Raw genomic sequence first — 56,525 nt, 5'->3', positions numbered from 1 at the left:
GTGGAATAGGAATGGCCGGATCAACACGTCTCCCATATTTTTTGTGGACCGCCTGCCGGGTTACGCCGAGCGCATCAGCAATCTCACTCCAACTCAGATCGGAGCGAAGTGCAGCCTCGACCTGCCGCAATTCAAGCGCATCAGCCAGCGCCCGGAGGGAAACGATCGCTCGTAGCCCAGCCCGCGAATCCTCAGAGCGCGCCGCTGTTACCAGCTGGTCATTGTCCATACAAGCAACCTACGTTGCCTATTTGGGGTGAGCAAACCTCATGACTACATGAATGACCCCGAGTCTCGCCGCAAAAACGGAAGCGGAGCCGGATTTCTGCTACGGAACTGAAACTTTCCCAAAAAGTGCTGGTATTCCACGATTTGGCGTGATCAAATTACGTCAGCCGAAAAGCAACCGCACCTGCGACGCGCGTCCGGCGGATGCCGCTCAAGGGGGACTTGGGGGCCTACCTCAAGGAAAAGACGTGGTTTCATGACGCACCGTAATCGCCTGCTGACTTTCGGCACCTGCACAGCACTTATGGCCGGTTCGGCTTTCCTCTCCGCAGCGCCCGCCGCAGCGCAAACCAACCCGACAACCTGTGTCTCGGCGCAGGTAGCGCTTGGGAGTGCCTTGGACTCGGCATCAGTGGATATCGAACTGGCCTACCAGCTCAAAGCAGCCATCGCCGCCATCGAAGCCGCCGGTCTAGCCTTCTCTGAGGCTTTGGAGGCCGCCGATCTGGCTGCCGCCGAGGAATACGCAGCGTTCGATGAGGCCATCCAGGCCTACGAGGCGGCCGCAATGGCCGTCGAAGGGACCCAGGCAGCTCTCGATGCGGCGCAGACGGTCAAAATTCTCGCCGACGATCGGGTCGAAGCAGCCGAACTGGCACTGGCAGCGGTGGTCGATGGCGACGACGCCGGTCGGGTCGCAGCCGAAGCGGAACTAGCCGCGGCGCTGGTCGCCCAGGCGGATGTAACAACTGCACTGACCGTCCGGCAGGCGGAACGCGATGCGGCACCGGCAGCGCTTGCCGCGGCTGACGCCATCCTGATGGAAGCTCAAATAGCGTTGGACGCCGTCCTCTATACCGAGGCAGTGAGCACCGCCGAGGATAACTACTTCTCCGCCGTTGAGGCCGCTGAAGCGACCCTTGCGGCTCTGGGAGGTACAAGCACCAGCATTGAAGAGGTACAGACGCTGGTCGACGCCGTGGTCACGGCCTGCGCAGCACCGGGCGGCGACGACGGAGCCGGGCCACCTGTTGCGGCGCCGGTTGTCGTTGTCACACCAAGTGCGCCAACGGCACCGGCACCGGCCGCCGTCGCCGTGACCAAACGGGGTCTGAACGTGCAGACCGCAGCCGGTGACACTGCCGGAGCAAGGGATGATTCCCTAGCCCTCGGGGGCGCGGCAGGAGGGGCACTACTGCTCCTCTCCGGTGCCGCCGTGTGGCTACGGCGATCTGCCAGGGGCTGACGATGGCTGGCTGGCGGCGCCCTGCTACCCGGTGGACGGGCTTGGCGCTGTCGGCTGCCCTGATCATGGGTGCCGCGCCGGTTGTCGGCGCGGCACCCCCGGCAGCTGATTCGGGACGCCAGGTCCACGCTGCCGGGTTCATGCCAACCCCCGCGGCACTCGCCGCGTCGCCCGCACCGGTACCAACCACTGCTCCCGCCCCGGAACCAGGGGCGTCCGCGCCAGGTTGGCTGACCGTGGACGCAGCCGACATTGACATGCAGATTTTGCCGCTGACCCCGTCCGCGGCGGATCTGTCCTCCCAGTCGATCGTGCCGCCGTTGACAGTTGACGCGTATTGGTTGACTTCCTTCGGAACGCCTGGTCTTGCGTCGGAAGACACCACCTACATCACCGGCCATAGCTGGGAGGGCCGCGACGCCCCCTTCAACCGGCTGAGCACCGAGGCTGAGGTGGGCGATTCGATTGTGCTCACCACCGAGACCGGTGTCCTCGACTACGTCATCGATTCGGTGACCACCCACGACAAGAACACCCTGAAGGACAGCGAGATCTGGGACATCGTGCCCAACCGACTGGTGCTGATCAGCTGCTACACCGAGGATATTTGGGGCAAAAACGTGGTCATCACGGCAAGCCCTGCGGGGGACGCCTAAAAGCTGTGGCGGTTCAGTACATTGCGGAGACCGCGTTGAGCGTTGCCCGGGCGCTCGAGCCGCTGGGAGGGCTCGACCGGTTCCTGCCGGCTTCGGTCCGGGCTGCTGCCGGTCACCATCAACATGAACAGGACCGGGTGACCTACCGTGCGGCGCACGCAGTGTTTCGCCTCCTGGCAGCTCGGGTCCTCGGCGGCACCCCGTCCCAGGCCGCCGAACTGCACGTGACACGCTCCTGCCGGGCCTGCGGCTCGGATCTGCACGGCAAACCGGCAATTGGCGGAGTGGAGCTGAGCCTGTCCCGTTCCGCTGAGGCCATCCTGATTGCTTCAGCACCGGCGGGGCGCCCCATCGGTGCGGATATCGAGCGCATCCCCGACGTCCTCTTCGACGGCTTCGACGCGTACACCCTCTCTGCCCTGGAGCGAGATCAATTCCGGCCCGACGACGCCGGCTCCCGGCTCCGACTGTGGGTCGCCAAAGAGGCTGTGCTCAAGGCGGTTGGGCATGGACTCACCGTCGAACCTCACACGCTCACCATCTCGGGGAACTCCTGTCTAGGTCTACCGGAAGCGCAGGACCTGCGCCTGACGTGGTTTACAGGCCCTACCGGGCTTGCCGGGTACGCTGCCGCACTCGCCGCACCCGCTGGCCAGGACCCATCCCGGCTTGCGCTAGCCGACGTGCTCGGCTGAACTCGGTTGCCGAAACTCATCCGAACCATGATTTTTTCGAACCGTCACCGCCCGGACGCGTGAACAATGCAATACGGTGTCCACGGCCTGGCCTCGAGGCGTCCGGCAGCGATCGCCTGGCCGCAGATAGCGCACACGCCGAAGCTCTCGCCGTCGAGCCGCTCCAGAGCAGCCCGGATCTCCTCTGACCGGTGCCTGGCGTCCCGGGCGAGAACCGCCATCTGCGAGAGTTCGGAGGCGATCGTGGTGCCCTCCGGGTCATGTTCGTCGTCGACGTTTGAATTATCCCGGGCAGCGGTCACCGATCGGCTATCAGCATCCAACGCAGCGAGGCTCGCACGGGTTCGGGCAAGCTCGGCGTGCAGCAGCGGGCGATAGCGTTCGAACCTAGTCTCAGGTGCCATTTAGCTATGCTAAGGGTGCCTCAGCTACCGGCATTCTCCGGCGACTGGGTAGTTGAAGCGTTCGGCAGCCAATCCCCCGGTTCAGGTAGCTGATCACCATGGTCCCCGTGTAGAGGATGCCTCTGGTGGTGCGGGAGGCCAGCACCCAGGGATCTCGGACACCACTTAGAGAAAAGGTGCCGTCCACCGGGCCGGCTGAGAAATGGCGGAGGCGCTGGAAAATCGGAAGCCCTGTATCTTCGGTGGGCGGATCGACTATCGTAGGATCATAGGCATCCCGCCCCGCGGGTTCGCCGTTGGGCTTGAGGATCGCCCAGCCATACGGCAGGTGCGGCAGAGATGTCAGGGGAATGATGGTTGAGCGGTCTCCTTCCACAACAATTGGTGATGGCGCTAATCTTTGCACCCCATATCTGCAGGAACTGCCGGTCACCGGTGCAGCGATTTCAGTCTTCGGCGGTTCCGTTCAGGAAACCGTCTGCTGCAGTGACGATCTGGCCCACCAGCTCGATGAGCTGCAATTCGAGCTCGGGGAGGGCCCGCGTTGGGAAGCTACGGCGAGCCGCCTGCCGGTCTTGATTCCTGATGTCACCGAAGACTGGCATACCCGCTGGCCCGTCTTCGGCAACGCGGTGCAAGCCACTGAGGTCAGGGCTATCTTTGTCTTTCCCCTCATTCTGGGCGCCATCGATATTGGGGTTGTCGAGCTGTACCGCACCCGCCCAGGGGATCTGAGCAGCGCCAACCAGACCGCGGCGTCGGTCCTTACCGATAGAACTTCCTGGATCCTGCTACGCCGGATGCTGTCCCGGGAGCCCGGTCACAACGAGTCGTTCGGCGGGAACGACGGGTCGTCGCTCTCCCGGCGGGAGATCCATCAGGCCACCGGGATGGTGCTGGCCCAGGCGAACATCAACGCCACCGATGCCCTCCTACTGCTGCGTGGCTACGCTTTTTCGGAGGGACTTCCCCTCACCGCGGTAGCCACGTCAGTTGTTGAACGCAGGCTGGACTTCACGCCGAACTCGGAATAGCGGAGTAAACTTATTCCATGGTGACTTCGACCCGGGCTGAGCGCGTGTGCGCTGCTTTCGTAAAGATCGCTGACACGTTGGTCGACGACTACGACGTACTTGATCTTCTGCATGCTCTGGTCGAGGAATCGATTGAGATCCTCGACGCGACGGCGGCCGGGCTGTTGCTCGTCGACCAGTATGGCGAACTTCAGGTATTGGCGTCCACCAGCGAGGAGAGTCAACTGGTGGAGGTGCTGCAGCGCGAAGCCGGCGCTGGCCCCTGCGTGGAGTGCTTCCAGACCGGAGTTGTGGTCACCGTGGACGACATCGCCGATCTGGGAGACCGTTGGCCGCAATTCAAGCAGGCGGCCCTGTCCCAGGGATTCCGTTCGGTACATGCCATCCCTCTTCGCATTAGGGGCAGGACTATCGGCGCTCTCAACCTCTTTGGGGTGGTACCGGGAGCCATTTCCAGCGAAGATGCCGCGATCGGCCAGGCACTCGCCGATGTAGCAACGATCAGTATTTTGCAGGAGCGCGCAATCCGCGAGGCAGAAGTGGTCAACGATCAGCTTCAGCGCGCCCTGACCAGCCGCATTCTGATTGAGCAGGCGAAGGGCGTGGTGGCTCAGCTGAGCAACGTCGATATGCACGAGTCGTTTACCCGGATCCGCAATCATGCCAGGCGGAACCACCTCACCCTGCATGAGACTGCGGCGCGGATTGTCGATCGGTCGCTGTCGCTGTAACTGATGGGTCGCTGTAGCTGGCGACACCGCTGACCTAAAGTACCTCACGAACTGAAGTGCGCTGCCAGCCGACCCGGTGGCTGGGGGGAATACCGGGTCGGCTGACAACGCAAGTTGTCAGGTTGCCGTCAGTGAGTCGATGTACCTAACCGACTTACTGACCGCGGTTTAGCTGCCATATGATCTCCTTCTAAGTGTCGTGTGACTGTCTCAGAACTCATTACTCATATACCTCCCCGAATACCGACGATCTTGAGGATTAGCTGCACTGCCCCAGCTTGTGAGCTGGAACCGCCCGAATGAGGAACCCTCCACGGGACTGGGAATCTCATCGTCGCGAGACATTGAAAGGAAAATGCCCCTACCGGATACATCCGCGGAATGTTTCTTACTCGACACGGTGCCGGGGTCTGGGGCAGTACCTTCAGCATAGTCGCTCCTGATGGCGCCGTCTACGGCTGGGCTGGTCTATTTCACCGGGGCAATAGTCCACCGACGGTCGCCCGAACATTCCTGAACACGGCACGCGATTCGGGCAGCCACGGGAGCCCCACGAAGACATGGAAGGCACCCGGATACCGGTGGAAGGCGAGGTCGCCGCCGTCGCTCATCAGACGATCGAAGGCAACGGCATCCGCCATGCAAATGTCCCAACTCCCCTGATAGAGCGACACCGGCGGAAGGCCGACCAGTGCTGCCGGAGTGGCGAAGACCGGGCTCAGCAACGGTTCCCGGGGGTCCTCTCCCCCGGACCACCAGATACCTGCCTCAACTGCGCCGGGGACGGCCAGCATCGGGTCCACCCGCTCGTAATGGGGGATGTCCGGGTTGGTACCGGTGATGTCCAGCCAGGGTGAGAAGAGGATCAACCGTCCGGGCCGCGGCAGATCGAGGGCGGCAAAATACAACGCCTGGCCCACCGCCAGCCCGCCACCCGCCGAATCGCCGGCCAGGACGACGTCGGCCGCGTCGGTGGTGCCGAGCACCATCTGATAAACAGCCGCGAGGTAGTCATACGCTTCCCTAAAGGTGTGTTCGGGAGCCAACCGGTAGAGCGGCACTGTCACTGTTGCCCCGGTGGCTTTGACCAGCGCGGCGATGATCCACCAATGGGGGCGGGCCAGTTCGTTGATGTAGGTTCCGCCGTGCGTGTAGATGATGTGCTGCCTTGACGCCCCGGATCGCGGACGCAGGGTGAGCGTGCGGACGCCGTCGACCTCCCGATCCTCGACGGTGCATCGCCGCCGCAGCGATCGCGTCACCGGTGCGGGTCCGGGATAGCTGCGCTGCATGTATTGCCCTCGCATCCACTCGGGCGACGAGTAATGCCGCTTGGTCGGTGTCAGGCGGAGCGCCGCGCTGACCAGTCGCATCGGGGCACTGGCTGGTGGTTCCGCGGCCGGGCGGAGAGTCGAAGTCATGGGCTTAACAGTGCCATGGACTCGTGCCTCAGGGTCTGGCGTCAGTGCGCGGCGCTCCCTAAGGTAGGAGGATGGCAAACCCATCGCACACCAGCCTCCAGCACAGCTGGCAGGGCTCGGACGATCCCGGCCGTCTCGACACGGCGACGATCAATCTTGAAACCAACCGACTCACTGCCCACGGCACGTCGAGGACAGCTGACTACGCTGTCAGTTGGGCACTTGCGACGGCGTCGGGCTGGGTGACCCAGCGGCTCACCGTGACCGTCCACGGGCAGGGCTGGAGCCGCCATCTCGAGCTGATGAGATCGGACGATGGCGTCTGGTCCAGTGAAACCCTCAGCGCCGGGGACACCGACCTGCCCGAGCCCGGGATCTCCGACCCCGAGGGGCTGGCGGGAGCCCTCGATTGCGATCTCGGGCTGTGCCCGGTGACCAACACTATGCCAATCCTTCGACTTAACCTTGTCTCCGGCGACGGCGCACCGGTCGGCGAGACAGAACTGACCATGGCCCGGGTTGAAGTGCCGAGCCTGCGGGTAGTGCCCAGCACCCCGGTCTACAGCCACGTGCGGGCTGCCCGGTCGGACAGTCCCGCCCTGATGCTGTACAACTCCGGAAACGGTGGATTCGCTGCCGAGCTGACCATCGACCAGGACGGGGTGGTGCTCGACTATCCGGGACTCGCACGGCGGATCAGCTAGGGCCCACCGGGCGAGCATCCCCCGGCAGCCAGCACTGGGTAAACTCATGCTGGCCGGGAATGCCTCCCGCGCAGACCCAAAACCTAAGCAGCCCGGACGACGAGGATCCCCATGACCAACACGGTGGACGTTGCCCTGCTGATCGACCTACTCGGGGTCTTTTTCTTCGCCGTTTCCGGATCCCTGCTGGCGGCCCGCAAAGGGTTCGACCTCGTGGGATCCCTACTGCTGGCCTCCCTGGCCGGACTGGGCGGCGGAGTGGCACGCGACCTGATCATCGATACCGTTCCGGCGGCGTTCTCGAATCCTGCCTACCTGATTCCACCGGTGCTTGCGACCCTGCTCGTGTACTTTTTGTTCTCCGGTGTGGAGCGGGCGAGCAACTTGCTAGTCCTTTTCGATGCCGCGGGCCTGGGCCTGTTCTGCATCACCGGCACGGTGAAAGCCCTGGAGTTTGGCCTTCACCCGGTGGCGGGCATCCTGCTGGGCGTGACCACGGCGGTGGGTGGCGGGCTGCTGCGCGATGTGGTGGCCAACGAGGTGCCCCAGCTCTTCGACCCCCGGGACATCTACGCGCTTCCCGCAATGCTCGGGGCCGGGTTGACCACGCTGCTCGTCAGTACCGGCTGGTTCAACGTGGTGACGGGCGCCGTCGTCGCTGCTCTGGTGTTCATCCTGCGGGTGCTCGCCTGGCGCTTCAGCTGGCGCGCACCGCTGGCAGTCCTGGGCTGGAAGCGGCCCGGGCCGTCGTAGCCCGACCCGCGGCGGGGGCTAGGATGGGTATATCCCCCAACCCCACCCCTGGAGTTCAAATTGACTGAGCTATTCCTGGACAAATTTCGTGCCCTGGTTCCGGCGTACTTCGATGACCAGTGGTCGGCGGAAGATGGCCTGTCGATGGAAGAACTCCAGGACCTGATGGACGGTCGGGACTTTGACCTCCCACTCGCGCTGCGCGACTTCTACCTCGCCGTCGGCGCTGTCGAGGACATTATGGAGGCCTACCACTTTTTCTGGGATCCCGACGAGCTGACCGTCGAAGACGGCCACCTGCTCTTCCTTGAGGACGAAGAGGAAAAGTACACCTGGGGAATCCGCGTGGACCAACTGGATGTCCCCGATCCCATCATCTGGCGTCGCAACAATGCACGGGGCACATGGAAGAGCGAAGAGGGCACGTTCAGTGAATACGTCCTCGACATGTTCGAGTGGGTGTTCGAAGAAGACACGGACGAGGATTGACCGGCTGGGTGGGGCACGCGCCGGACGGTTACCTGTGCCCCTTCTGTGACCTCGCCTCCGGGGACTTTCGGGTGCCCAGTAACCTTTGCCGCCCCGGAGATGTCGTGTACGCGGACGACCTGGTGCTGGCCTTCATCGCCTCCCACGGCTTCGACCCGCACCCCGGCCACGTACTAGTCACCCCTCGGGCCCACTTCGAGCTGTTGTATGAACTGCCCGACGACGTCGCCGCCCGCATCATGACCGTCACCCGCGACATGGCGGTAGCCATCAAACGGGCGTGGTCACCGGACGGCATTTCCACCCGCCAGCACAACGAACCGGCCGGCAGCCAGCACGTCTGGCACTATCACCAGCATGTTCTCCCCCGCTGGCACGATGACGGCTTCTACTTCACCCCAAAGCGGCCCATCGTGGATCCGGCCGAGCGGGCCCGGAAGGCGGCCGAGCTCCGCGCGGTCCTATAGCCACACCGGCTGTTGCCCGTGCAGGTTTGCTCAGGTTTCAGGCCCTCCCTTGCGCGCCGTTGCCTGACACGCCGGCAAACGGCCCGTTCCTGGATCAGTACCTGGGCAAACCTGCATGCCATCAGCGGATTGCGCGACCGGCCAGAACCTGTCGGATCTCCCTGAGCACGTCGTCCGGGTGAAACATGACGTCCTCGTAGATGTAGCGCAGCACCAAATACCCGCCCACGATCGTCGAGTTGTTCCGGTGGAGATCCCGCCTGAGTGCTCGCCGGTCAGAATGGTAGGCGGCACCGTCCACTTCGATCACCAGAAAACCTTCCAGCAGGAAATCCACCCTACCGACGCCGGCCAGTGGCACCTGCGTTTCAACGTGGAACCCGGCCTCAACGAACAGGAACCGGGCCACCACTTCAAGCGGAGATTCGGCCGCACAGCTGACCTTGGCCAAGGTCGCGCGGGCCCTGGAATTGCGGTCACCCGGCAACCGGTCCAGCAGGAAGCTGCGGATAGTGTCACCCCTGCGCAGGGAACACTCGACCATGACGGCCGCCTCCAACGGCGGGAGGCAACGAAGGGCATGGACCAGCACATCAACGACCCCCAGCAGCGGCTCCCGCGGATGGACTGGAACGGTACGCTGCCGATGATTGGTGAACCCGGTACCGCGCCCATGGCTGCAGCTCAGGTGGAGTCGAGCCGCCGGTCTCAGGAGCCACAGGTTGTAGGCTGTCGCCGCCGACAGGCAGGTCAGCCGACCGTCGTTGAGCACTGCGGTGACGTAATCCGGCCGGGCATCTGGCAGCGCAATGACACCAGCGCGCGGCCGGATCATCTCGCCAACCGCCACGTGGCGCTCAATCTGACGGCGGCTCACCCCACGGCCCACGATCTCGCGGGTCCTGACAACCGACCCAAGACTACGGAGGGTATTGATAGCATCCATCGATCCAGTGCAGCCCCTCTGGACCGACACCTCGGTTGCGTGCGGAGGTTATGTGGACGAGCGCAGCGCAAGGCCGACTGTGGAGGCGAAGTCGGGTCGGGCTATCGGCCGAGGCACGCAAGTTTGCTCAGGTACTGGCCGTCAAGGCGCGTGTCGGCAGTCGACTCGCCGTCGGGCCCGGGATTGGGGACCGACAACCTGGGCAGGCGTGCACACGCGGGGGACAAACACCGCGAGCGGGATCGAACTAGACGTCCCGGGTCACCACCGCCTGGGCAAAGGCCGTGAGCGCCTGCTTGACGGTGCTCTCCGGGAGCGGCTCCAGAGCTGCGACGGCGTCGTCGGCCCACTGCTGAGCGACGGCCCAGGCGTCCTGCGTTGACGGGTGGGTGCTGACGGCGGCAACCGCGTCAGCCAGCGCCTCGTCCGAGGTGAGGTCACCATCAACCAGGTCCAGCACTGCGAGGGCGGAGGCGTCGCCGGCGGCCGCGGCCCGCCGGATCAAGAGAATCGGCAGGGTCGGCACGCCCTCGCGGAGGTCGGTGCCGGGCGACTTGCCGGAGGTGACTTTGACGCCGGTGACGTCGATGACGTCGTCGGCAAGTTGGAAGGCCACTCCCACCTTCTCACCGTAGGAGAGCATCACGTCGATCGCCGACTGAGGGGCCTGCCCGAACAACGCACCGAGTTGCCCCGACGCGGCGACCAGCGAGCCGGTCTTGTCGGCGATGACTGACAGGTAGTGCTCCACAGGATCTTCATCCTCGCGGGGTCCCACCGTCTCATGCAGCTGGCCCAAACAAAGCCGTTCGAAGGTCCGTGCCTGGATGCCGAGCGCGCGACCGCCCAGTTCCGACACCAGAATCGATGCACGGGCGAAGATCAGGTCCCCGGTCAGGATGGCGACCGAGTTGCCCCACACCTCATGAGCCGTCGGGGCACCGCGGCGGTACGGCGCGGAGTCCATGACGTCGTCGTGATAGAGCGTGGCCAAGTGGGTCAGTTCGACGACGACGGCGGCCTGCACCACCTCGGGACGACTGGAGTCGCCGAGGTGCGAGGCGAGAATCGTCAACAACGGCCGGATCCGTTTGCCGCCAGCTTCCACCAGGTGACGGCTGGTGGCGTCGGCGAGGGGGTCCGAGCTGGCGATGGCTTCCCGCAACTGCTTCTCCACCTTGGCCAGGCAGGTGGAGACCGCCGGACCCAGCTCGGGATCCTCGGCGATCAGGGCGAACCCGGGAGGCAGCCGAAGGCCGGTGGCGATGGCACCGGTGGCCGTGTCGAGCTCGCCACTGTCGGAGCGCGGGTGCCCAGCGCTGGTCCAGCCGGGGTTAGCAGATTCTGTCACTGTCCAAGACTAACTAGTAGGGCGCGCGGAGCCGGCATGGGCCCGCGTGCGTGGATGGGATTGGTTGCTGACGGCTGGCACCAGCTGCTCCAGCAGGTGAATTACCCGATCCTCGAAGCCTTTGCCGCCGGTATCGGTCAGGTTGGCGAGCATCCGCACCACAAACCGCATCAGCACCGGGATGGGCATGCCGGTCCTGAGCGCGAGACGCAGGATCGCTGGCTTGCCGATCAGCTGAGCAAAGATGGTCCCGAGGGTGAAATGGCTGCCCCAGAGACCTCGCACGTGCGGGGCGTATCCGGCCAACACCTGATCGCGGCCCAGCGGTGAACTCACTTGCTCGGCGCTGACGATGAACTCGGCTGCGTACCGCGCCGACTCCATGGCGTAGGAAATGCCCTCCCCGTTAAACGGCGAGACCATCCCACCAGCGTCGCCGAGCAGCAGCATTCCCGGGCTGTAGTGCGGCGTCCGGTTGAACCCCATCGGCAGGGCGGCGCCGCGAATCTCGCCGACCTGCAGCTCCGGGACGAACCCCCATTCGGCAGGCATTCCGGCAGTCCAGTCGCGCAGGACCTGCTTGTAGTCGAGCCTGCCGAACTCGGCCGACGAATTCAGGATGCCCAGGCCCACGTTGGAGGTACCGTCCCCGACGCCGAAGACCCAGCCATAGCCGGGCAGCGGCTTCCCCGTCGCGTCGGGCAGTTCAAGCCAGCCCTCCATCCACGGATCCTCGTGGCGGGGGCTGGTGAAATACGTGCGTACCGCCACACCGAGCGGCCGGTCATCACGCTTGGCCAGGCCGAGGCTCACGGCGGTGCGGGTCGAGTTGCCGTCGGCGGCCAGGATGGTGTCGGCGTGAAACTGTCGGGTCTGACCCGTTTTACGCCCCGCCGGGTCAAGGATATTGACGACGACGCCGGTCACCCGGCCGGCGTCGTTGCGGATCGCCGAGCTGACCGAGTGGCCCTCCAGGATCACGGCGCCCGCCGCCCGCGCGTGTTCGGCGAGCTCCTCGTCAAACCCGAGGCGGGTGCGGACCAATCCGTAATCCGGGAAGTCGGTCAGATCCGGCCAGGGCACTTCAACGGTGCGGCCACCGGCTTTGAGCCGTAGCCCTACGTTGCGGCGCCACCCCGCCGACTCCTCGTGAGGCAATCCGAGCAGCTGGATTTCGCGGACTGCCCGGGGCGTAAACCCGTCACCACAGACCTTTTCCCGCGGGAAAATTGACTTTTCGACGACTGTGACGTCCACCCCGGCGCGCGCCAGGTAGTAGGCGGCGGTGGAGCCGGCGGGGCCGGCCCCGACGATCAGTACCGACACTTAGTTGGCTGCCCGCGTGCTGCGGCGACGCAGACGGTCCTGGGCTGCATCTGCCACGTCAAGGGGCTTCGTAGCCCGGTGGACTGCCACGATGCCTCCGTTGAGGTTACGGTAAGCAACGTTCTCCCACCCCGCGTCGGAGAGCCAGCCGGCAAGCGAGTCCTGATCCGGCCAGGCTCTGATGGACTCGGCCAGATAGACGTAGGCGGTCGGGTTCGAACTGACCTTGGTCGCGATGGCTGGAAGTGCCCGCATCAGGTATTCGGTGTACATGGTGCGCCACAGCGGAACAGTGGGCTGAGAGAATTCGGCGATCACCAGTTTGCCGCCGGGCTTGGTCACCCGCAACATCTCCGCGAGGGCCCGCTGCGGGCGGTGCACGTTGCGCAGACCGAAGGAGATGGTCGACGCGTCGAAGGAGTTGTCGGCGAACGGAAGGTCAGTGGCGTCGCCGGCAATGAAGTCGATGTCCGGGCGGCGGCGCTTGCCGACCCGCAGCATGCCCAGGGAGAAGTCGCAGGCCACCACATACACACCATTGTCAGCGTAGGGCTCGCTGGAGGTGCCCGTTCCGGCCGCCAGATCGAGAACCTTTTCGCCTTTCACTGCGCCGACCGCATCCACCACAATGCGGCGCCAGCGGTGGGTCTGCCCGAGGGACAGGACGTCGTTGACGACATCGTATTTGGGCGCCACGTCGTCAAACATGGCGGCTACTTCTTCGGGACGCTTTTCCAGTGATGCACGGTTCACCCTTGTATTGTCTCAAACAATTCACTGGTCCCTAATCGGGCCGGGCGACCCGACCGACGCATCCCCGGGCAAGAGTAGGCTTGGAAGTCATGAGCACCCCGTCCACCATCGCGGCCGCGCCGCCGCTGACACCAGTGCGCGGCCTCCGCAGCATCACCATTCCCCGGGGACAGCTCGACGACACCACCGGGCTGCTCGACTATGTGGCACGGAATGACATTCACACCTGGGTCAGGCGCGGCGACGGCCTGGTTGCCTTCGGCGAAAGCGCCCGGTTCACCGCAATGGGCCCCAACCGGTTCACTGACGCCCAGGAGTGGTGGCGCACTCAGCTTCTGGCAGCCGACGCCGTCAACCCGCTGGCTGTTCCCGGCTCCGGCCTGGTGGCCTTCGGCTCGTTTGCCTTCTCCAAGACGTCCCGGCACCCGTCCCGGCTGATCGTGCCACGCGTGGTGGTCGGCTGCCGCGACGGCCACAGCTGGTTGACCTACATCACCGACGACGAGGATGCCGAGGTAAGCGCCGACGCCGCGGAGGCGGCCCTGGCCGGCTACCTTGACGAGACCGCCGTCGAACGGGACCCGAACCCGGCGGACCACCTTGCGCCGGGCATCCTCTCGGAGGAGCAATGGATGACGGCGGTGGAACAGGGAATCGAGCACATCCGGACCGGCGAGCTAAGCAAACTTGTGCTCGCCCGTGACGTGGTGGCTGAACTCGGTTCACCGGTGGCGACGGCGCAGGTACTGCGCGAACTGGCCGTCAGGTACTCGGACTGCTGGACGTACTCGGTGGACGGGCTGATCGGTTCAACACCGGAAATGCTGATCAAGGTGGAAAACTCGACGGCGCGGGCCAGGGTCCTCGCCGGTACGCTGGACCGCGCCAACGCCCCGGCCGACGACCCGGACTACGCCCAGCGGGTACTCGCCGGCTCCGAGAAGCAGTTGCACGAGCACCAGATTGCTATCGACTCCCTGACCCAGCAGCTCGAACCGTTCACCAGCACCATGACCTCGCACAGCGAGCCCTTCGTTCTGGAACTTCCCAACGTGTGGCATCTGGCCTCCGATGTGACGGCGCAGCTGGAACCGGGCGCCAGTGGCGATGTGCCGACGTCGTTGGCCCTGGTCGGTGCCCTGCATCCCACGGCGGCGGTCTGCGGGACCCCAACAACTGTGGCAGGGGGCCTGATCCGGGAACTTGAGCATCTGGAGCGCGGCCCCTACGCTGGCCCGGTCGGTTGGATGGACGCCCGCGGAAACGGCGAGTGGGGCATAGCGCTGCGCGGTGCGATGATCGAAAGCCCCACGCGGGTGCGGATGTACGCGGGGTGCGGGATCGTCGCCGGCTCGGATGCGCAGGCCGAGCTGGCGGAATCGTGGAGCAAGTTCAGACCCATGATCGAGGCGCTGGGCATCCGGCGGTAATGTCCGCCGCCCGTTGCGAGCAACCACTCCTATTGGTTACCAATACGCAATGCCTGTAGCCTGTGATGCACATCTCGATGCAGCTAGAATTTGAAACGAAGTTTTCCCCGTCCACAAATGAGGTATTTGCATGTTCACCAAGCGCTCGACAGTTCCCAAGACCCTAGCCATCGCAGCCATCGGCGCGTTGGCGCTCAGCGCCTGCGGCGGTTCCGCTGAGTCAGCCGTGGACGAATCAGGACTCGGCCTCGTTGCCGAAGGCTCTCTGACCGTGTGCTCAGACATCCCCTACGCACCGTTCGAATACGAGGAAGACGGCGAGTACATCGGCTTCGACATGGACATCATGCGCGCCATCGCCACCGGAATGGACCTCGAACTCGAGGTAGTCGACGTTGGCTTCGACGGTCTCGCCAGCGGCGCTGTCCTCGCCTCCAATACTTGCGACGTGGGAGCCAGCGCCATCACCATCACCGAGGAGCGCGCCGCGAACCTCTCGTTCTCCGAGCCGTACTACGACTCCCTGCAGTCACTGCTGGTCCCAGTCGATTCCGACGTCGCGTCCATCGATGACCTGGCAGGTATGCAGGTGGGCGTCCAGGCTGGCACCACCGGCGAGTCCTACACCCGCGAGAACGTTCCCACCGATACCGAGGTTATTGCCTTCCCGAGTGACGCCGAACTGTATGCGGCGCTGCAGGCCGGTAACGTCGCGGCCATCCTGCAGGACCTTCCGGTGAACCTCAGCCACACCGAGGACGGCACGTACACGATCGCCGAAGAATACGAGACCGATGAGCAGTACGGTTTCGCGATGACCAAGGAGGGCAGCGAGGATCTCCTGGCAGCCGTCAACGAGCAGCTCGCCGAGCTGCGGGACAACGGCGAGTACGACGAGATTTACGACACCTACTTCACCGAGTAGGAATTCTGGCCCGGAGCCCGCGTGGAACTCTTTGATTCCGCCGGGCTCCGGGACGTCGTGTCCTTGAGAAAAGATTGGCTCCCCACGTGAAACGCTCAACCCGCAGACGTCTGACCCGCGGCGCCCTGTACGCACTCTTCATCTTCGCCGTCGCTCTTGTCGTCTCGCTCGCCGACTGGAATGCGATCAGCACCTACTTCTTTGATCTGGACATTGCCGCTGAGGCTTTCCCGGACGTCATCCTGGTGGCAGCGAAAAACACCGTCCTGTACACGGCCATCGCGTTCGTCGGCGGGCTCATTCTGGGGCTGATCCTGGCACTGATGAAGCTCTCGCCGGTGCTGCCCTACCGCTGGGTGGCCACCGGTTTCATTGAGCTCTTCCGCGGCCTGCCCGCACTGCTGGTGATCTTCGGGTTTGCCTTCGCCGTGCCGATCGCGTTCGAATGGCGTCCGCCGGGCGGCAGCACCGGTGCGGGCCTGATCGGCCTGATCATCGTGTCCTCCGCCTACATTGCCGAGACCATTCGCGCCGGGATCCAGGCTGTGCCACCAGGTCAGGTGGAAGCCGCCCGATCCCTGGGCATGCGCCCCACCTGGGCCATGATCTCGGTGGTCCTGCCGCAGGCGTTCAGGATCATCACCCCACCGCTGACCAACGAGCTGGTCATCCTCATCAAGGACACCTCCCTGCTGTTCATTGTCGGGATGGCCCTGGCCGATCGGGAGCTGACCACGTTCGCTCGCGACCTGACCTCAGCGACCGCCAATGCAACCCCACTCGTGGTGGCCGGTCTGATGTATCTGATCATCACCTTGCCGCTCACCCAGTTGGTGGCCAAACTTGAACGACACAACAAGAGAGGGCGGTGAGCATTGTGACTGATGCAGCGCTCCGCACGGATGTGCCGGCCATTGAGGTCCGCAACCTGCACAAGAGCTTTGGCGACAATGAGGTCCTGAAGGGTATTGATTTCCATGTGGATCAGGGCGAGGTGGTCTGCGTCATTGGCCCGTCCGGTTCGGGCAAGTCGACTCTCCTGCGATGCGTTAACCGCTTGGAGGAGCCCACCAGCGGCACCATCCTGGTGGAGGGTATCGACATTACCGATGGCGAGACCGACCTGGATCGCGTGCGTACCCGTATCGGCATGGTGTTCCAGCAATTCAACCTGTTCCCCCACCTGAATGTGACCCGCAATCTGACGCTCGCTCAGCTCCGGGCGAAGAAACGCAAGAAGGCCGACGCCGAGGAAATCGCCAAGCGCAACCTCGCCAAGGTGGGTCTCGCCGAGAAGGCTACGGCCTTCCCTGCTCAGCTTTCCGGCGGCCAGCAGCAGCGTGTGGCGATCGCCCGGGCACTGTCGATGGACCCCGACATGATGTTGTTCGACGAGCCCACCAGCGCGCTCGACCCCGAGTTGGTGGGGGACGTGCTGGACGTGATGAAGCAGTTGGCCAAGGACGGCATGACCATGATGGTCGTTACCCACGAGATGGGCTTCGCCCGTGAGGTCGGTGACAGGGTGGTGTTCATGGACGGTGGAGTCGTTGTTGAACAGGGCACGCCCGCGGAGGTCCTCGGCAATCCGCAGCACGCTCGCACCAGGGAGTTCCTCTCCAAGGTCCTCTAGCGCCAGACCGGACCGCGTGGGACGATAAGTCCACCAGACCCTCCTACCTGCGGGAATCCTCATGTCCTCATCCACCCGGGCTGCGCACCTTCGCGCGCGTCTCGTCGGCGTCGTCGTCCTGTGCTGTGCGCTCCTGGGTGGAATGCTGTCGGTCCAGCCGGCGACCGCCGCCGTTCCCGTGAGCGACCCCAACAGTTATCACGTGTTCGTCACCAAATCCCGGCCGCTGAACCCGCTCAACTATGTTGCACCGGACCTCGTGTATCACCCGGGTACCAGCTATGTGCTGCGCCGCGCGGTCTCAGCGAACCTGCAGAACCTCTTCGCTGGAGCCCGAAATGCTGGCGCCCCATTGAGCGTGGTCAGCGCCTACCGGTCCTACGATGAGCAGGCCGCGCTCTACAGCAATTATGTGGCGCTGTACGGGCAAGCGGTAGCGGATACCCTGTCGGCACGGCCTGGCCACAGCGAGCACCAGACGGGACTCGCCGTCGACGTCGGCAACGCTGACGGATCGTGCGGTCTGGGGTCCTGCTTCGGGAACACCGCTGGCGGCCGGTGGGTAGCGATGAACGCGTACAAGTACGGGTTCATCGTTCGGTACCCGGACGGCTATCAGTCGACGACCGGGTACACCTACGAGCCGTGGCACTTGCGCTACGTCGGTCGGCCGTTGGCCACCGAGATGAAGACCCGTGGCATCCCGACGCTCGAGCACTATTTCAACGGGGCCAACCCCGCCATCAAAAGTGCAAGCGGTCTCACCGCCGTCGACTCGTCAGGTGTGTTGTGGACGTACCCGCCCACCTGGTCCGGCGGACTCCTCAAGCGGGCCCGGGTGGGCAGCGGGTGGGGCGGGCTGAAGGCCGGCTTCGCTACTGACTGGAACGCGGACGGCGTCCAGGATGTCCTCGCACAGTGGCGCGATGGCAGGCTGACCCTGTACCGCGGACTGCGCGCTGGCGGGTTCCAGGCGCCCATCACGATCGGCAGCGGGTGGGGTGCCAACGAGATCACCGTCGGCACCTGGTGGCGTGGGAGCCGTTACCCCTCAGTGGTCACGAAGGACGGTGCCGGCCGGCTCTGGCACTACGCCAACAGCACCGGTGGTGCCTTGTCCTCGAAGGCGCGCGGGCAGATTGGCGCGGGCTGGCAGGATCTCAGGATCACGCTGGCCGATTTCGACCGGGACGGCAACCAGGACGTCCTGGCAACCAGAGCCAGCGGAGAACTGGTGCTCTACCGGTCGAACGGTAAGGCACGGTTTATCTCCGAGAACCGGCGGACCATCGGTTCCGGCTGGCAAAACATTGACGGCGCCCGAGCCGTTTCGGGCTTTCAGGGGCCGGGTTCCTACGGGTTGACGGGGCGGACCGGTTCCGGTGCCCTCAAGCATTACCCGATCACTCAGAGTGGCTGGGGCGGCTCCTTCACCATCGGCTCAGGATGGCAGGGGTACAAAATCTTCCGATAGGGCTCGGCGATTTTCTTCAGCCGTCCTTCTTGTCCGCTGCCCACGTTACAGAACCCCCGCGATGCGTGCCCGGATTGCGGCGTGCAGAGCGCGCAGCCCCGACCGGTCGGCCCTAATCTCGACGACCGAGCGTCCCCGAATGGGCAGCGCCAACACAGCATCGAGGTCAGCCGCTGACGCGACCAGCTGATGCCTCACCCCGTAGCCACGGGCCAGCGCCCCAAGATCGGCAGTGTGAGGGGTGCCGAACAGCCGCTCGACGGCGACGCCGTGGCGGCCCACGTTTCCGTCCTCGCCGTGTTCCAGTAAACCGAAAATACCGCCCCCGGCGTCGTTGAGCACCACCACCTGCAGATCAGCCTCGTCCTCCCCAGGTCCCAGAAGCAGCCCCCCGGCGTCGTGCAGGAAGGTCAGATCCCCCACCAGAAGGCGCGTGGGAACCCCCGTCGCGAGGGCCACCCCGAAGGCGGTGGAGATGGTGCCGTCGATTCCCGCGAGGCCCCGGTTGGCGTAGACCTCCAACGGGTGCCAGCCTGGGGACGCCATCAAATCGGCGTCGCGAATGGGGTTCGAGGATCCCAGCACCAGGTTGCCGTCGGTGGCCTCCCAGACGGCGTCGGCCACCTGCAGCCCGTTCAGCGAGGTGGTCTCCGCGAGCAGTGAACGGAGTGCGGCGTCCGCATACGACCCGGCCTGCTGCCACCGTTCCAGCCAACCTGGCTCACCCCGGCCAGCGAACTGCAGCAGCTCCTGGAGGGACTCGATGATACGTTCCCGCCGCCGGCCCTCCGTGAACCAGGCCACCGGTCCCGGAAGGTAGAGCGCTTGTTCCACCTCCGGCCGGGCCAGCAACGCGGCGACCGGGCGGGAAAGGGTGGGCCGCCCGAAGACGACGACCCGTTCGACGTCGGACCCCAGATGCTCCAGAAGCAGCCGGTATTGAGCCACCGCGTTTGGGCCGAAGCGGGCGTTGGAAGAGGGCTCAGCGAGCAACGGAAGGTTGAGATGCTGGGCAAAAACCGCTGCCAGCTCTCCGGCGCCGTGGCCCGCGACGACGACGGTTCGCGCAGTGGTGGTGGGCGCTACGGTGGTGGGCGCTACTGCGGAGGGGGCAGCCAGGACCGTGGTCGTGGTTGCAGGTTCACCGCCGGGCTGCGCAATGTGTGCGGTGGCTGCGGCGGGATCGGGGACCAGTGGGTCGCGGAACGCGAGATTCAGCTGCACCGGACCCTGCGGACCAACGAGGGCCTTCGCGAGCGCTTCGGTGACGAACGGCGAAGGGTCGGCACCGGCCGGGACGTCGAGAGCACATCTGACGTGCGACCCAAAGAGACCCACCTGGTTGGTGGTCTGGTTGGCACCGCTCCCCCGCAACTCCTCGGGCCGGTCGGCGGACAACACCACCAGCGGCACAGCGGCGTGGTTTGCCTCCATCACCGCTGGCAGCAGTTCACCGACGGCGGTTCCCGACGTCGTCAGGACCGCGACGGGTCCCTGGACTCCCTGCGCCAGACCGAGTGCGGTGAACCCGCCGACCCGCTCATCGATGCGCACATGCAGCCGCACCGCTCCAACGCCTTCAGCTTCGGCCAGCGCGTACGCCATCGGGGCACTGCGTGATCCCGGGGCGACGACAACGTGACGGATGCCTGCTGCGGTCAGCGCGGCGACTGCCAGCCGGGCGGCGTCGATGGAGTTCAGCGGCTCATTCACGCCTCCATCCTCACACATTCCGGCCTGCCCCCGGCGCCCCGGACCCCACCCGGCCGGGCAGGGTCTGGGGCTGGCCACCCCCGGATCGGAGGTCGCGTTCAGCGGAGGTGGCGAACAGTCGCCCTACGCTTTCGCTTCCCTGCCGCCGCGGTTGTCATCGTCGCGCGACTTTCCGCGGCCTCGGCCACGACCGCGGCGCTTGTTGTCGCCCGGAAACACCTGCACCACTGATGGTCGGGGCACTGCGGCATCTCCCCGGCGCGGTTCGCTGCCCTCGGCCACATAGTCGGGAAAGAGGGAGGTCTGGTTTCCCCAGACCCCGTCCTCGCCCGGATGTTGGACGGCGACGAAGACGTGACGGTCCTGGTCTTTGATGATCGGTCCGCACGTCTCGCCGTCCCGGGGCACCGCCAGGAACTGCTCTACCTTGCCGCGTTCCTCACCCTCAAGCGTGACCTGGAACAGGCCATCGCAGTACCCGATGGTACCGGGTTGTCCATCAGTGGAGATCCACAGGTTGCCCACCGAATCAAACGCCAGGTTGTCCGGGCACGAGATGGGCGACACCTTGTCCGCCGGGAAACCACTGAAGTAAACGGTGGGATCCTTGGCCGGGTCCCCGCAGACCATCAGGAGGTTCCAGGTGAACCGTGCTGACGTCTGGTCCCCGCCGTTCTCGGTAATTTCGACTACGTGGCCCGACCGGTTGGCGGTTCGCGGATTCGCCTCGTCGGCGGGTGAGTTGGCACCGACACCGCGATTCGTATTGTTCGTGCAGGCCACGTAAACCTTGCCGGTGCGTGGGTTGGGCTCGACGTCCTCCGCCCGATCCATCTTGGTGGGCCCCACCTTGTCAGCTGCCAGCCGGGTGTAGACGGCCACTTCTGCTGCGCTCATCCCCGACACGGCCGACTCGTTGTTGATAATCAGTGGCAGCCACTCTCCGACGCCGTCGAACGACCCGTCGGTCGGCACCCTGCCCGACCCGTCGATCTCCACCGTCGAATTGCCCTGGAACCGTGCCACATAGAGTGACCCTTCGGAGAGCAAAGACATGTTCTTCCGCCGGGCGGAGGGCGTGCCGGAGGTGTCCATCCGGTTCTTGGATACGAACTTATAGAGGTAGTCGAACCGCTCGTCGTCGCCGGAGTAGGCGACCACCCTGCCGTCACCGGCCACGATCACGTTGGCGCCCTCGTGCTTGAAGCGACCCAGCATCGAGTGCTTCTTCGGCGTCGACTTGCTATCGAAGGGGTCAACCTCAACGATGTAGCCGAAGCGGTTGGTTTCGTTCTGATACCCCGGGTTGCGGGTGTCCAGCCGAGGCTCGTCAAGCTCCCAGCCGCGGGCTGTCGGCTTCGCGGTGAGCCCGTACCGGCGGTCCGAGGCGCTGGTTCCCGGGCTAACAAAGTACCCGTTGAAGTTCTCTTCCCCGGACAGGATGGTTCCCCAGGGTGTGGTGCCGCCAGCGCAATTGCCGAGGGTTCCGAGAATGGTGCGGCCCGCTGGGTCGTCGATGGTCTTGACCAGATCAGATCCGGCGGCGGGACCGGTCAGTTCATAGGGGGTGTCCAGCAGGAAGCGGCGGTTCAGCGGTGCGCCCTGCACATACTTCCAGGGCTTCGACGCATTCTTTCGTTCCAGCTCGACAACCGTCAGACCGTGAGCGGCGCGGCCGATGCCGCGCACCTCGGCGGCAGGCATCGTGGGTGGCACCATGATGGGCTCGTTGGTGTACTCGTGATTGACGAACATCACCGCCCGCCGCCTTTTACTTCCCGGCAGATCGAGGATGTCCGTGTAGTCGCAGTTGTAGCCGAACTGCAGTTCCTGCGCAGCCGCCGACTGGTTGAAGACGTCGAACTCGGGAGAGTTACGGAACAGTGGGTCGCCCCAGCGGATCACAGGCTGCCAGGCGAAGCCCTTCGGCACCGTAAAGTCATCGACCAGCGCATCCACCGGACGGATCGGCGTGAACTTGAGGTCGCTGCGGGGCCCGCGCCTTTGCACGGCGACGGCGGGCGCCAGTTGAGGACCGGCCGGGGCCAGTTGGGTGCCTGCCTGCCCACCGCCCACGATGAGAGCCAAGGCCCCTACGGTGCCGACGCCGAGGACGTTCCGTCGGGAAAACTCGGTTGAGACGATGTCCCGGAAGTAGCTGTTGTCTGTCGTGTTGCAGACCGCCGATGCACATGCGTTGTCGCACTTCAACGCGCAGGTGACGGCACTGCGCTTCCCGTTGGTGTGGCCAAGCATGGGCAGCAAACGCTTCTTTGTGTCACTCATGGTGGTGCCTTCCAGCAGTGGAACAGGGTGAGCGGGTTCCACTCTGCCAAGCTCAGGCAAACTCCGTGGGCCTCTGAGGTAACGAGCAGGTGAACTTCCTCCTCCGCTTGGACGCCCGCAGGCCAGTCGCCGGTTTCCGGGAGTACACCCCTGGACGCGCAGAGAGATTCAGGCGCCGCCGAGGATCGCCCGGGTGCGCTCCAGCCGGTCCAGCCACCAGGCAATACGTTCAGGATCGGCGGCGTACCGCTCCAGCAGCCCCTCGGACACCCGCACCGGTTCTGTCGGCAGCCAGCCGCCGGCGGGAACCAGCGGGTTCACTGCCACATCACCACGCATCAGCGACACCGTGCCCAGCCCACAGGCATAGGGCAAGTCGGGGAGGGCCGCAGCGAGAGCCACGCCAGCACTGATCCCCACCGACGTATCGAGGGCCGAGCTGACGACGACGGGAAGCCCGGCCTGCGCGACGATCTCGAGGGCACGGCGAACACCGCCGAGCGGTGCGGCCTTAATCACCAGCAGATCGGCGGCATCCTCCCGTGCGACGCGCAGCGGATCCGCTTCCTTGCGAACCGATTCATCGGCGGCGATCAGGACCGGGATGCCACGACGGCGCAGCTCGAGCCGGACCTCCCGGAGCCCGTCGATTGACATGACCGGCTGCTCAGCATACTCGAGGGTGTGGGCGGCGAGCGCCGTCAACGCCGTCACCGCCTCCGGGACCGTCCATCCGCCGTTCGCGTCCACCCGCAGGCCAGCCGCCGGCAGCAATCGTCGGACCTCGGCGACGCGCGCCAGATCGTCCGCGAGGGTCTGGCCGCGCTCCGCAACCTTCACCTTGACGGCAGTGACCGGACCAAACCGCGCCAGAACCGACTCGACGTCGACGGCCGGGATAGCAGGGACGGTCGCGTTGACTGCCACCCGTGATCTGAGAGCAGGAGGGAATCCCTCCCAGCCGGCTTCGATGGCCGCCCGCAACCAGGGCGCGGCCTCGGCGTCGTGGTATTCGGGGAAGGGGCTGAACTCGCCCCAGCCCGCTGGCCCGTGCACCAGCAGAGCCTCGCGGTGCAGCACGCCGCGGAACGTGACCCGCATGGGGATCGACACCACCCGGGCGGAGGAACGAAGTTCGGCAGCGGAGGGGAAAGTGCTCACACATTGAGGTTACGCGACTCACCCGTAACCGGGGGGCGGCCGGCGATGGGTCAGGGAACCGGTCGAAGCGCCGACTGAACAATCACCGTGTCGGGGCCATATTCGGCGTCGTAGCGTTCCTGAAGGGTGCCGTCGTCATAGATGGCTGTGACGACGAGGTAGCCGTTGGACACGGTAGAACCCACGATCGAGGGTCCCGCAGTGGTGAACAGTTCCTCCTGAAGTTGCTCGAGGTCGGCCTGGTTGCCGGGGCCGGGGTTGGCCGGGTCCAATCTCGGATCGAGGTCAGCGATCGGGTCGTACAGCGAGAGCGGTGTCGCGATGCCCGTCCGGGTGAAGGCGGTGCCATCCCAGGTACCCTGCAGAGCGTACGCGCCCCAGGTCACCCCTGAAGCTGTCTCTTCCTGGTCCACCGCATCCCAGTCCCAGTTGAGCAGATCCGGCCCGGAACACTGCGGCGGATAGGACTCGGCAACACCACCCAGGCACAGCTGTGGCAGCGAGTCGCCCTGCTGCAGAATGGTTCCTTGCGCGAGCACCTCCCCTGCTGCGGCGATGCCGCTCGGTGCCGTTGAGGGAGTGGGCGACGAGTCCGGCGCCGGCGCACCAGAAGAACGTGAAGAATCAGAATCCGAGGGCGCCGAGGCGGGAACCCCGACCACTCCGCACGCCGACAAAATCACCGCGGCCGAGGCCAGGGAGACCGACAAAAAAACAGCTTTCTGTCTCATGGACTTATTGTCCCGGGTCAGCGGGCTGTCGTGGCCCCGACAAGATCACGATTGGATTGCAGAAGTGAGACGCCGGTGTGAAAGTCTTGCAGGGTGAGCTCACAGAAATCCGCGAACTCGACGGGGCGGCGACTTCCTGCCGCACGAAACCCAGCCTTGTTCCTCCTGGGTTCGCTGCTCTGTGCCCTGGCCCTGGCCTGGACCTACTGGGCTTTCGTGCGAACCAGTACCGGCCAATTCGCCGACGAATCGGCATGGCGTGAAGCCGGTTTCGCCGCACCGGATACTCAGGAGCCTTTCCTGCAGTTCCTCGATAGCCTGCCGGCACTCTCGGTCCTGATCGCTGCCGCGGTGATCCTGTTCGTCACCCTGCGCAGGCAGCGCTGGTCGGCCGCGGCCATTGCCCTCGGAACAATCGCCGGGGCGAACCTCACCACCCAGGTTCTCAAGAACCAGCTGTTCGACCGTCCCGACCGTGGGGTGCCGACCCTCGACTTCAACTCGCTCCCGTCCGGTCACACGACCCTTGCCGCCTCCGCGGCGGCGGCAATCTTCCTGGTCGTGACGCCCCGGTGGCGGCCCCTTGCCGCTGCTGCGGGTGGCGCCTACTCGGTGGCGGCGGGCGCGGCGACGTTCCTCAATCTGTGGCACCGCCCAGCCGATGTTATTGCCGCATTCCTCGTCGTGGGCGCCTGGACCCTGCTGGGCGGTCTGATGATCATGCGGTTGGGCAACGCCTGGAACGTGTGGAGCGGCTTCGGCGAGCACTGGGCGGCCTTAAAGCTCTGGCTCACCCTGTGCTGGGCAGCAGGCGTCGCCGGTCTGGCGCTTGGGGTAGTCCTCTACCTGTACGTCCAACTCATCGGTCCTGCGCCAATGCCAGGAACCGCGCAGATTCCCCTGTTCTTCTGGTCCGGGTTATCGATGATCGTGGGAGTGGGATTCACCCTCAGCGCCGCTGCAGGCTGCCTCTTCGCTCACCAGGCGCGACGGCGCGAGCCCTAGTTCCGGGTCGCCGACGTCGGCCTGCGCGTCGGAACCCAACGCCACAGCACAGCGGCCGCTGCCATGCCCAGGCCACCGGTCGCCCAGATTCCCGCCGAGAGCGTGGCGACGGCGGTGACCGCCGCGAGGATTCCTGGTCCGGCCATGGTGCCGATGTCGCCCAGGAGTCGCCAGATGCCCAGGAACTGGGGGCGGCCGGGGTTTGGTGAGAAGTCGGCGCCGAGGGTCATCACGATGCCAGACCCGATGCCATTGCCGAATCCGATCAGCAGGGCGACCAGCAATAGCCCCACCGCGTCTGCGGTGAATGGCAGGAGGATCAGGGCTACCCCCATGGTGAGCATGGAGGGAACAGCGACCCAGCGGCGTCCTTTGACGTCCATGAGCTTGCCTGCGGGGTAGAAAACCAGCATGTCAATCCCACCGGACAGGCCGTAGATCAGGGCAGTGGTCGTGACGTCCAGACCTATATCCTGCGCCCAGAGCGGCAGCACCGCCTGACGGGTGGCCCGGGTTGCAGCGATCAGCATCACCCCTACTCCCACAGTGGTGAAGATCCGCCGGTGCGAACGCAGGATCGACCGGACGGTGGGTACCATCGGCGGATCAGCAGCAGGAACCGCGCCGTATCCAGTCGTGGCAGCCCGCCCGGAAGCGCCCAGTTCGGGGACTCTACTGCTTAGCGCAGCCGCCATAAGGGCAGCTCCGGCGCCCACCCAGTACGCGCCGGCCAACCCGGCGAAGCTCATCATCAGGGCGGCGGCGAACGGGCCGAGGAAGACCCCGATCCGCGTCACACCGCCTAGGGTGGATAGCGCCCGGGCCCGGAGCTGGATGGGTACCGCCTCAGTGAGGTAGCTCTGGCGGGCCAGCCCGAACACGGCGCCGGCCATCCCGACCATGAAGATAGCTGCCGCAAATACTGCGAGGTTGGGGGCCAGTAGACCCAGCACCATTGCCGCCGCGCACCACAGGGAAGCGCCTACCAGTGCCCGGCGTTCACCAAACCGGGCGGCAATGAGCGTGGCCGGAACATTGGTGATCAGCGAGCCGATCCCGGTCAGGGTGATGACCAGGGCAGCAGTCGCGATATCTGCCCCCAGATCGCGGGCGGACAGTGCTATCACCGGGAGGATCGCACCGGACGCCATCCCGTACAGCAGCGACGGGCCGTAAGCCCCAACGGCAATCGTCCTGAGCCTGAACGGTTCCGGCGGCACGCCCTCCACTCTAGTCATCGGGCAGGGCACAGCCGGGCCGGCCTCTGCGGGCCGTCCCAACTGTTGAACCTCTTAGCGTCCCCTGGTACGTCGCCCGACCAGGATCATACCGACCACAGCGAGCATCCCTGCAATTCCTTCGGCGACGGCGCTGAGCGCCTTGTCGAAGAACCAGATCGGCTCGTACATCGCCGGAATGGGCCCGATCGCCGGCAACTGAACGTACACCGACAGCACAACGGCGGCGAACGCCGACAACGCAACCACAGCGGCTATGAGATAGGAAAGCCGGCTGCCACGGATCAGCACATAGAGGGCAGCGAGGATCGCCGCGGCTGCCTGGATGCGGAACAGGTTCCCGCCGCCGATTCCTCCGGGAAAGGCCATCTGGTAGTTGGGGGCCAGTTGGATGTGGACGAAAGCGTCGATCGCGAGCCCGACGGCGATTGCCACCCTCAGCCACACCAGCGCTGGCCCCTTTCGGGTCCGGACGGGGGCGGCGTTACTCATCCTTCGACGACCAGCGTGCCGACCATCGCTGGGTGGTAGGTGCAGATGAAGGAATAGTCTCCGGGCTCGTCCGGAGCTGTAAAGGTGACCGTCTCGTTGGGGCCGAACACTGAGTCAAACATTCCCTCCTCGTCGGACGTCACCGTGTGCGCGGCCGAGTCGTTGTTGATGACCGTCACCTCGGCGCCCGGGGCCACTGGTCCGGAGATCTCATACTTGAAATCGGTGATGGTGATGGTGACCTCTTCGACGGCCGCCTCGGGTTCCTCGGAGGCGCTTTCCTCCTCGGTCGCCTCGGTTGGGGCTTCGGTGGTTTCCTCAGCCTCGGTTGCGGGGCTGGTGGTGGTGGTTTCCGGGGCCGGGTCCGGGCTGCCGGAGTCCTCCGACGCGCCACAGCCGGCAACTCCAACCAGTGCTCCGGCCAGAAGTATTCCCATAACGCTCTTGCGGATGTCCATGATTACCCTTTCCTGAAGGATCCCGATCGGAGCTGCTCTCCGAAGCCCCGGGCGCCGATAGCACCATATCCTCTTTGCTATGAGGTTCGTCACGGGCGAGGTTACGGATTGCCCGGCGGAGGCTTCGTCAGCGGGTGGCAGCCCGCTACCACTTCCACTGCGCCAGCGTACGCAGGCGGATCAGGAGTGCCCGCGACTGTTCTGGACCGTAGGGCAGGATCGGAATGGCCTTCGTCATGTCCACTGATGCTTCGTCCATGGCCACCTTCGTGACGCGCACTGCGGTCCGCATCTTGTACAGCTGGGCAGTAACGAATTCAACCCCGACGGGGTTTCCGTGGCCGGGGACAAAAACGTCGTAAAGATCCTCCAGCGCGGCGATCTTGCCGAGGGTACGGATCCAATCAGCAGGGTAGGAGTCAGCGAATCCAGGGTCGCCGCCCTCTTCGACCAGATCGCCGGTGAACAGCACACTGCCGGCGCCAACCAGGAGATCGTTGTCGGTGTGACCCCGCCCCAGGTGAAACAAGGTGACCGAGATACCCCCCAAATCGAGGTCGACCGGGCTGCCCTCCACCACCCGGTTCGCGGGGCGGATGGACGTGTGGGGGCCGGCGTCATCCGTCATGGCAGGCTCAAGGCCACTGGCGAGCGGACGCTGGCGCTCGCCGGTCTCCGCGAGGTCCCCGGCGCAGCGCGCTGTGGCCCAGATGTCGTCAACGCCGTGGGCGGCGAAGTAGGCATTGCCGGACGCGTGGCTGAAATGCGAGTGTGTGTTCACCGCCGTCACGGGCAGGCTCGTCAGCTCCCGCACGGCGTCCAGAATGGCTGCCGCCTGCGCGGGGCCAGCACCGGTCTCGATGACCAGTGCGCGCTCGGTGCCCACCACCAGCCCAATGTTGACGCCATATCCGGCGTCGCGCAGGATCCACGTCCGCTGCCCGACCTCCCGCCAACGGGACGTAGTATCCACCGATCCGGTGTCACCCGGTTCGGTGTTTGCCACTGGGGTTTCGGACATCTATTCCTCTCGACTGCTTGGGGTATGCCGACCGCTCACGCCCTGACTCCCGCACCCGGCAGCAGGACAGCCTGCACTGGTGCGTGATCGGACGGCCACGCCCCACCGTACCGGGTGACGTTGATTCCCGCCCGCAGCACGGTGAAGCCGGGGCTGGAGAGGATCCAGTCGATCCTTTTAGTGCCCCGCTGAGGTTTTCGATAGTGCGGAAAGGTGCCCCACTGTTCGGTGAGCTGACGGTGTGCCGCGGGCCAGGTGTCCTGCAGGATCCCCGACCCGGTCAGAATGTCGTAGGGGCCCGAGGGCGCGTCGATGTTAAAGTCACCCATCACGATGCCGGGAAGCCGGGAGTCCCGCACCCGGTGGCGCAGGGTGTCCGCCGAGTACAGGCGCGACCGGCGGGACAGATGATCGAGGTGTGTGTTGATGACCCCGAATTCCTTCCCGGTGGTCTGATCGCTGAACACGGCACTAACCGCGATCCGCGGGATCCGGTTACCCCACGACGCCGAGCCGGGAACTGTTGGGCTGTTGGACAAGGCCAACTGCTCCCAGCTCAGCAGCGTCAGCCGACGCCGGTCATAGAACAGTGGGCACTGTTCGCCGTTGCCGTCCGCGTTACGCCCCTTCCCGATGCCGGCGTAGCTGGGCCCGAGCCCCGCGCGCACAGCGTCCAACTGGGACGGCAGCGCTTCCTGCACTCCGAGTAGCGTGGGCTGCTCATCGCTGAGGAGTCGCGTCACCAGTGGCGCCCGCACGGTCCAGGAATCCCGGTTCCCGGGCAGCAAATGAGGCATGGACCGTCGGATGTTGAAGGTCATGACGTGGAATTCGGGGGCTGCTACCGGCCCGATGAGCGGGGTGGTTACCGCTGTGCCGCGCGCTTCAAAGGTCCGCAAGCACGCTGCCCGGATTCTCGATAGCGTCCGCAACATAACGGAGGAAGCCGCCAGCAACCCCGCCGTCACAGACCCGGTGGTCGAAGGTAAGGGTGAGTTCGGTGATTTTCCGGACCGCCAAGGCACCGTCGACCACCCAGGGCCGGTCGATGATCCGGCCGATGCCCAGGATCGCAGCTTCGGGGTAGTTGATGATCGCAGCGCTCCCATCCACGCCGAACACGCCGTAATTATTCAGGGTGAACGTCCCCGAGGTCAGCTCGGCGGGTGTCGCCTTACCCGCCCGCACGACGGCGGCAAGACGCCGGATCTCTGCGTCCAGGTCTCGGGCACTCAGGGTGTCGGCGCGGCGCACACACGGAACCATCAACCCGCGGTCGGTCTGGGCGGCAATTCCCAGGTTGACTCCCTCGACGCTGAGGATTTCCTGGCGACCCTGACCATCGGTGAGGAAGCGGGTATTCAGCTCCGGATACCGGGCCAGGCCGGCGGTCACGAACCGGGCAACAAAGGCCAGCAGCCCGGGCGTGTTCTCCGGGCGTGAACGCTTGAGGGACGCCCTGAGGTCCATCAGCGCCGTGGCATCCACATCCACCCAAACGGTCGCCTCGGGGATTTCCCGGCGGCTACGCGACATCGTCTCGGCCACCGCCTTCCGTACCCCCCTGACCGGGATCCGGGAGGTGACAGCAAGCCCGGATCGGAGATCTGTGCCTGCGGTCCCACCCACTGAGGCCCTCGATCCTGCGTCGCCCAGGAGGCCGCCGGCGTCGAGGTCGACACCAGTCGGCTGGCCCTTCAACCGGCCAGTGTCGCGGCTAATGGCGTGCTCCACGTCCCGGCGCAGCACCAGTCCGCCGGTGCCCGATCCGGTAAGGTCTGCCGCGGTGAGGCCCGCGTCCCTGGCCAGTTTGCGCACCAGCGGCGAGATGAATAAGGGGGCACCGGACAGGGGCGCATTCGGTGCCGAGTCGCGGGAAAACCCCTGGGTCGCAGACCGGCCGGCCGTCGGAGCCCGTCCGTGGTCTGTGACCGGCTGGATTTTGGGGCGCCTTCGCCGGCCGGAGGTGATTCCCCCGGGGGTGCCGTAGCCGATCAGAACGTTGCCGGAGCCCTCATCGGGTGCTGACGCGGATACTGGTGCAGCGTTTCCGGGCAGGGTGATCCCGGCCCGTTCCTCCTTGCGATACGTCTCTCCCGCCGAGGTCGGCTGGAAGCCGACGGGTGAGCCGCCGTCGGGCTCGGTCGCATCGGGTGTTCCGACCGCGCGCACTGAAATGAGCGGCTTCCCCACGTCCATCGTCTCGCCCGCGCGGCCGTGGAGTTTTTCCACGACCCCCGCGAACGGTGACGGCACCTCCACCATAGATTTTGCGGTTTCCACTTCGGCAATGGCCTGGTCCACGACGACGACGTCGCCCTCGGCAACCAGCCAATTCACCAGCTCCGCCTCGGTGAGGCCCTCACCCAGATCGGGCAGGTTGAAAATCTGGAGGGCTGCACCGGTCGCAGCAGCGCTGGTGGTCGTAGCACTCACGCCTGGTCCTCCCACTGCAGTTCGTCGACGGTGTCGAGAATACGGTCAACACTTGGTAGGAAGAAGTGTTCCAGCTTTGGCGAAGGGTAGGGCACATCGAACCCTGTGACACGCCGGACCGGTGCCGCCAGCGAGTGGAAGCAACGTTCCTGGATGCGCGCCACGATCTCGGCCGCCACCGACGCGAACCCTGGTGCCTCAGCGATGACGACAACCCTGCCGGTCTTGCGCACGCTGGCGCACACGGTTTCGTCGTCGAACGGGACGATAGAACGCACATCGACGACCTCAAGCGAGCGTCCCTCCTCCGCGGCAGCGGCGGCGGCGGCCAGGGCGGTGGGCACCGACGGACCGTAGGCCACGAGCGTGGCGTCAGTTCCGGCACGGGCGACCACCGCGCGGCCGATGGACGGCGTCGCAGCGGCGGAGTCGAAGGTGTCGCGGAGCTCCTCCAGGTCGAGGACTTCCTTGGACCAGTACAGTTTTTTCGGTTCGAGGAAGACCACCGGGTCCGGGTAGCGGATCGCCTCACGCAGCATCGTGTACGCGTCCCTGACTGTTGCTGGGGCCAGCACCGTCAGACCAGGAGTATGAGCGTAGTAGGACTCGGACGAATCGCAGTGGTGTTCAACCCCGCCAATTCCACCAGCGTACGGAATCCGGATCACGATCGGCAGTTTAACTTTGCCCTTCGTGCGGTTCGGCATTTTCGCGACGTGGCTGACGACCTGCTCGAAAGCGGGGTAGGCAAACGCATCGAATTGCATCTCCACCACCGGACGCATCCCGTTCATCGCCATCCCCACGGCCATCCCCATGATGCCGGCTTCGGCCAACGGGGTGTCGAAGCAGCGCCCGGTGCCGAAACGCGCGGTGAGCCCGTCGGTGATCCTGAAGACCCCACCCAACGCTCCGACGTCCTCACCGAACATCACCACTGACGGGTCGGCGGCCATCGCGTCGGCGAGCGCGGCGTTCAGCGCTTTGGCGAAAGTGACTGGCTGGACGGTGCGCGGTTCGGGCTGCGTCGGGGCTGGCGCGTTGTTTCGCACCCGTTCGGTGATGTCGGTCATGGGGACACGTCCTCGGAGGGCTGTTCGCGGCTGAGTTCTCCGCGCAACAGATCAGCCTGTTCGCGCAGCTGGCTGGTTTTTTCGGTAAAGACATAGTTGAACAGGTCTTCCGGGTCCACCACCGGATCGGTATTGAGCCCGTCCCTGAGGGTGGCTGCCATTTCCTCGGCGTCGGCGGCGATGCTGGTCTCGCCGTCGTCGTCGAGCAGGTTCAGCCCGCGCAGGTAGGTGCGCATCCGGCTGAGCGGGTCTTTGGGGACCCACTTCTCGACGTCGTCGGCCGAGCGGTAGCGGGACGGATCGTCGGCGTTGGTATGAGCCTGCATCCGGTAGGTGTGGGCTTCGATCAGGGACGGGCCGCCGCCGTCGCGCGCCCTGTTCACCGCCCGACCGAGCACCGAAAGGAGGGCGGCGAGGTCGTTGCCGTCCACCCGCTCCCCCGGCATGCCGTACCCGATCGCCTTATGGGCGAGCGATGGCGCCACCGTCTGCGATTTCAGCGGCACAGAGATCGCGTACTCGTTGTTCTGGATGAGGAAGACCACCGGGACGTGGAAAACGGCCGCGAAGTTCAGCGCCTCATGGAAGTCACCCTCACTGGTGGCGCCGTCGCCGCACAGCGCGAGCACCACGGTGTCCTCGCCCTTGAGCTTCGCGGCGTGCGCCACCCCAACGGCATGCAGCAGCTGGGTGGCCAGCGGGGTGGCCTGGGTGGCGACCTTGTGCTTCAGCGGGTCATAACCGGAATGCCAATCGCCCCGCAACAGGGTGAGGACTTCCAGCGGGTCCACCCCGCGGGTGATCACGGCGACCGTGTCACGGTAGGTGGGGAACAGCCAGTCCTGCTGGTCGATGACGACGGCGGCCGCCACCTGGCAGGCCTCCTGGCCGTGGGATGAGGGATAGACGGCCATCCGACCCTGCCGGACCAGAGCATTCGCCTGATCGTTGATCCGACGACCGATGACGAGCTTCCGGTAGGCCGCTAGAAGGCTTTCGGCGTCGGGTAGCGGATAGGCGTCGTTGGGGGTGTGAATCCCGTTCGGGTCCACCAGTTGCACCGGGACGTCCGAGGGCAGCATGTCCGCCTCGGCAGCCCCGGACCGCTCGGTGGTGTTTACAGTGCCGTGGGCCATGTGATTGCCGCCTGAGATGGTCATCTCCGCCTCCGTCTTTCCGCCCGGTGGGGCGGTGGTTCGCCTGTTCCTACGCACCCGGATGGTGCCGGGAGTTGGATACTGTGTAGTCAATTATGAACTTCGGCGGCTTTTCGTATCTACTAGGGGGCACAGGTGTGGACCATATTTCATCGACTGTGAACTATTGTGGATGAATTGTCATTGTGAGCTGGGTTACGTGGAAAGGTGTGGACGAATGGTGGACAAACCTTTGGACGAGGTGGACCGGCGGATCCTGGCCGAGCTCACCCGGGACGGTCGGCTGTCGGTGACCGCGGTGGCGGAAAACGTTCATATTTCCCGCGCACACGCCTACTCGAGGATCGCCCGGCTCACCGAATCGGGGGTACTCACCAAATTCACTACGCTGATCGACCCCATTAAGGCCGGGCTCCGATCCTCCGCCTACGTCACCCTCAAGGTTCAGCAGCACGCGTGGCGGGAGCTTCGGGAACAGCTCTGCCTCATCCCGGAAATTCACCACATCGCCCTGGTGGGCGGGGACTTCGACGTCATCCTGTTGGTGCGGGCCGAAGACAACGTGGGGCTCCGACGGGTTATCTTCGACCAGCTGCAATCGATGCCGGGCGTGATGGACACCCAGACCTTCCTCGTCTTCGAAGACATTGACGCTCGCTGAGTAGCCAGGGCATCGGTAGGTATGGTCAAGGGACGGATCCTGACTGGTGGTGACATCCCGTTCTGAATGTCATCCTCCCCCATGAGACGCTGCTGAACCGTCCCTTGACCACCTAACCAGTAAAAGTCATTGCCTGGGGAAAATACTGTAAAAGTCGACATTCTTATAAAGATTTTCCGAAAAGTTATAAAACGTTCGCATCCAGGCATTCGTCGGACGAGGGCGATCCGCAGCCTCAACCTGCTCCATTCCGCTCTATGGTTTAATACGATCACCGGCCACCGTAGACGGTCTGAACGTGCCGCCAACGGGCTGGCATCAAAAGGGGAACAGCATGGTTGAGAACGGCGTGCCAGGTACTGGAGTGCGCGAGACAGTTGGTATTCCAGACGCGAAGGCAGCGGCATTGTTTGAATCGGTTGTGGTCAATGCCAATGATGTGGTCCTGGTGACCAGGGCAGAACCCATCGATCTCCCCTCGGGCGGACCCGAAGTCATCTACGTCAACCCTGCTTTCACCCGAATGACCGGGTACCAACCGCACGAGATCGTCGGCAAAACCCCGCGCATCCTGCAGTCGCCGAAGACAGACCGGGCGGAACTGGATCGGCTGCGCGTTGCCCTCAAAGCGTGGGAGCCGGTCGAAGTGGAGCTGCTTAATGTCCATAAGGATGGGCGGGAGTTCTGGGTCCAGATCAGCATCACCCCCGTCGCCAATTCGCGGGGCTGGTTCACCCACTGGATCGCTATCCAGCGCGACATCACCCACCGAAAGCACCGCGAGATTGCTGTGCAGACGATGTTGGCCAACACATCGGACCTACTGGTCATTCTCAACAATCAGCACCTGGTGACATCGGTCAGCCCCACCTCCGAACAGCTGCTGGGTACGCCGGCCGTGGCGCTGACCGGAGGACCCTTTCTTGAGCTGGTGCACCCCGACGACAGCCGCAGCGCCCGTGATCTTTTGGCCGCCCCTCCCGGACTTCGGCTAGGCCGCAGTTCCATTACCGAGCTCCGTCTGCGCCACCGTAACGGCGACTGGCACTGGTTTGAGGTAAGCATCGCCGACCTTGACGCGACCGGCGCTGATCCCGTCAGCTCGCTGGTGCTGGCGTGCAGCGACATCACCGGCCTCAAGCTGACCGAGTTGGAACTGGAAAAGTCGAACCAACGCTTCCGGAGCGCTTTCGACGACGCCCCGATCGGCATGGCGGTGACGTCGCCCACCGGTGAATTCATCCAGGTCAACCGGGCGCTGACCGAGCTGCTGGGCCGCGACGAGCAAACCCTCCTGACCATGTCGGTGCAGGAGCTGACGCACCCGGATGACCGGGAGCCCGCTGAACGCCAGCGCCGGTCGCTGCTGCGCGGGGTCTCCGGGCGACGGCGGCACGAAACCCGCTTCCTTCATGCCGACGGCGCTGTGGTGGGCATCCTGCACTCCTCCTCAATGGTGCCCGACGACGACGGCGGCCCCGGGATGCTGATCGACCACATCGAGGACATCACCGACCGGAAGGCTTTTGAGGCGATGCTGCAGCATCAGGTGCTGCATGACACGCTGACCGGCCTCCCGAACCGCGCCCTGCTGGTGGACCGCCTCGGTCAGACCCTCAGCGCTGCCCGGGGTAACGAAACCGCCGTCGCCGTCCTGTTCTGCGACCTGGACCGGTTCAAGGCCATCAATGATACGTATGGGCACCAGGCCGGCGACAGCGTTCTTACGGAAGTGGCCCGCCGGCTCCAGTCAGCAGTGCGCCCCGCCGACACGGTGGCCCGGCTGAGCGGGGACGAATTTGTGGTGCTGTGCCTTGACACGTCCAACGAGCAGGCCACGGCCGCGGCGGCCAGGATTCTCTCAGCCTTCAAGCCGCCCATCCTGGTGGGTGGAGCCGAGGTCTTCGTCTCCGCATCCATTGGCATCGCCCTCTCGGGCGCCGAACACACCACCACCTCTCAGATGCTCCGCGACGCCGACGACGCCATGTACGCGGCCAAGGAACAGGGTCGAAACCGGTCCTCCGTGTACGACAAAGGGCAGTGCAACCGGGTGAAAACCCGCGCCCAATTGGAGAGCGACCTGCTACAGGGCATCCGCGAGGGGCAGCTTCGCCTGCATTACCAGCCCGAGATGAGCCTCGCCGACGGTGAAGTAGTGGGCCTTGAGGCTCTGGTCAGGTGGCAGCATCCCGTTCGCGGGCTGCTGATGCCTGCCGAATTCATCGATCTGGCCGAGGAGACCGGCCTGATCAACGACCTCGGCGCCTGGGTGCTGGAGGAAGCCCTGCGCGAGGTCGGCAGACGACGGGCTACAGGTGTTGACTGCCCGGTGGTGTGGGTCAACGTGTCAGCGTTTGAACTGCGGAGCCCCGACTTCGCCGCCACGGTCCGCCGCGCCCTCGACGCGCACCACCTTCCCGGCAGCGCCCTGGGCCTGGAGATCACTGAGAGTGTCCTGATGGTCAATCTCGACCGCGCCAGGACCACGCTTACCCAGTTGCGCGCCACAGGGGTGCACCTGGCGATCGACGACTTCGGCACCGGCTACTCGTCGCTGTCCTACCTCGCCCAATTCCCCGTAGATACCGTGAAAATCGACGGCTCGTTCACTGCTGGCCTCGACGACAATGCCCGACGCCGGGAAAGCTTCGCCGTCGTCAACGCGGTCATCGGACTCGCGCATGCCCTCAAGCTGCGAGTGGTAGCGGAGGGAATCGAGACCACCAGCCAGGCTCAGTCGCTCCACGGGCTGGGGTGCGACTTCGGCCAGGGCTACCTGCTGGGGCGACCCACCGAGCAGTGGCTCCCCCAGGAGATCTCTGCGCCGCTGAGCACCGCCGACCCTCGGACGACCGCGTTCAGCCTCTGAAAACCGGTTTGCGCTTGTCCTGGAAGGCGGCGAATCCTTCGGCGTAGTCGTCGCTGCCGCACAGGTCGCCCTGCGCCTTGTTCTCCTCGCTGATGGACTCCCACAGGCCGAGCCGCCGGTCGCGGATCGCCGCCACGAGTTCCTTGGAGGCCCGGAACGCGCCGGTTGCTCCTGAGGCGACCCGTTGCGCCGTGTCGCGGGTGCGCTGCAGCAGCTCATCGGCGGTCATTACCCGGCTAAACAGACCGGCGGCTACGGCGTCGGTCCCGGTCATCAGCTCGGCCGTGTAGATCAGGTCAAGGGCGCGGTGGGCTCCCAACCGCTCGGTGAACAGCCAGTGTCCGCCCGAATCCAGAGTGGCCCCCAAATTGGCGAAGGGCGAGCCGAGCTTTGCGTCCTCGGCCACGTAGACCACGTCGGTGGCCACCAACAGGCCGAGCCCGACGCCGAGGCACGCCCCGTGCGCTGCGGCGAAGGTCGGTGCGGGGAATGCAGCCATCTTCCGCAGTAACGGTGTGACGAGGCCGCCGAGGTAGGCGACGGCGTCGTCGGTTTCGGGGTGAACGTTGGAAATGTCGCGACCAGCGCAGAAAGCCCGGCCCTCGCCGCGGAGCACCAGAGCCCGGACGGCGCCGGTGGCCGCGGCCTCGGCAGCTTCGTCGTAGGCGTTGGATAGCCCGCCGAGCGCCTCCTCGTCCAGGGAGTTCAGTTTCGCTGGAGCGTTGAGAACAATTTCGGCGACATTGTTCTCGATGGTCAGTTCAATCATTGCCAGAGCCTTCCGTGATTTTTTCCCAGCCTAGCGGTGGAAGGTTGCGGCGGACCCGCCGATGGTTGTGCGGCGGGGGCCGTTCCTTATGACTGGCAGGCTCTGGTCTACCGGTCTGGGAGTTACACCATCACGGGTGACTATCGACCTGCGCCCAACCACGAAATGTATCTTCGCACCGGAACTACCTGGCGGACGGCGTTCCAGGCTGCCGACGTGGGGTTCGAGTGACTGACCGGGATATGTGGCCTTCAGACGATCGCTAAGAGCGCCTGAGATATCTGGCGTGGGTGCCCGGAGGAAGTCGTTTACTGCGGTTTCGGGGTTAGGGCGCGGTAGGTCAAGAACCCATAGACAATCGCTACGCCGCCGCAAAGAATGACGCGCCCCGACCATGCGATCTGGGGGTTCGAAGTCCAAAAAGCCGTTACCCAAAATGCGGCCGCCGCCGACACAGTGGTCCACACCAAGACTCGCCATCCGCCTCCCGCTGATGGCGTGCTCCTGGTGTTAGTCCTCAGGTGCGCGAAGACGAGGACAATACCGCCAACAATCCCCACCATGAACCCTGGCACGACACCCGAGCTCAGCATGGTGCCTTCGGGCAGGAGGACTTGACCCATCATGCCGGCGATCACACCCAAAAGAGCTGACTCGATCATGGGTCTGACGACGGACGGAAGCATTCGTCCCGGCCTTACCTGCATCACAACGCACTTCCACCTGGAACTTTGCCCACGGACAAGGGAAGGTCGCGACGTGGACGACGTGCTTGGTCCCTGCGTCCCTCAGCGCCTGTCACACCTCCGACGCGGTTCTGCCCACGAAAGCGCACTCGATGCCCGGAAGGGGATTCGTGCCGATTCTTGTTAATAGGGTTTACCTGGAGACCTTTCTGTTGGTAGGACGGTGCGGTTTACTGACGATGACCGCAGGGCGCTCTGGGTATTCCCAGCCAGCCCTTGCAGGCCAGAATAACCTGTATCAAGGCCGGGACAGCAGGTCTTCTAGACTTTCCCGTAAGTCGCTATGGACGAAGTTGAAATTTAGTTGGCTCAACCGAGCTGGGATTGCTTGGCGCCCGGATAAGGCTAGGGCGGGGTCCGTCCGTAGCACCCAAGCGCACAAGCGCACCAAAACCTCCGGAGTTGGAAGGGCCGCGGGCCGCCCCAGTACGCTCCGCAGCGAGGTCATCAGTTCAGCATTTCGAACTGGCGTGGGGGCCGTGGCCAGCACAGTACCTTCCAAAGCGGGATCGCACAGCACCTGATCGACAATGGCCAGCCAGTCCATAATGTGGATCCACGAAAACCATTGTTTCCCAGACGCTACTCGTCTGCCAAGGCCAAGCCTCGTCAGGAGAAGAAGTCGATCCAAGGCCGGAGTGTCTCGATCAAGGACGATACTGGTACGCAGCACGGTCTTGCGGGAGGCATTGACACCGTTCGCTGCCTCTTCCCACGCGCGAGCTACGCCGGCCATCTGTGGTGGGCCGTCCGCAAACGTTGACGCTTCGGTAAGTAAACGCTCGCCGGCATCACCGTAAATGGCCAGCGTGGATGCCTGAACCCACACGGGGACTGGACTGCAAAGTTCGGCTGCGGCTCTGGCGAGGGCCTTGGTTGGTTCAACCCTGGATTCGGTGAGCAGCCCTGTGTTCGCCGTACTTGGGCGGCGGTCGACGAGCTCCCCCGCCAAGTTGATAACTGCTGCTCCCTCCAGCTCGGCGGCCCAGTCGCCTATTGTTCGTCCGTCCCAGTGGACCAATCGATGCGGCCCTGCCCTTTTTCGGGAATTACGGGTAAGAACCACAATGTCGTGTCCTCGGTCGTGTAAAAAGGCGCACAATCGCCGCCCAAGGGCGCCAGACCCACCTGCAATAACGACCTTCACCGTGCCAGCATAGGGATTATCCAATTTGAGGGATGCTCCTATGTTCGTGAAAAGCCCCTTTGGTGGCTGTTGCAACGCCTTCAGTGGGGATGGACGAAGGCGTCCTACAGGGGTGCCCCTTGCCCCAAATCAGGGGCACCTTCCACCGACACGTTCCGCGTCACCGCATCCTCCCCCTTCGCGCCGCAAGTTTTTCTCGATGCCACAGGTCGGGTCGTCGACACCCGTCAGCCGAAATCATTCAATGCCGCAGCTGTCGGGCCATGATCGCCCACACCAACCAGCTCGTGATCCCCACAACAACCGTGGAGGACCGCGCAGAGGCCGCGAAGCTCACCCTGCAAACTCTGGCCGTACGAGATGAATACTCAGATTCGCTTACTTAGGCGTCGTAGTCCACCGACACGGTGTCGCTGGTGGGACGGGACTGGCAGGTGAGGACGTAGCCCTTTTCGATCTCGTCGGGCTCCAACGCGTAGTTCTCTTCCATCTCTACCGTGCCGGTGACCAACTTCGCGCGGCACGTCCCGCAGACACCACCGGCGCAGGCGAACGGGACGTCGGCTCTGACCCGGAGTGCGGCATTGAGAATTGACTCCCTCGCGCGGGTGGGGCTGGACACCGTGCCCTGCAGCCCGTCGAGGTTGAACGAGATAGTGAAATTTTCGCCGTCGTCCTCGGCGCGGACTGGACGGCCGATCTGCCCTTCGGGGCGACTGGGCTCGCCACTGGAGAAGAGCTCAAACCGGATCTTTTCGGGGGCGACGCCGCGCTCCCCCAGGGTGTCCCGGCACAACTGGACGAGTTCAAAGGGACCGCAGAGGAACCATTCGTCGACGTCGTCAGTCCGGATCACGGTGCCCAACAGTTTCTCCAGCTTGTCCGCATCGATTCGACCGCTCAGCAACGGGGAGATGCGCTGCTCGCGGGATAACACGTGGTGCAGGGCGAACCGTGCGGGATAGCGGTCCTTCAAGTCGGCGAGTTCCTCGAGGAACATCACATCCATCGCTGCTTTGTTGGCGTAGATCAGGTCGAAGCGCACGTTGTCGCTAGCGGCGAGCGCGGTGCGGGCGATGGCGATCACCGGGGTGATCCCCGACCCTGCTGCCACGGCGACGAAGGTGGTCTCCCCGGCGACGGTGAGGTTTTCCTGTAGGTGCTCGGGCCGGTTGAGTTCGGTCATCTCGTGTTTGGAGATGAACTGACCCATGGGGCTCATCACGTCGAGCCGGTCGCCGGCCTTCAGGAACTCGTTCGCCCAGCTGGAAAAAACGCCGCCGAGATCCCTTTTGATGGCCACCCGGATCTCGCCGGGCCGCGGCTCAGCGCAGATGGAGTAGCTGCGGCGCACCTCCACGGGGGAGCCGTCGACGTCGAGAGTGGTGCGCAGGGCAACGTACTGGCCGGGCAGGTAGTTGTATTTGCTGGCCAGGTGCTCGGGGACGGCGAAGGTCACCTCAATGGCGTCGCCCGTGAGCCGCCGGACCTCGGCGACGGTGAGCTCGTTGAAGGCCGTACGGCGCTGGGTGGACGGGGCGAGCTTGACTGCCATCTAGTGCACCTTGAAGTAGTCGAAGGGTTCCTTGCAGTCCTGACAGACGTAGAGCGCCTTGCAGGACGTGGAACCGAAGCGGGTGAGTTCGCGGGTATTGAGGGAGGAACATTGGGGACACTTCACGCTGAGCCCCACCCGGACGGGGCCGGCCGCGGCGAGGCCGGTGGGTGGCGCTATGCCGTACTCATCGAGTTTGGCTTTGCCTGCACTGGTCATCCAGTCGGTGGTCCAGGCCGGGGCGAGGGTGAGACGCACCTGGACGTCGTTGTGGCCGTGGGCCGAGAGAGCGCTGACGACGTCGTCCCGGATGGCGTCCATCGCCGGGCACCCCGAGTAGGTGGGAGTGATGATTACGGTGATGGCGCCGTCGGCGACCCGGGCCTCCCGCAGGATCCCGAGGTCCTCGATGGTGAGGACGGGGATTTCGGGGTCCACCACGGTGGCGGCGATATCCCAGATCCTCGCGGTTTCGGCGTCGGCGGGCCGGTGAGCGGTATTGGTGCCGATGCTGGATGTGTCGATACTCATGGCTGCACCTGACCTACCAGGTGGCGCCGGGATGCTCGCGGGCGAGCACCTGCATCTCGGCCAGCAGGTAGCCCAGATGTTCGCTGTGCCGTCCGGCGCGGCCGCCGCCCACGGCGCCTGGGACGGCGGGTATCTCAAGCTCGGCCTCGGTAAAGAGGGCGGCGATGAGCGAATCGAAGGGAGCCCGGAGGGTGCTCGGGCGGACGGCGGCGTCGCCGAGCGTATCGAAGAGCTGGTCGTCAACGAACAGTTCCTCGACGTAGGGCCAGGTCAGCTTGAGGCCGGCGATCATCCGGCGGCGGGACTCATCGGTGCCGAGGGCGAGACGCAGCACCCACTGGCTGCTGTGGTCGCGGTGGTAGTCGACTTCTTTAACGGCCTTCGCGGCGATGGCCGCGAGCGTCGGATCAGTGGAATGCACGAGCCGGGAGTAGAGCTCGAACTGGTAGTGCGAGACCACCAGCTGGCGGGCGATGGTACGGGCGAAGTCGCCGTTGGGCTGCACGAAGAGGTGGGCGCAGCGGAATTCCGGTTCGCGGCGGAAGTAGGCGAGATCGTCCTCGGTTTTGTCCAGGCCGTGGCCGGCATAGCTGAGGAAGGACCGCGCGTGGCCGATCAGGTCCAGGGCAATGTTGCCGAGGGCCACATCCTCTTCCAGCTCGGGCGCCCGGGAGATCCACCAGCCGAGCCGCTGGGCCAGGATCAGTGAGTCGTCGCCCAGGCGCAGTGCGTATTCTGCGACGTCGATGCTCGGCTTCAGGTCCGATGCGGCAATGTCCTCGGGGCGCAGCGCGTTGCCCGGGGTGATCCGGGTCGCGCTGGCGTTCGATTCACTCACAGGTGCCTCACCCCGTCGCTCTTCGTGTAGTACGTGGCGTGCCGGTAGTCCTTGCCCTGCGGGGATTCGAAGAACTGCCCCTTGGCGTCGGGGTCGCTGGTGATGATCGACGACGCCGGGACCACCCACAGGCTGACGCCCTCGTTGCGCCGGGTGTACAGGTCACGGGCGTTCCGGACGGCCATCTCGGCGTCGGGCGCGTGCAAGGAACCGGCGTGAACGTGGGATAGTCCGCGGGAAGACCTGACGAAGACCTCCCACAGGGGCCAGGGCTGACGCTTCTGGGGAACCGCGGGCGCCGGCGCCGCGGAGCCGTCGTCGCCTGTGGTTGAACCGCCGGTCATCTAGGCCGCCTTCTGCTGTGCTGCTGCTGTGGCACGCTTGTCGGCGTAGGCTGCCGCTGCTTCGCGTACCCAGGCGCCGTCTTCGTGGGCCTCGCGGCGGCGTTCCATCCGCTGGGCGTTGCAGGGCCCCCGGCCGGCGAGGACCTCCTTGAACTCGTTCCAGTCCAGGGGTGCGTGCTCCCACTGCTGGGTGTCCTCGTTGAACCGGATCTGGTCATCGGGGAGGGTCAGGCCGAGGACCTTGACCTGCTCAACCATCATGCCGACGAAGCGTGAGCGGAGTTCATCATTGGAGAACCGCTTGATGTTCCAGGCCATGGACTGCTTGGAGTTGGGCGAATCGTCGTCGGGTGGGCCGAACATCATCAGTGAGGGGGCGTACCAGCGGTTGACGGCGTCCTGCGCCATCTCCTTCTGGGCGGGCGTGCCGTTGGCGAGTTCCAGCAGGATCTCGAAGCCCTGGCGCTGGTGGAAGGATTCTTCCTTGCAGATCCGCACCATGGCCCGGCCATAGGGGCCGTAGGAGGCCCGGCAGAGGGGTACCTGGTTGGCGATCGCGGCGCCGTCGACCAACCAGCCGATGGCACCCATATCTGCCCAGGTCACTGCCGGATAGTTGAAGATGCTGGAGTAGCGGGCCTTGCCGGCGATCAGGTCTTCGGTCATCTTGTCCCGCGGGGTGCCGAGGGTTTCAGCGGCCGAGTAGAGGTACAGGCCGTGACCGGCCTCATCCTGGACCTTGGCCATGAGGATGGCTTTGCGCTTCAGTGAGGGTGCACGGGAAATCCAGTTGGCCTCGGGCTGCATGCCGATGATCTCGGAGTGGGCGTGCTGGGAGATCTGCCGGGCGAGGGTCTTCCGGTAGGCGTCCGGCATCCAGTCGCGGGGCTCAATCCGGGAGTCCTCGCTGATAAGCCGTTCGAACTGCTCCCGTCCGGCCTGCTCGTCGGGCGTTTCGGACGGCGTCTGGTCAACCGCTGGTGCTGTTGCCATGGTGGTCACCTCACTGTGAGCGTCAAATGTGCGTTGAAGTCGGTCGCAGATTAATTACTGACCGTTCGTTCAGGATATCGGGGTGGTGGCCGGACCGTCAACAACCGCCCCGCGACTGGGTAGACACGCCGACTAGTTAGTGTGACTATGTAGTTGTGACCGACAAACACGTGTCAGACAAACAATGGCCCAGCGAATGGATGCGCGGCGCGCTGGGTATGAGTGTTCTCAAGGTCCTCGCAGCCGGGCCGACCTATGGTTACGCGGTCGCCACCGCACTGGAGGAGGCTGGTTTTGGCTCCATCAAGGGCGGGACGCTGTATCCGCTGCTGACCCGGTTCGAGTCGGCGGGGTTCGTCACTACCGAATGGCGGGCCGGCGACGGCGGTCCTGGCCGCAAGTACTTCTCCCTCACTGACGCCGGCCGCACTGAACTGGCCCAGCAATCCGCCGACTGGCGCGTCTTCACCACCCGGACCCTGACCCACCTGAACGGAGCTATCCAATGAATGACACTCGAAAAAACCAGCAGTGGCTGACTGATTTCGTACTGGAGCTCTCGCACCGCGGGGTTGGTGGACGGGATATCGGCGATGCTAAGGCATCTGTCGAATCACATCTCGCCGATAGCGGAGAGTCGGCTGAGGAGGCGTTCGGCGACCCTGTTGCCTACGCGCAGGCGCTGGGATTCACGAGCACACCGGGCTTGCACTTCCCTCGGGTGCTGGTTCCTGCTCTTCTGAGCATCCTTGGATTAGTGATCTATTTCCCGGCCATTGCTGCTGCGGGTCGGGGTGAACCGGTGAGCTTCAGTGGCGTCGAGTTTTTGCTCTTCCTGGTTCTTGCGCTCACCATGCTCTTGATTGCGAAGAACATCTTCCGCCTAGTGAAGAGGTGGTGGTTGCTGCTGGCGATCTGGATGGCTGTCGTGGGCCTGGGAATCCTGGCCCCGATTTTACCTATGCTTCTGGGTCTACCCCAGTGGGAGGTCTCGTCTGCTACTGCCGCTGCGCTGTCGGGAGCACTCATCATAGGCGCAGGATTCTGGGCCCGCGCATCGATCAAGAGCAACGAGGGCATCGTGAGACCTGCCAATGCGGGCGCACCCGAACAAGACACAGCTACCGACCGCGTGATGGTGTGGTTCCCTGCCTGATGGCCATCGGCGCAGCCGTCTTCACAGCAGGAACTTTCCTTGCCGCATAGCAAAAACACACGCCTACCCGATCGGAGACCCCAGTGAATGACACCAGCAGTGAGCACCAGAAGTGGCTCGAAGATTTCATCCTGGAACTACGATTCAGGGATGTTCCCGGCCACCTGATCGGCGACGCCGTGTCCACCGTCGAGGCCTACCTCAAGGACACCGGGGAACGGTCCGTCGACGCCTTCGGGCTACCCGGAGATTATGCGGAAAACCTCGACCTGCCCCGGCGGCGGCCCGATGGTCCGGGTGTCTGGATCGGCAGGACTCTCGCCGTCGCAGCGTTTACGGTCCTGCTCTCCTCCGTCACGGCAATAGTCACCGGGACCGATTTCACTGTGACGGTTCTGCTCCTCGCGCTGATCGTCGTCACGGTCGCAGCCCTCGTAGTAGTTGCGGTGAACCTGGCGTCGATCATCAGGTCCTGGGCCGTGTGGCACAGCGGCCTGCTGGGAATGGGCATCGCCCTAGCCTATGCCGCGGTGATCGGCCTGACCCCGGATCTGGTCCTCCTTCGCCTCCCGGCCATCCCGGTAGCCGCCGCGGCGACGGTGGTGGTGACCGGATTCGTCTGGCGATCGGTCAAAAGCGCCGATCCGGTCATCGATCCGACGGTCCACACCGTCTGAGGGCCGCCTGAGTGCGCCCCGGGCGTGCAGGTCTGCCCAGGTACCGCCGCCGTCGTCGACCATAAACCGGCGTGTCGTACCCCGCCACACGGTCTGGGCCCCAGAACCCGGGAAAACCTGCACGCCCGAGTTGATGGCAGGATGGTTTCCATGACTGCAGAGACGCACTTCCCCGCCCCTCCCGTTGCCAAAAAGGTGCCGACGGAACGCACCCACCACTCGGATACCTTCGTTGACGAGTACGAGTGGCTACGGGAAAAGGAGAGCCAAGAGGTGGTCGCCCACCTCAAGGCCGAGAACGAATACACCGACGCCGTGACAGCTGGCCAGGAACAGCTCCGGCGGGACATTTTCGGCGAAATCAAGAACCGGACGCAGGAAACTGATCTGTCGGTACCCTCCCGCAAGAAGGGATGGTGGTACTACGCCCGCACCGAAGAGGGGAAGCAATACGCCATCAATTGCCGGGTAGCTGCCACTGATACAGGTGACCTCGCCAACGACTGGACGCCACCGGAGATTGTCCCCGGTAACCCCATCGAGGGCGAGCAGGTCATGCTGGACGGCAACGCGGAAGCCGAAGGCAAACCATTCTTCTCCGTCGGCGGCCTGGCCGTCACCGAAGACGGGAACCTGCTGGCCTACTGCGAGGACAACGCCGGCGACGAGCGATTCACCCTGCGGATCAAGGATCTGCGCACCGGCGACCTACTCCCCGACGTGGTGCCGAACATCTTCTACGGGCTGGCCTTCTCCCCCGACGGCACCCAGGTGTTCTACACGGTGGTGGACGATTCGTGGCGCCCCTACCAGGTCAGGTCGCACACCCTTGGCACCCCGGTGGAACAGGATGCGGTGGTGTATCAGGAGGACGATGTGGCCATGTGGACGGGCTTCGACCTGTCAGCCGACCGGTCGCAGCTGCTGATCGGCATCGGCTGCTCCGAGTACAGCGAGTACCGCGTGCTGGACCTGGCCAACCAGTCGGCTGGCCTGCGCACGCTGATTCCGCGCAGCGAGAAGGTCCTCTACGAGGCCGATCCGGTGACGATCGACGGCGAGCGCCACTACCTTCTGACCCACAACCGGAACGCCAAGAACTCGATGGTCAGCCTCGCCGCCGAGACCGAGTTCGGCAAACCCCTCCCCGACCAGCACTGGAACACCGTAGTGGAGCACGACGACGCCGTGCGGGTAAGCGGGGTCGCAGTCACGTCAACCCATGTGATCGTCTCGGTCCGCAAGGACACCATCGAGCGCGTTCAGGTGCTCCCGCTCGCCGGGCTCGGCACGGCCGGCCAGCCCGCACCCGCCGAACCGGCATTCGATGAGGAGCTCTTCACCTGCAACCTTGCCGACGCCGAGTTCGATTCGCCGATCATCAGGCTCTCCTACACTTCCTTCTTCACTCCCCCACGCGTCTACGACTACGTCCTCGACACCGGGAACCTGCTGCTGCGCAAGGAGACCGAGGTCCGCGGCGGCTACCGCTCGGCGGACTACACTGCCGAACGGCAGTGGGCCACGGCGGGCGACGGCACCCTGATCCCCCTGTCGGTCCTGCGGCGGACCGACCTCGCCGGGGACGGCGCAAACCCGGCACTGGTCTACGCCTACGGCAGTTACGAAATCAGCATGGACCCGGGCTTCTCAATCGCCCGGCTGTCGCTGCTGGATCGCGGTGTGGTCTTCGTGGTGGCGCATATCCGTGGGGGCGGCGAGATGGGCCGCACCTGGTACGAAGGCGGCAAGAAGCTCAACAAGAAGAACACGTTCACTGACTTCGTCGACGCGACCCGACATGTGGGGGCGTCCGCCTACGTTGACCCCCACCGGATCGCCGCAATGGGCGGATCCGCTGGCGGGCTGCTGATGGGTGCGATCACCAACCTCGCCCCCGATCTATACCAGGCGGTGGTAGCCCAGGTGCCGTTCGTCGACGCGCTGACCACCATCCTCGACCCCGAGCTACCCCTGTCTGCCCTTGAGTGGGAAGAATGGGGCAACCCGATCACCGACCCCGAGGTGTACCGATACATGAAGGAGTACACCCCGTACGAGAACATCAAGGCCACCCGGTATCCGCGGATTGCCGCGGTCACCAGCTTCAACGACACCCGGGTGCTGTATGTCGAGCCCGCAAAATGGGTGGCCAAGCTGCGCGATACGACCACCGGCAGCGAGCCGATCGTGTTGAAGACAGAGATGGACGGCGGCCATGGCGGTGCCAGTGGCCGGTACGAGCGGTGGAAGGACGTTGCCTGGGACTACGCTTTCGTCGCAGCGGCCCTCGGCGCCGAGGAGCTCCGCACGACCAGTTCCGCCGGGTAGACCACCGGGTCGGGGTGGGTGCCGGGAGCCTCAATCTCCTCCAGCAGCATGGTGCCGGCCTTGGTGGCCATCTCGGCCATGGGTTGGGTGATGGTGCTCAGGGCCGGCGACGCCAGCGCCGAGATGCTGTGGTTGTCGTACCCGACCACTGCGACGTCGTCGGGAACCCGAAGCCCGCGGGCCTGCAGGACCTCCAGCACGCCGACAGCCATCAGGTCGGACGCGGCAAAGATCGCGTCGGTGTCGGGGGCGGCGTCGAGCAGCCGCAGGGTCGCCTCGGCTCCGCCCGCCGTGGTGAAGTCGGCGAACTCGACCGGGCTCGGCGCCGCCCCAGCACCGAGCAGTCCGTCCTGCCAGCCGCCAAGGCGGTCGACGGCGGCGGTCATGTCGGCGGGTCCAGCAATGGTGGCCGGCCGCTGGCTACCCGTTGCGAGCAGGTGCCGTGCAGCCAGGGTGCCGCCGCCATAGTTGTCGGTATCGACGTACGTCAGTCCGTGCCCGCTCTGCCAGGGCCTGCCGATAAAGATGATGGGCAGCCCGCTCTCGGCGAGCGGCCCCACCCAGGTGTCCCCCTGGTGGTGCGAGACCACGATGGCCCCGTCCACATGCCCGCCCCGCAGGTAGCGGACCGTCCGCGCCGCATCGTCGCTCCTGGACATGAGCAGGACCAGCTGCACATCGGTTTCCCTCAGCGATTCGGTAACCCCGGTGATGATCATGGCGAAGAACGGGTCCATCATGACGTGCATGTCCGGTTCGGGGATTACCAGGGCAATCGACGAGGTGCGTCGGGTGACCAGCGATCGCGCGGCACGGTTGGGCGTGTAAGCGAGGGCGACGACGGCGGCGTCTACCGCCGCCTGGGCTTCCGGGCTCACCCGGCTGCCCCCGTTGATGGCGCGCGACGCCGTCGACCGGGACACGCCCGCTGCTGCCGCCAGGTCCTCCAGGGTGGGACTGTATTTCGCCTGCGGCAGGTGAGCGAGTCCGGGACGCCCGGCCCGCGGTTGCTGATCATTCATCACCTTGAGAATACGACACGATGACCTGCCAGCAGGGCCCTACCGGATGGCGGCCATCGCAGTGTTCCCCGGGCCACGCACCCCCACCGCGGCGCCCGGTCTTACCAGCGGGGCCTGGCCGGGGGCCGGCAGCGCGTTGGCCGCGGCGGCCCGGGCGTACCAGAGTGCGCTGGCCTTCGGGGTGCGCTGTTGGGTGTCGTAGTCCACCCGGACCAGACCGAAGCGCTGGTGGTAGCCCCAGGCCCATTCGAAGTTGTCCAGGAAGGACCAGGCAAGGTAGCCGCGGACGTCGGCGCCGTCGTCGATCGCTGCCCGCACTGCCCGAAGGTGACTGTCGAAATACGCGAGCCGGTCCTGGTCGTCGACGAACCCCGCCGCGTCAGGTACGTCGTCGTAGGCGGCGCCATTCTCGGTGATGTAGACGGGGATACCCGCCGGCCCAGTGTACTCGGCGTGCACCCGCACCAGGGGTGGAACCGGAACCGCAAGCTGACAGGGCAAGGGCCAGGCAGGCTGCGCTCGCTGAAAGCGCGGTAATTTTGGCTCGATTTTGCACGGGTGACTCCTTTGTCAGGTGATTGCCAATAAGTGTGAGAGCGCTCTCACGCTTTTGAGTTCATCCTGAAAAGGCTCGGCTTTTCCGTCAAGTGGGAGCGCTTCCATTTGCCGGAATTGAAACTGATCCGTCATCAAAACACCTAGTCAGCGAGCGCGACCTCGACCGCCGTTACGGAATCGTTATGTCGGGCTCCGCCAGTCGGGACTCTGTGATCGCCGGTCGAAGCTCAGCCGGGGCGTCATCGCTTGACACCGCACCGTCCGCCGGTATTACCTAAGTGAATTACCTAATGACCATTCGGTCACAAAAGACCGGACGGGTCTCTTAATTCTGTCAACAACCAGTGAGGCTCCCATGGCGGACACCGGCGTCCAACCCACGCATCCTATTCTCGAACAGGACCACGCCTCCCGCTGGCTTGGCATTGAGATTGTTGACGCCACGGCCGACCGGCGCTGCGTAGCGGGTCGCAGCGGTCTGTACGACATCTCCATCACGGCACAGAACGACCACTACTCCCGTGCGATTGCTGAATTCCGCGGCCGCTCACGCACCATCCCGAACCCGCGCCGCACCACCGCGAGCCCTGCCAGTCCCGACAGCCCAAGGTCAGAAAAGAGCCTCCCATGACCGGCACGACACTCAAGGCCAGCGCCGCCGATCCCTCGACGCTCGACGCCGAGGAACTGATGAGCAGGGACCAGATCGAAGAGCTGCAACTAGCCCGGCTTCAGCACACCGTGCAGTATGCCTACGACAACGTCCGGCTGTACCGTGAGAAATTCGACACCGCGGGAGTGCACCCGTCCGATCTCAAGGACCTCAGCGACCTGTCATCGTTCCCCTACACCACCAAGGAGGACCTTCGGAGTACCTACCCGTTCGGAATGTTCGCCGTCCCCCAGGATCGAGTGGCGCGGATCCACGCGTCGTCGGGCACCACCGGGCGCCCGACTGTGGTCGGCTACACCGCCGGGGATCTGGACCGCTGGGCCACCCTGGTCGCCCGGTCGCTCAGGGCTTCGGGCGTCAAGGAGGGCGACAAAGTCCACAACGCGTACGGTTACGGCCTGTTCACCGGCGGCCTGGGCGCCCACTGCGGCGCCGAAAGACTCGGCTGCACAGTCATCCCTGTCTCGGGCGGGCAGACCGAACGCCAGGTCCAGCTCATCACGGACTTTGAACCCGATGCCATTCTGGCGACCCCCACCTACCTGCTCACCATCCTGGACGCGATGGCCGCAGCGGGCATCGACCCCTCCAGCACCTCGCTGAAAACTGCTGTCCTCGGCGCCGAACCGTGGACGGAAGAGATGCGCCACGAACTGGAAAGCCGGATGGGGTTCGACGCCTGCGACATTTACGGCTTGTCCGAGGTAATGGGCCCGGGAGTCGCGGGTGAGTGCGTCGAGACCAAAGACGGCTCGCACATCTGGGAGGACCACTTCCGCCCCGAGATTATCGATCCGTTCACCGACAAGGTGCTCGACGACGGCGAACACGGCGAGTTGGTCTTCACCTCCCTCACCAAAGAGGCACTGCCAATCATCAGGTACCGGACCCACGACCTGACCCGGCTGCTACCCGGCACCGCCCGGCCAGGGATGCGCCGGATGGGTCGTATCACCGGGCGCAGCGACGACATGATCATCCTCCGTGGCGTCAACCTGTTCCCCACCCAGATTGAGGAAATCGCGTTGCGCATTCCTGCGCTCAGCCCGCACTTCCAGCTGGTACTCACCCGCCCGGAGGGCCAACGGATGGACGCAATGACCGTCAAGATTGAACCGCGGGAAGGTGTCTCAGCGCACGATGCCGAGACAGCCGCCAGCCAGCTCAGCGAACAGATCAAGATCCATATCGGTTCCAGCTGCGCGGTCACCGTAGCCGAGCCCGGTTCACTCGCCCGATCCAGTGGCAAACTTCGGCGCATTTACGATCTCCGGCCTAAGGCTGGCGCCTGATGTCAACAGCACTCCCGCAGGCCGCCAGCCGGCGCGGACGGCCCGGGTACGATCAGCAGGCTGTCCTCACCATCGCCGTCGACGTGTTCAACCGGCACGGCTACGAGGCCACTTCGATGGGCGTCCTCGCCGAGAACCTCGGAATCAGCAAGTCGGCGATCTACCATCATGTTCCCTCCAAGGGGGACCTTCTTCGCCTGGCCCTGGATCACGCCCTGGGCGGGTTGGAGGCCGTGCTAATCGATCCTGCAGCCACATCGGGCAGGGCGGACGCCCGGCTGGAATTCGTCCTCCGGGGCACGATCGCTGTCCTGATCGAGCGACTCCCCTTCGTAACACTTCTCCTGCGGTTGCGCGGGAACACGGAGATAGAGCGCGGCGCCCTGGAACGCCGACGTACCTTCGATCACCAGGTGGCAGCGTTGGTGGATGCGGCCCGGTCTGAGGGCTCCCTGCGGTCAGACCTTGACCCGCGAACCACCACCCGCCTGCTGTTCGGCACGATCAACTCGATCGTCGAATGGTACAAACCCGGAGGCGCTGTGTCACCCGAACAACTGGCCGACGATGTCATCAGCATGCTCTTCGACGGGCTCCACCGTGTCCAATCCCCGCTTGCCTGAACTTCGCGCCCCAGCCCGCCGAGACCCCCGCCGGAAGGGGTTACTTCTCGACGAGGGTCAGGACGTCGTAGGTGGCGACGATTTCATCGTCCTGGTTGAGTAGCACCGCGTCCCAGGCAACCTCGCCGTATTCTTCGTCCTCGCGCGGGGTAATACGCTTGGCCGTCAGGGTGACCCGGATCGAGTCACCGGCGGCGACCGGCGTGATGAACCGCAGATTCTCCAGCCCGTAGTTGGCCAGGACCGGCCCGGGAGCGGGATCGACGAACAGCCCGGCACCCCAGGACAGCAGCAGGTAGCCATGCGCCACGATGCCCGGGAAGAACGGGTTGGCGGTCGCGGCGTCCTCGTTGGTGTGAGCGTAGAACGTGTCTCCAGTGGTGTTGGCGAACGCGGTGATGTCTTCGAGGGTGACCTGCCGTAGGTCGGAGCGGACGGCGTCGCCAATGTGTAGCGTGGCGAGGTTCTTTCGGAATGGGTGGGTGGCGCCGAACCTTTGGTCGGCGCCAGCATGCCAGACCCCTGTGACCGCCGTGAGCATGTTCGGTGACCCCTGAATCGCTGTGCGCTGCATGTGGTGCAGCACGGACCGGATGCCGCCGAGTTCCTCGCCACCGCCGGCGCGGCCCGGTCCGCCGTGCACCAGGTGCGGTACCGGCGAGCCGTGGCCGGTGGAGCTGCGCGCATCCTCCCGGTTGAGCATCAGCACCCGGCCGTGGTGGGCGGCAATACCGAGGACCAGCTCGCGGGCGATAGTGGGGTCGTTGGTGCACACTGTCGCCACCAGGGACCCGGCGCCCAGGGCGGCGAGCCGCACGGCGTGCGCGGCGTCGTCGTACCCGATCACCGAGGCCACCGGGCCGAACGCCTCAACCGTGTGCAGTTCAATCGCCTCGGCGTTCTCCCAGGTCAGGAGCACCGGAGACATGAAGGCGCCGTCAACGGCGGTATCCACTGTGCCGTCTGCATGGGTGATGCGGGGCGCGTCGAGGGTGCCGTAGGCCAGCTCGCCGCCGGCGGCGAGCATGGTCTCGACGGCCGACCGGACGTCGCGAAGCTGCTCCAGCGACGCGAGGGCGCCCATGGTGACGTCCTCGGCGCGCGGATCGCCGAGGACGATGCGCGCCTCGATGCGATCCTTCGCCGCGGCGACGACGTCGGCCACCAGCGCCTTGGGCACGATCGTGCGGCGGATGCTCGTACACTTCTGCCCAGCCTTGACGGTAATTTCGGTGACGAGGGATTTGATGAAGGCGTCAAACTCGGGGGTGCCGGGAACGGCGTCCTCGCCGAGGATGGCGGCGTTGAGCGAGTCGGTTTCGGAGGTGAACCGGACGCCACCGTGCACCACGTTGTCGTGGGCTTTCAGCTTGTTGGCGGTCGACGCCGAGCCGGTGAACGACACCAGGTCCCGGTAGTCCAGGTAATCGAGCAGGTCCCGGGCCGACCCGGAGATCAGCTGCAGCGCACCCCGCGGAAGGATGTTGGACTCGATGATGAACTTCACGACGGCGGCGGTCAGGTACCCGGTGGGTGTTGCCGGTTTGACGATGGTCGGGACGCCCGCCAAGAGTGCCGGGGCCAGCTTCTCGAGCATGCCCCAAACCGGGAAGTTGAAGGCGTTGATCTGCACTGCAGCCCCAGGAATGCGGGTGTAGATGTGCTCGCCCAGGAATGTGCCGTCCTTCGACAAGGTTTCCGGCGGGCCATCCACCACCACGTTGGAGTTGGGCAGCTCCCGACGGCCTTTCGAACCGAAGGTGAAGAGCACCCCGATGCCGCCGTCGATGTCCACCATGGAATCGATTTTCGTTGCGCCGGTGCGGGCCGACAGCTCATACAGGGAGTTGCGCTGGTCGTTGAGGAACTGTGCCAGAGTTTTGAGCATCAGGGCGCGCTGATGGAAGGTGAACTTGCCGAGCGCACGCTGTCCGGTGGTGCGGGCGTAATCGACCACCTTGGCGACGTCGAGTCCCTCGGTGCTCACCACCGCAAGGGTCTCACCGGTACTTGCATCCCGGACCTCGGCGCTGTTGCTCCCGGTGAGGGACCCGGCGTCGGGGGTCCACCAGGCATCCTCAATGAAACTGGGGACCGTCTCCACGCGTACCGCTGTTGAAGTCATCGTCGACTTGCCTTTCACCTGTGAATGTCTACGGCGCCGACCGTCCGACAAAGATAACTGAACGGACGTTCGGTAATATATCCAGCGTACATTAACCGACATTTCCGTATCCCCCACAAGGAGCCCCCGGTGACCCACCAGCCATGGCAGATCCAGCTCGGCGAACTCGACGAGAAAATGGGCGTGAAAATCCTTGAGCAGTCGGTTCAGCGGGTTGTCGCCACCATGCCCGTGGAGGGGAACCGGCAGTCGTTTGGGCTGTTGCATGGCGGCGCATCACTTGCCGTCGGTGAGGCAGTCGGATCCTGGGCGGCAGTCATTCACGCCAGTACCCTGGGTAAAACGGCTGTCGGCGTCGATGTATCGGCCACCCATCACAAGTCCGCCCGCGAGGGGTTGGTCACCATCACTGCGATCCCCCTCCATCTGGGCGGTACCCTCACCACCCACGAGGTGGTGCTGACCAACGACGACGGCGCACGCCTCTGCAGTCTGCGGATCACCAATCTGCTCCTCGATCGCCGCTAACGAATCTTCGACACCCGGTGCGTGAGTCCTGCCCTCGCCATGGGCCGGGCCATTCGACCATGGGTCCTAGACGGTCAGCCGGACCCGTAATGCTGCCAGCTCCGCAGGGGTCAGACCTGCGTCCAGCAAATACTGCTCCGCGTCGAAGCCAGCCAGCATGTCGCGCAGGTGCGTAGTCGCCCCGTCGAGACGCTCCACCAGCTCATCCTCGGAGAGAGGTGTTTCTCTCGGGGTCTCCTGCGTCGAATGGAAGTCGTTGATCCCTCGCACCCCCAGCACATAGTCGGTCACGATTTCCTCGGCGGACGCCCCTGCCGCTGAGAGCATCACTGCCATCACCAGGCCGGTCCGGTCACGGCCCGCCGAGCAGTGAACCACCACGCCGCCGTTGGACGCATTGATCACTGCCCGCACGACGGCGGCGATCTTGCCTGGCCAGCGCCGCAGATTCTCCGGATAGTGCTCGGGTGAACTCAGGTACGGGCCAACCAGCTCCATGAATTCGGCGTCGGACTGATCCTCGGTGGGACAGTTGACGATCGTAAAGCGGCCCAGGGCGTCATCAGCGACGGCCGGGTCGCTAGCGCGCCGCCCGAATTCTCCGGGATTGCGGAGGTCGACGACGGTGCGGACGCCGTCGTCGTGGGCCTGCAGCCAGCCAGCAGCAGTAATCCACTCGTGGCGGCCCATCCGGTAGATCCGGCCCCGCTGAATGAGGCCGCCGACCCCGCCGAGGTCGCGGGCGTTGACGGCGCCCTCCCACCGGACAGAGCGGGTTTCGGCGGCTTGCTGAGCATCCGGATATCCCGGCCGGGAGGTCATGTCCACACCCTAGCAACTCCCTGCGGCCTGATAAGTTTCGGTATCGCCGCCACGGTCAACGGTTTGGGCGACTGCCCGCCCTCGGCGGCCGCCATTGAGCAGAAAAGTAAGCACCACGCGGTTCCAGCTGTGCCGGAACGGAAGAACGAGAGGAAGGCGACGGCGATCCAGGAAAAGGTGCGCGTGGGTCTGGTCTGGTCTGGTCTGGTCGCCCATGCTGGCTCCTCGGCTGTCAAATAGTCAGCGCGCTAAAACGGTGGACGCTGTGATGCGACTGGTTTTGCTTCCACTGATTCAGCTGTAAAGAGCATGTCTGGACCGACCCGCCATCACCTTCGCCGAACTCTTCGCCGAACCGTGAGCTCGCCGCTGGCGGGCATTTGAGTCGTCAGATCTGACGGTTCGGCGGGCGGATTGAGGGTTTTCGGTGACCGGTTTTCTGGTCTGAAAAATACTTCAAAAAGTTTTTCTGTGCACCTGGTTTAGGCCCTAATAATGTCAGTGGCGGGTGATGGAATGGGGGTATGAAAAGCAGTACAGCTTCTTCTACCGGAAAGGGATTCGTTCCCGAATCCGGTCCGGGTCCCGCCCCCAGTAGAGGGCCCACGAATACCGCCGCGGGGACTTCCACTGGTACGTCTGGTGGGTATGGTCCTGGGGGTCCGTTGGGCGTCAGCGCGGTGTGGACTGCCCCGGTAGGTGATCCACCCAACACCTCCGCTGATGCCTTTGCTGATGCTTCTTCTGACACCTCCGCTGACACCTCTGCTGGTGCCTTTGTTGGTGGCGGGCCTGACGCCGATTTTGGTGCTGGCCCTGATGCCG

General features: G+C 64.8%; 52 protein-coding genes and 2 pseudogenes (1 of these 54 running past the window's edge). 24 read left to right on the top strand and 30 right to left on the bottom strand.

Annotation, left to right across the window (positions count from 1 at the left end; translation table 11 throughout):
- A protein-coding gene (locus ACX80G_RS13175) for a hypothetical protein (protein WP_459308101.1) crosses the window boundary here: on the bottom strand, positions 1-229 show its 5' portion. 14 nt of this gene lie to the left of the window's left edge; the window shows 229 of its 243 coding nt (coding positions 1-229); its start codon is at positions 227-229; its stop codon lies off the left edge, out of view.
- A gap of 255 nt (positions 230-484) precedes the next feature.
- On the opposite strand from ACX80G_RS13175, the gene ACX80G_RS13170 reads away from it, so the two are divergent.
- Genes ACX80G_RS13170 through ACX80G_RS13160 form a run of 3 tightly spaced genes read left to right on the top strand, consistent with a single transcriptional unit; the run spans position 485 to position 2,825 of the window.
- On the top strand, positions 485-1,474 hold the full coding sequence (locus tag ACX80G_RS13170; protein WP_459308100.1) for a hypothetical protein: 990 nt from the start codon (positions 485-487) through the stop codon (positions 1,472-1,474).
- Complete coding sequence (locus tag ACX80G_RS13165; protein ID WP_459308099.1) at positions 1,447-2,130, top strand: class F sortase; 684 nt, start codon at positions 1,447-1,449, stop codon at positions 2,128-2,130. Before ACX80G_RS13170 ends, ACX80G_RS13165 begins: the two co-directional genes overlap by 28 nt.
- Positions 2,131-2,135: 5 nt before the next feature.
- A complete protein-coding gene (locus tag ACX80G_RS13160; RefSeq protein WP_459308098.1) occupies positions 2,136-2,825 on the top strand; it encodes a 4'-phosphopantetheinyl transferase family protein in 690 nt (229 codons plus the stop codon).
- A gap of 44 nt (positions 2,826-2,869) precedes the next feature.
- Here ACX80G_RS13160 and ACX80G_RS13155 read toward each other — a convergent pair whose 3' ends face one another.
- Positions 2,870-3,229: a TraR/DksA family transcriptional regulator gene (locus tag ACX80G_RS13155; protein ID WP_459308097.1), complete on the bottom strand. Its 360-nt coding sequence runs from the start codon at positions 3,227-3,229 to the stop codon at positions 2,870-2,872.
- A 350-nt stretch (positions 3,230-3,579) separates the two neighbouring features.
- On the opposite strand from ACX80G_RS13155, the gene ACX80G_RS13150 reads away from it, so the two are divergent.
- Together ACX80G_RS13150 and ACX80G_RS13145 are read left to right on the top strand one after the other, a co-directional pair.
- Entirely contained in the window at positions 3,580-4,263 is a 684-nt protein-coding gene (locus ACX80G_RS13150) for a GAF and ANTAR domain-containing protein (protein WP_459308096.1), read from the top strand.
- Between the two features lie 17 nt (positions 4,264-4,280).
- Positions 4,281-4,994, top strand: a complete 714-nt coding sequence (locus tag ACX80G_RS13145; RefSeq protein WP_459308095.1) for a GAF domain-containing protein — start codon at positions 4,281-4,283, stop codon at positions 4,992-4,994.
- A 473-nt stretch (positions 4,995-5,467) separates the two neighbouring features.
- Here the strand turns inward: ACX80G_RS13145 and ACX80G_RS13140 are convergent, their stop codons facing one another.
- Entirely contained in the window at positions 5,468-6,415 is a 948-nt protein-coding gene (locus ACX80G_RS13140; protein ID WP_459308094.1) for an alpha/beta hydrolase fold domain-containing protein, read from the bottom strand.
- A gap of 71 nt (positions 6,416-6,486) precedes the next feature.
- Here ACX80G_RS13140 and ACX80G_RS13135 point away from each other — a divergent pair, with 71 nt between their 5' ends.
- From ACX80G_RS13135 to ACX80G_RS13120, 4 genes are all read left to right on the top strand, one after another.
- Positions 6,487-7,119 (top strand): putative glycolipid-binding domain-containing protein, encoded by a 633-nt coding sequence (locus ACX80G_RS13135; protein WP_459308093.1) that lies wholly within the window; start codon positions 6,487-6,489, stop codon positions 7,117-7,119.
- A gap of 111 nt (positions 7,120-7,230) precedes the next feature.
- Complete coding sequence (locus ACX80G_RS13130; RefSeq protein ID WP_459308092.1) at positions 7,231-7,872, top strand: trimeric intracellular cation channel family protein; 642 nt, start codon at positions 7,231-7,233, stop codon at positions 7,870-7,872.
- 60 nt (positions 7,873-7,932) lie between these two features.
- Positions 7,933-8,361: a hypothetical protein gene (locus tag ACX80G_RS13125; protein WP_459308091.1), complete on the top strand. Its 429-nt coding sequence runs from the start codon at positions 7,933-7,935 to the stop codon at positions 8,359-8,361.
- Positions 8,362-8,432: 71 nt separating this feature from the next.
- Complete coding sequence (locus tag ACX80G_RS13120; RefSeq protein ID WP_459308090.1) at positions 8,433-8,828, top strand: HIT family protein; 396 nt, start codon at positions 8,433-8,435, stop codon at positions 8,826-8,828.
- Between the two features lie 121 nt (positions 8,829-8,949).
- On the opposite strand, the gene ACX80G_RS13115 is transcribed toward ACX80G_RS13120, so the two are convergent.
- From ACX80G_RS13115 to ACX80G_RS13100, 4 genes are all read right to left on the bottom strand, one after another.
- Complete coding sequence (locus tag ACX80G_RS13115) at positions 8,950-9,774, bottom strand: DUF559 domain-containing protein (protein ID WP_459308089.1); 825 nt, start codon at positions 9,772-9,774, stop codon at positions 8,950-8,952.
- A 247-nt stretch (positions 9,775-10,021) separates the two neighbouring features.
- Positions 10,022-11,125 carry a polyprenyl synthetase family protein gene (locus tag ACX80G_RS13110; protein ID WP_459308088.1) on the bottom strand — a complete coding sequence of 368 codons (1,104 nt, stop codon included), beginning with the start codon at positions 11,123-11,125 and terminating at the stop codon, positions 10,022-10,024.
- Between the two features lie 9 nt (positions 11,126-11,134).
- A complete protein-coding gene (locus ACX80G_RS13105) occupies positions 11,135-12,451 on the bottom strand; it encodes a geranylgeranyl reductase family protein (protein ID WP_459308087.1) in 1,317 nt (438 codons plus the stop codon).
- Complete coding sequence (locus ACX80G_RS13100; protein WP_459308086.1) at positions 12,452-13,204, bottom strand: demethylmenaquinone methyltransferase; 753 nt, start codon at positions 13,202-13,204, stop codon at positions 12,452-12,454. It abuts the gene before it with no gap.
- Between the two features lie 89 nt (positions 13,205-13,293).
- On the opposite strand from ACX80G_RS13100, the gene ACX80G_RS13095 reads away from it, so the two are divergent.
- The 5 genes and pseudogenes from ACX80G_RS13095 to ACX80G_RS13075 all read left to right on the top strand — a co-directional run.
- A complete protein-coding gene (locus tag ACX80G_RS13095; protein ID WP_459308085.1) occupies positions 13,294-14,634 on the top strand; it encodes an isochorismate synthase in 1,341 nt (446 codons plus the stop codon).
- A 130-nt stretch (positions 14,635-14,764) separates the two neighbouring features.
- Positions 14,765-15,559: a transporter substrate-binding domain-containing protein gene (locus ACX80G_RS13090; RefSeq protein WP_459308084.1), complete on the top strand. Its 795-nt coding sequence runs from the start codon at positions 14,765-14,767 to the stop codon at positions 15,557-15,559.
- Between the two features lie 86 nt (positions 15,560-15,645).
- Positions 15,646-16,431 carry an amino acid ABC transporter permease gene (locus ACX80G_RS13085; RefSeq protein WP_459308083.1) on the top strand — a complete coding sequence of 262 codons (786 nt, stop codon included), beginning with the start codon at positions 15,646-15,648 and terminating at the stop codon, positions 16,429-16,431.
- Positions 16,428-17,192 carry an amino acid ABC transporter ATP-binding protein gene (locus tag ACX80G_RS13080; RefSeq protein ID WP_459308082.1) on the top strand — a complete coding sequence of 255 codons (765 nt, stop codon included), beginning with the start codon at positions 16,428-16,430 and terminating at the stop codon, positions 17,190-17,192. Before ACX80G_RS13085 ends, ACX80G_RS13080 begins: the two co-directional genes overlap by 4 nt.
- A gap of 61 nt (positions 17,193-17,253) precedes the next feature.
- Positions 17,254-17,865, top strand: a pseudogene (locus tag ACX80G_RS13075) (M15 family metallopeptidase); the annotation flags it as partial.
- 846 nt (positions 17,866-18,711) lie between these two features.
- Here ACX80G_RS13075 and menD read toward each other — a convergent pair.
- The 4 genes from menD to ACX80G_RS13055 all read right to left on the bottom strand — a co-directional run bounded on the left by menD (position 18,712) and on the right by ACX80G_RS13055 (position 24,557).
- Entirely contained in the window at positions 18,712-20,397 is a 1,686-nt protein-coding gene (gene menD / locus ACX80G_RS13070) for a 2-succinyl-5-enolpyruvyl-6-hydroxy-3-cyclohexene-1-carboxylic-acid synthase (protein ID WP_459308081.1), read from the bottom strand.
- Between the two features lie 105 nt (positions 20,398-20,502).
- Positions 20,503-22,665 carry a PhoX family protein gene (locus ACX80G_RS13065; protein ID WP_459308080.1) on the bottom strand — a complete coding sequence of 721 codons (2,163 nt, stop codon included), beginning with the start codon at positions 22,663-22,665 and terminating at the stop codon, positions 20,503-20,505.
- Between the two features lie 168 nt (positions 22,666-22,833).
- The gene (locus ACX80G_RS13060; protein WP_459308189.1) at positions 22,834-23,766 is read right to left on the bottom strand and encodes an o-succinylbenzoate synthase; all 933 of its coding nucleotides are present in this window, start codon (positions 23,764-23,766) and stop codon (positions 22,834-22,836) included.
- A 110-nt stretch (positions 23,767-23,876) separates the two neighbouring features.
- Positions 23,877-24,557 (bottom strand): hypothetical protein, encoded by a 681-nt coding sequence (locus ACX80G_RS13055; protein ID WP_459308079.1) that lies wholly within the window; start codon positions 24,555-24,557, stop codon positions 23,877-23,879.
- A 93-nt stretch (positions 24,558-24,650) separates the two neighbouring features.
- Here ACX80G_RS13055 and ACX80G_RS13050 point away from each other — a divergent pair, with 93 nt between their 5' ends.
- Positions 24,651-25,562 carry a phosphatase PAP2 family protein gene (locus ACX80G_RS13050; RefSeq protein WP_459308078.1) on the top strand — a complete coding sequence of 304 codons (912 nt, stop codon included), beginning with the start codon at positions 24,651-24,653 and terminating at the stop codon, positions 25,560-25,562.
- Here ACX80G_RS13050 and ACX80G_RS13045 read toward each other — a convergent pair.
- The 8 genes from ACX80G_RS13045 to pdhA form a co-directional block, all read right to left on the bottom strand.
- Positions 25,559-26,800, bottom strand: a complete 1,242-nt coding sequence (locus tag ACX80G_RS13045; RefSeq protein ID WP_459308077.1) for an MFS transporter — start codon at positions 26,798-26,800, stop codon at positions 25,559-25,561. The genes ACX80G_RS13050 and ACX80G_RS13045 overlap by 4 nt on opposite strands.
- A 54-nt stretch (positions 26,801-26,854) precedes the next feature.
- Entirely contained in the window at positions 26,855-27,292 is a 438-nt protein-coding gene (locus ACX80G_RS13040) for a hypothetical protein (protein ID WP_459308076.1), read from the bottom strand.
- A complete protein-coding gene (locus tag ACX80G_RS13035; RefSeq protein WP_459308075.1) occupies positions 27,289-27,750 on the bottom strand; it encodes a cupredoxin domain-containing protein in 462 nt (153 codons plus the stop codon). The genes ACX80G_RS13040 and ACX80G_RS13035 overlap by 4 nt, the downstream gene beginning before the upstream one ends.
- A gap of 145 nt (positions 27,751-27,895) precedes the next feature.
- On the bottom strand, positions 27,896-28,771 hold the full coding sequence (locus ACX80G_RS13030; RefSeq protein ID WP_459308074.1) for an MBL fold metallo-hydrolase: 876 nt from the start codon (positions 28,769-28,771) through the stop codon (positions 27,896-27,898).
- A gap of 35 nt (positions 28,772-28,806) precedes the next feature.
- The gene (locus ACX80G_RS13025) at positions 28,807-29,670 is read right to left on the bottom strand and encodes an endonuclease/exonuclease/phosphatase family protein (protein WP_459308073.1); all 864 of its coding nucleotides are present in this window, start codon (positions 29,668-29,670) and stop codon (positions 28,807-28,809) included.
- Entirely contained in the window at positions 29,657-31,207 is a 1,551-nt protein-coding gene (locus ACX80G_RS13020) for a dihydrolipoamide acetyltransferase family protein (RefSeq protein ID WP_459308072.1), read from the bottom strand. Before ACX80G_RS13020 ends, ACX80G_RS13025 begins: the two co-directional genes overlap by 14 nt.
- Positions 31,204-32,280, bottom strand: coding sequence for an alpha-ketoacid dehydrogenase subunit beta (locus tag ACX80G_RS13015; protein WP_459308071.1), 1,077 nt, complete (start codon positions 32,278-32,280; stop codon positions 31,204-31,206). The genes ACX80G_RS13020 and ACX80G_RS13015 overlap by 4 nt, the downstream gene beginning before the upstream one ends.
- Entirely contained in the window at positions 32,277-33,440 is a 1,164-nt protein-coding gene (gene pdhA / locus ACX80G_RS13010; protein WP_459308070.1) for a pyruvate dehydrogenase (acetyl-transferring) E1 component subunit alpha, read from the bottom strand. The genes ACX80G_RS13015 and pdhA overlap by 4 nt, the downstream gene beginning before the upstream one ends.
- 214 nt (positions 33,441-33,654) lie before the next feature.
- Here pdhA and ACX80G_RS13005 point away from each other — a divergent pair, with 214 nt between their 5' ends.
- Both ACX80G_RS13005 and ACX80G_RS13000 read left to right on the top strand, forming a co-directional pair.
- Complete coding sequence (locus tag ACX80G_RS13005) at positions 33,655-34,098, top strand: Lrp/AsnC family transcriptional regulator (protein ID WP_459308069.1); 444 nt, start codon at positions 33,655-33,657, stop codon at positions 34,096-34,098.
- Positions 34,099-34,432: 334 nt separating this feature from the next.
- A complete protein-coding gene (locus ACX80G_RS13000) occupies positions 34,433-36,970 on the top strand; it encodes a sensor domain-containing protein (RefSeq protein ID WP_459308068.1) in 2,538 nt (845 codons plus the stop codon).
- On the opposite strand, the gene ACX80G_RS12995 is transcribed toward ACX80G_RS13000, so the two are convergent.
- From ACX80G_RS12995 to paaA, 7 genes are all read right to left on the bottom strand, one after another.
- The gene (locus tag ACX80G_RS12995) at positions 36,960-37,739 is read right to left on the bottom strand and encodes an enoyl-CoA hydratase/isomerase family protein (protein ID WP_459308067.1); all 780 of its coding nucleotides are present in this window, start codon (positions 37,737-37,739) and stop codon (positions 36,960-36,962) included. The genes ACX80G_RS13000 and ACX80G_RS12995 overlap by 11 nt on opposite strands.
- A gap of 984 nt (positions 37,740-38,723) precedes the next feature.
- Positions 38,724-39,632: a TIGR01777 family oxidoreductase gene (locus ACX80G_RS12990; protein WP_459308066.1), complete on the bottom strand. Its 909-nt coding sequence runs from the start codon at positions 39,630-39,632 to the stop codon at positions 38,724-38,726.
- A gap of 382 nt (positions 39,633-40,014) precedes the next feature.
- Positions 40,015-41,187, bottom strand: a complete 1,173-nt coding sequence (gene paaE, locus ACX80G_RS12985) for a 1,2-phenylacetyl-CoA epoxidase subunit PaaE (protein ID WP_459308065.1) — start codon at positions 41,185-41,187, stop codon at positions 40,015-40,017.
- Positions 41,188-41,718 (bottom strand): 1,2-phenylacetyl-CoA epoxidase subunit PaaD, encoded by a 531-nt coding sequence (gene paaD / locus ACX80G_RS12980; RefSeq protein ID WP_459308064.1) that lies wholly within the window; start codon positions 41,716-41,718, stop codon positions 41,188-41,190.
- Between the two features lie 13 nt (positions 41,719-41,731).
- Positions 41,732-42,556: a 1,2-phenylacetyl-CoA epoxidase subunit PaaC gene (paaC, locus tag ACX80G_RS12975; RefSeq protein ID WP_459308063.1), complete on the bottom strand. Its 825-nt coding sequence runs from the start codon at positions 42,554-42,556 to the stop codon at positions 41,732-41,734.
- Positions 42,553-42,900, bottom strand: coding sequence for a 1,2-phenylacetyl-CoA epoxidase subunit PaaB (gene paaB / locus ACX80G_RS12970; RefSeq protein ID WP_459308062.1), 348 nt, complete (start codon positions 42,898-42,900; stop codon positions 42,553-42,555). The genes paaC and paaB overlap by 4 nt, the downstream gene beginning before the upstream one ends.
- On the bottom strand, positions 42,901-43,893 hold the full coding sequence (gene paaA / locus ACX80G_RS12965; protein WP_459308061.1) for a 1,2-phenylacetyl-CoA epoxidase subunit PaaA: 993 nt from the start codon (positions 43,891-43,893) through the stop codon (positions 42,901-42,903).
- 200 nt (positions 43,894-44,093) lie between these two features.
- Between paaA and ACX80G_RS12960 the strand changes: the two genes are divergently transcribed.
- The 4 genes from ACX80G_RS12960 (at position 44,094) to ACX80G_RS12945 (ending at position 48,057) form a co-directional block, all read left to right on the top strand.
- Positions 44,094-44,402, top strand: coding sequence for a PadR family transcriptional regulator (locus ACX80G_RS12960; protein WP_459308187.1), 309 nt, complete (start codon positions 44,094-44,096; stop codon positions 44,400-44,402).
- On the top strand, positions 44,399-45,049 hold the full coding sequence (locus ACX80G_RS12955) for a hypothetical protein (RefSeq protein ID WP_459308060.1): 651 nt from the start codon (positions 44,399-44,401) through the stop codon (positions 45,047-45,049). Before ACX80G_RS12960 ends, ACX80G_RS12955 begins: the two co-directional genes overlap by 4 nt.
- Before the next feature lie 83 nt (positions 45,050-45,132).
- Positions 45,133-45,726: a hypothetical protein gene (locus ACX80G_RS12950; RefSeq protein ID WP_459308059.1), complete on the top strand. Its 594-nt coding sequence runs from the start codon at positions 45,133-45,135 to the stop codon at positions 45,724-45,726.
- A 150-nt stretch (positions 45,727-45,876) separates the two neighbouring features.
- Positions 45,877-48,057, top strand: a complete 2,181-nt coding sequence (locus tag ACX80G_RS12945; protein WP_459308058.1) for a S9 family peptidase — start codon at positions 45,877-45,879, stop codon at positions 48,055-48,057.
- On the opposite strand, the gene ACX80G_RS12940 is transcribed toward ACX80G_RS12945, so the two are convergent.
- A complete protein-coding gene (locus ACX80G_RS12940) occupies positions 47,994-49,079 on the bottom strand; it encodes a LacI family DNA-binding transcriptional regulator (RefSeq protein ID WP_459308057.1) in 1,086 nt (361 codons plus the stop codon). The genes ACX80G_RS12945 and ACX80G_RS12940 overlap by 64 nt on opposite strands.
- A 39-nt stretch (positions 49,080-49,118) precedes the next feature.
- A pseudogene (locus tag ACX80G_RS12935) lies at positions 49,119-49,547 on the bottom strand (family 1 glycosylhydrolase); the annotation flags it as partial.
- A gap of 717 nt (positions 49,548-50,264) precedes the next feature.
- Between ACX80G_RS12935 and paaK the strand changes: the two are divergent.
- Both paaK and ACX80G_RS12925 read left to right on the top strand, forming a co-directional pair.
- On the top strand, positions 50,265-51,602 hold the full coding sequence (paaK, locus tag ACX80G_RS12930) for a phenylacetate--CoA ligase PaaK (RefSeq protein ID WP_459308056.1): 1,338 nt from the start codon (positions 50,265-50,267) through the stop codon (positions 51,600-51,602).
- The gene (locus ACX80G_RS12925) at positions 51,602-52,225 is read left to right on the top strand and encodes a TetR/AcrR family transcriptional regulator (protein WP_459308055.1); all 624 of its coding nucleotides are present in this window, start codon (positions 51,602-51,604) and stop codon (positions 52,223-52,225) included. The genes paaK and ACX80G_RS12925 overlap by 1 nt, the downstream gene beginning before the upstream one ends.
- Positions 52,226-52,265: 40 nt before the next feature.
- Here the strand turns inward: ACX80G_RS12925 and paaZ are convergent, their stop codons facing one another.
- Positions 52,266-54,350, bottom strand: a complete 2,085-nt coding sequence (paaZ, locus tag ACX80G_RS12920; protein WP_459308054.1) for a phenylacetic acid degradation bifunctional protein PaaZ — start codon at positions 54,348-54,350, stop codon at positions 52,266-52,268.
- A gap of 177 nt (positions 54,351-54,527) precedes the next feature.
- Here paaZ and ACX80G_RS12915 point away from each other — a divergent pair, with 177 nt between their 5' ends.
- Positions 54,528-54,878, top strand: a complete 351-nt coding sequence (locus ACX80G_RS12915; RefSeq protein WP_459308185.1) for a PaaI family thioesterase — start codon at positions 54,528-54,530, stop codon at positions 54,876-54,878.
- Positions 54,879-54,944: 66 nt separating this feature from the next.
- On the opposite strand, the gene ACX80G_RS12910 is transcribed toward ACX80G_RS12915, so the two are convergent.
- Positions 54,945-55,700 (bottom strand): tyrosine-protein phosphatase, encoded by a 756-nt coding sequence (locus tag ACX80G_RS12910; protein WP_459308053.1) that lies wholly within the window; start codon positions 55,698-55,700, stop codon positions 54,945-54,947.
- Positions 55,701-56,525: the final 825 nt, after the last annotated feature.

The sequence above is a fragment of the Arthrobacter glycogeni genome (assembly GCF_054510815.1).
Note: the sequence above shows the minus strand (reverse complement) of the source record. Positions and strands in the feature narration are given on the sequence as shown.

Bases quoted from the DNA above. Each gene is read 5' to 3' on its own strand.
- ACX80G_RS13170 (WP_459308100.1), top strand. From the start codon at position 485: ATGACGCACCGTAATCGCCTGCTGACTTTCGGCACCTGCACAGCACTT.
- ACX80G_RS13155 (WP_459308097.1), bottom strand. From the start codon at position 3,229: ATGGCACCTGAGACTAGGTTCGAACGCTATCGCCCGCTGCTGCACGCC.
- ACX80G_RS13150 (WP_459308096.1), top strand. From the start codon at position 3,580: ATGATGGTTGAGCGGTCTCCTTCCACAACAATTGGTGATGGCGCTAAT.
- ACX80G_RS13145 (WP_459308095.1), top strand. From the start codon at position 4,281: ATGGTGACTTCGACCCGGGCTGAGCGCGTGTGCGCTGCTTTCGTAAAG.
- ACX80G_RS13140 (WP_459308094.1), bottom strand. From the start codon at position 6,415: ATGACTTCGACTCTCCGCCCGGCCGCGGAACCACCAGCCAGTGCCCCG.
- ACX80G_RS13135 (WP_459308093.1), top strand. From the start codon at position 6,487: ATGGCAAACCCATCGCACACCAGCCTCCAGCACAGCTGGCAGGGCTCG.
- ACX80G_RS13130 (WP_459308092.1), top strand. From the start codon at position 7,231: ATGACCAACACGGTGGACGTTGCCCTGCTGATCGACCTACTCGGGGTC.
- ACX80G_RS13115 (WP_459308089.1), bottom strand. From the start codon at position 9,774: ATGGATGCTATCAATACCCTCCGTAGTCTTGGGTCGGTTGTCAGGACC.
- ACX80G_RS13095 (WP_459308085.1), top strand. From the start codon at position 13,294: ATGAGCACCCCGTCCACCATCGCGGCCGCGCCGCCGCTGACACCAGTG.
- ACX80G_RS13090 (WP_459308084.1), top strand. From the start codon at position 14,765: ATGTTCACCAAGCGCTCGACAGTTCCCAAGACCCTAGCCATCGCAGCC.
- menD (WP_459308081.1), bottom strand. From the start codon at position 20,397: ATGTGTGAGGATGGAGGCGTGAATGAGCCGCTGAACTCCATCGACGCC.
- ACX80G_RS13065 (WP_459308080.1), bottom strand. From the start codon at position 22,665: ATGAGTGACACAAAGAAGCGTTTGCTGCCCATGCTTGGCCACACCAAC.
- ACX80G_RS13060 (WP_459308189.1), bottom strand. From the start codon at position 23,766: ATGCGGGTCACGTTCCGCGGCGTGCTGCACCGCGAGGCTCTGCTGGTG.
- ACX80G_RS13055 (WP_459308079.1), bottom strand. From the start codon at position 24,557: ATGAGACAGAAAGCTGTTTTTTTGTCGGTCTCCCTGGCCTCGGCCGCG.
- ACX80G_RS13045 (WP_459308077.1), bottom strand. From the start codon at position 26,800: ATGACTAGAGTGGAGGGCGTGCCGCCGGAACCGTTCAGGCTCAGGACG.
- ACX80G_RS13040 (WP_459308076.1), bottom strand. From the start codon at position 27,292: ATGAGTAACGCCGCCCCCGTCCGGACCCGAAAGGGGCCAGCGCTGGTG.
- ACX80G_RS13035 (WP_459308075.1), bottom strand. From the start codon at position 27,750: ATGGACATCCGCAAGAGCGTTATGGGAATACTTCTGGCCGGAGCACTG.
- ACX80G_RS13030 (WP_459308074.1), bottom strand. From the start codon at position 28,771: ATGTCCGAAACCCCAGTGGCAAACACCGAACCGGGTGACACCGGATCG.
- ACX80G_RS13015 (WP_459308071.1), bottom strand. From the start codon at position 32,280: ATGACCGACATCACCGAACGGGTGCGAAACAACGCGCCAGCCCCGACG.
- pdhA (WP_459308070.1), bottom strand. From the start codon at position 33,440: ATGACCATCTCAGGCGGCAATCACATGGCCCACGGCACTGTAAACACC.
- ACX80G_RS13005 (WP_459308069.1), top strand. From the start codon at position 33,655: ATGGTGGACAAACCTTTGGACGAGGTGGACCGGCGGATCCTGGCCGAG.
- ACX80G_RS13000 (WP_459308068.1), top strand. From the start codon at position 34,433: ATGGTTGAGAACGGCGTGCCAGGTACTGGAGTGCGCGAGACAGTTGGT.
- ACX80G_RS12995 (WP_459308067.1), bottom strand. From the start codon at position 37,739: ATGATTGAACTGACCATCGAGAACAATGTCGCCGAAATTGTTCTCAAC.
- paaE (WP_459308065.1), bottom strand. From the start codon at position 41,187: ATGGCAGTCAAGCTCGCCCCGTCCACCCAGCGCCGTACGGCCTTCAAC.
- paaD (WP_459308064.1), bottom strand. From the start codon at position 41,718: ATGAGTATCGACACATCCAGCATCGGCACCAATACCGCTCACCGGCCC.
- paaB (WP_459308062.1), bottom strand. From the start codon at position 42,900: ATGACCGGCGGTTCAACCACAGGCGACGACGGCTCCGCGGCGCCGGCG.
- paaA (WP_459308061.1), bottom strand. From the start codon at position 43,893: ATGGCAACAGCACCAGCGGTTGACCAGACGCCGTCCGAAACGCCCGAC.
- ACX80G_RS12960 (WP_459308187.1), top strand. From the start codon at position 44,094: ATGCGCGGCGCGCTGGGTATGAGTGTTCTCAAGGTCCTCGCAGCCGGG.
- ACX80G_RS12955 (WP_459308060.1), top strand. From the start codon at position 44,399: ATGAATGACACTCGAAAAAACCAGCAGTGGCTGACTGATTTCGTACTG.
- ACX80G_RS12945 (WP_459308058.1), top strand. From the start codon at position 45,877: ATGACTGCAGAGACGCACTTCCCCGCCCCTCCCGTTGCCAAAAAGGTG.
- ACX80G_RS12940 (WP_459308057.1), bottom strand. From the start codon at position 49,079: ATGAATGATCAGCAACCGCGGGCCGGGCGTCCCGGACTCGCTCACCTG.
- paaK (WP_459308056.1), top strand. From the start codon at position 50,265: ATGACCGGCACGACACTCAAGGCCAGCGCCGCCGATCCCTCGACGCTC.
- ACX80G_RS12925 (WP_459308055.1), top strand. From the start codon at position 51,602: ATGTCAACAGCACTCCCGCAGGCCGCCAGCCGGCGCGGACGGCCCGGG.
- paaZ (WP_459308054.1), bottom strand. From the start codon at position 54,350: ATGACTTCAACAGCGGTACGCGTGGAGACGGTCCCCAGTTTCATTGAG.
- ACX80G_RS12915 (WP_459308185.1), top strand. From the start codon at position 54,528: ATGGGCGTGAAAATCCTTGAGCAGTCGGTTCAGCGGGTTGTCGCCACC.
- ACX80G_RS12910 (WP_459308053.1), bottom strand. From the start codon at position 55,700: ATGACCTCCCGGCCGGGATATCCGGATGCTCAGCAAGCCGCCGAAACC.